The sequence below is a fragment of the Brevibacillus sp. NPDC058079 genome (genome assembly GCF_042885155.1).
In the GTDB taxonomy this organism is placed as follows: domain Bacteria; phylum Bacillota; class Bacilli; order Brevibacillales; family Brevibacillaceae; genus Brevibacillus.
On record NZ_JBHVSO010000001.1, the window covers coordinates 461,374 to 518,409 of the forward strand.

The 57,036-nt window shown below is 48.0% G+C and carries 56 protein-coding genes and 1 pseudogene (1 of these 57 only partly in view); 43 read left to right on the forward strand and 14 right to left on the reverse strand.

Going from position 1 to position 57,036, the window contains the following annotated elements; translation table 11 throughout:
- The 10 genes from ACFVS2_RS02425 to ACFVS2_RS02470 all read left to right on the forward strand — a co-directional run.
- Positions 1-583, forward strand: the 3' end of a protein-coding gene (locus ACFVS2_RS02425; RefSeq protein WP_390230472.1) for a UDP-glucose dehydrogenase family protein. The gene continues 704 nt to the left of window position 1, outside the view; 583 of the gene's 1,287 nt are visible here — the last part of the coding sequence; its start codon lies beyond the left edge, outside the window; the stop codon is at positions 581-583.
- A gap of 96 nt (positions 584-679) precedes the next feature.
- Entirely contained in the window at positions 680-2,539 is a 1,860-nt protein-coding gene (pepF, locus tag ACFVS2_RS02430; RefSeq protein WP_390230475.1) for an oligoendopeptidase F, read from the forward strand.
- Between the two features lie 247 nt (positions 2,540-2,786).
- Complete coding sequence (locus ACFVS2_RS02435) at positions 2,787-4,010, forward strand: efflux RND transporter periplasmic adaptor subunit (RefSeq protein WP_173617885.1); 1,224 nt, start codon at positions 2,787-2,789, stop codon at positions 4,008-4,010.
- A 4-nt stretch (positions 4,011-4,014) separates the two neighbouring features.
- A complete protein-coding gene (locus ACFVS2_RS02440) occupies positions 4,015-7,098 on the forward strand; it encodes an efflux RND transporter permease subunit (protein ID WP_390230478.1) in 3,084 nt (1,027 codons plus the stop codon).
- A gap of 124 nt (positions 7,099-7,222) precedes the next feature.
- On the forward strand, positions 7,223-8,011 hold the full coding sequence (locus ACFVS2_RS02445; RefSeq protein ID WP_173617883.1) for an SDR family oxidoreductase: 789 nt from the start codon (positions 7,223-7,225) through the stop codon (positions 8,009-8,011).
- Positions 8,012-8,031: 20 nt separating this feature from the next.
- Positions 8,032-8,523: a YajQ family cyclic di-GMP-binding protein gene (locus tag ACFVS2_RS02450; protein ID WP_390230481.1), complete on the forward strand. Its 492-nt coding sequence runs from the start codon at positions 8,032-8,034 to the stop codon at positions 8,521-8,523.
- Positions 8,524-8,615: 92 nt separating this feature from the next.
- Positions 8,616-9,092, forward strand: coding sequence for a hypothetical protein (locus ACFVS2_RS02455; protein ID WP_390230484.1), 477 nt, complete (start codon positions 8,616-8,618; stop codon positions 9,090-9,092).
- Positions 9,093-9,156: 64 nt separating this feature from the next.
- Positions 9,157-9,954 carry a phosphotransferase gene (locus ACFVS2_RS02460; RefSeq protein ID WP_390230487.1) on the forward strand — a complete coding sequence of 266 codons (798 nt, stop codon included), beginning with the start codon at positions 9,157-9,159 and terminating at the stop codon, positions 9,952-9,954.
- 79 nt (positions 9,955-10,033) lie between these two features.
- A complete protein-coding gene (locus ACFVS2_RS02465; protein WP_390230490.1) occupies positions 10,034-11,692 on the forward strand; it encodes an AMP-binding protein in 1,659 nt (552 codons plus the stop codon).
- Between the two features lie 115 nt (positions 11,693-11,807).
- A complete protein-coding gene (locus ACFVS2_RS02470) occupies positions 11,808-12,314 on the forward strand; it encodes a GNAT family N-acetyltransferase (protein ID WP_390230493.1) in 507 nt (168 codons plus the stop codon).
- Positions 12,315-12,391: 77 nt separating this feature from the next.
- Here ACFVS2_RS02470 and leuD read toward each other — a convergent pair whose 3' ends face one another.
- Both leuD and leuC read right to left on the reverse strand, forming a co-directional pair.
- The gene (gene leuD / locus ACFVS2_RS02475) at positions 12,392-12,976 is read right to left on the reverse strand and encodes a 3-isopropylmalate dehydratase small subunit (protein ID WP_390230496.1); all 585 of its coding nucleotides are present in this window, start codon (positions 12,974-12,976) and stop codon (positions 12,392-12,394) included.
- The gene (gene leuC, locus ACFVS2_RS02480) at positions 12,973-14,403 is read right to left on the reverse strand and encodes a 3-isopropylmalate dehydratase large subunit (RefSeq protein ID WP_173617877.1); all 1,431 of its coding nucleotides are present in this window, start codon (positions 14,401-14,403) and stop codon (positions 12,973-12,975) included. The genes leuD and leuC overlap by 4 nt, the downstream gene beginning before the upstream one ends.
- Positions 14,404-14,516: 113 nt before the next feature.
- Between leuC and ACFVS2_RS02485 the strand changes: the two genes are divergently transcribed.
- Positions 14,517-15,404: a LysR family transcriptional regulator gene (locus tag ACFVS2_RS02485; protein ID WP_069845285.1), complete on the forward strand. Its 888-nt coding sequence runs from the start codon at positions 14,517-14,519 to the stop codon at positions 15,402-15,404.
- Positions 15,405-15,432: 28 nt separating this feature from the next.
- Here ACFVS2_RS02485 and ACFVS2_RS02490 read toward each other — a convergent pair whose 3' ends face one another.
- Both ACFVS2_RS02490 and ACFVS2_RS02495 read right to left on the reverse strand, forming a co-directional pair.
- Entirely contained in the window at positions 15,433-16,122 is a 690-nt protein-coding gene (locus ACFVS2_RS02490; protein ID WP_390232368.1) for a class F sortase, read from the reverse strand.
- Positions 16,123-16,152: 30 nt separating this feature from the next.
- Positions 16,153-16,371 (reverse strand): hypothetical protein, encoded by a 219-nt coding sequence (locus ACFVS2_RS02495; RefSeq protein WP_017248177.1) that lies wholly within the window; start codon positions 16,369-16,371, stop codon positions 16,153-16,155.
- A gap of 150 nt (positions 16,372-16,521) precedes the next feature.
- Between ACFVS2_RS02495 and ACFVS2_RS02500 the strand changes: the two genes are divergently transcribed.
- The 4 genes and pseudogenes from ACFVS2_RS02500 to ACFVS2_RS02515 form a co-directional block, all read left to right on the forward strand.
- A complete protein-coding gene (locus ACFVS2_RS02500) occupies positions 16,522-16,869 on the forward strand; it encodes a thioredoxin family protein (protein WP_173617875.1) in 348 nt (115 codons plus the stop codon).
- A gap of 33 nt (positions 16,870-16,902) precedes the next feature.
- Entirely contained in the window at positions 16,903-17,811 is a 909-nt protein-coding gene (locus tag ACFVS2_RS02505) for an RluA family pseudouridine synthase (RefSeq protein WP_390230501.1), read from the forward strand.
- A 59-nt stretch (positions 17,812-17,870) separates the two neighbouring features.
- Complete coding sequence (locus tag ACFVS2_RS02510; protein WP_390230504.1) at positions 17,871-18,989, forward strand: YheC/YheD family endospore coat-associated protein; 1,119 nt, start codon at positions 17,871-17,873, stop codon at positions 18,987-18,989.
- Between the two features lie 177 nt (positions 18,990-19,166).
- Positions 19,167-19,238: pseudogene (locus ACFVS2_RS02515) on the forward strand (IS3 family transposase); the annotation flags it as partial.
- Positions 19,239-19,308: 70 nt separating this feature from the next.
- Here ACFVS2_RS02515 and ACFVS2_RS02520 read toward each other — a convergent pair.
- From ACFVS2_RS02520 to ACFVS2_RS02530, 3 genes are all read right to left on the reverse strand, one after another.
- The gene (locus ACFVS2_RS02520; protein ID WP_173617872.1) at positions 19,309-20,109 is read right to left on the reverse strand and encodes a VOC family protein; all 801 of its coding nucleotides are present in this window, start codon (positions 20,107-20,109) and stop codon (positions 19,309-19,311) included.
- A gap of 84 nt (positions 20,110-20,193) precedes the next feature.
- Complete coding sequence (locus ACFVS2_RS02525; protein WP_390230507.1) at positions 20,194-20,646, reverse strand: GNAT family N-acetyltransferase; 453 nt, start codon at positions 20,644-20,646, stop codon at positions 20,194-20,196.
- Between the two features lie 18 nt (positions 20,647-20,664).
- Entirely contained in the window at positions 20,665-21,156 is a 492-nt protein-coding gene (locus tag ACFVS2_RS02530) for an NUDIX hydrolase (protein WP_390230510.1), read from the reverse strand.
- A 163-nt stretch (positions 21,157-21,319) separates the two neighbouring features.
- Here ACFVS2_RS02530 and ACFVS2_RS02535 point away from each other — a divergent pair, with 163 nt between their 5' ends.
- From ACFVS2_RS02535 to ACFVS2_RS02545, 3 genes are all read left to right on the forward strand, one after another.
- Positions 21,320-22,690 (forward strand): D-serine ammonia-lyase, encoded by a 1,371-nt coding sequence (locus tag ACFVS2_RS02535; protein WP_390230513.1) that lies wholly within the window; start codon positions 21,320-21,322, stop codon positions 22,688-22,690.
- Positions 22,691-23,242: 552 nt separating this feature from the next.
- Complete coding sequence (locus ACFVS2_RS02540; protein ID WP_173617868.1) at positions 23,243-24,400, forward strand: serine hydrolase domain-containing protein; 1,158 nt, start codon at positions 23,243-23,245, stop codon at positions 24,398-24,400.
- 322 nt (positions 24,401-24,722) lie between these two features.
- Positions 24,723-25,172 carry a hypothetical protein gene (locus tag ACFVS2_RS02545; RefSeq protein ID WP_017248186.1) on the forward strand — a complete coding sequence of 150 codons (450 nt, stop codon included), beginning with the start codon at positions 24,723-24,725 and terminating at the stop codon, positions 25,170-25,172.
- 31 nt (positions 25,173-25,203) lie between these two features.
- Here ACFVS2_RS02545 and ACFVS2_RS02550 read toward each other — a convergent pair whose 3' ends face one another.
- The 3 genes from ACFVS2_RS02550 to trhO form a co-directional block, all read right to left on the reverse strand.
- Positions 25,204-25,725 carry a hypothetical protein gene (locus ACFVS2_RS02550; RefSeq protein WP_390230517.1) on the reverse strand — a complete coding sequence of 174 codons (522 nt, stop codon included), beginning with the start codon at positions 25,723-25,725 and terminating at the stop codon, positions 25,204-25,206.
- A gap of 12 nt (positions 25,726-25,737) precedes the next feature.
- On the reverse strand, positions 25,738-27,189 hold the full coding sequence (locus ACFVS2_RS02555) for an amidase family protein (protein WP_390230520.1): 1,452 nt from the start codon (positions 27,187-27,189) through the stop codon (positions 25,738-25,740).
- 144 nt (positions 27,190-27,333) lie between these two features.
- On the reverse strand, positions 27,334-28,278 hold the full coding sequence (gene trhO / locus ACFVS2_RS02560; protein ID WP_173617865.1) for an oxygen-dependent tRNA uridine(34) hydroxylase TrhO: 945 nt from the start codon (positions 28,276-28,278) through the stop codon (positions 27,334-27,336).
- Positions 28,279-28,474: 196 nt separating this feature from the next.
- Between trhO and dut the strand changes: the two genes are divergently transcribed.
- Positions 28,475-29,011 carry a dUTP diphosphatase gene (dut, locus tag ACFVS2_RS02565; protein ID WP_390230523.1) on the forward strand — a complete coding sequence of 179 codons (537 nt, stop codon included), beginning with the start codon at positions 28,475-28,477 and terminating at the stop codon, positions 29,009-29,011.
- Positions 29,012-29,102: 91 nt separating this feature from the next.
- Here the strand turns inward: dut and ACFVS2_RS02570 are convergent, their stop codons facing one another.
- Positions 29,103-29,405 (reverse strand): DUF3846 domain-containing protein, encoded by a 303-nt coding sequence (locus ACFVS2_RS02570; RefSeq protein WP_390230526.1) that lies wholly within the window; start codon positions 29,403-29,405, stop codon positions 29,103-29,105.
- A 150-nt stretch (positions 29,406-29,555) separates the two neighbouring features.
- Here ACFVS2_RS02570 and ACFVS2_RS02575 point away from each other — a divergent pair, with 150 nt between their 5' ends.
- The 6 genes from ACFVS2_RS02575 to ACFVS2_RS02600 all read left to right on the forward strand — a co-directional run bounded on the left by ACFVS2_RS02575 (position 29,556) and on the right by ACFVS2_RS02600 (position 36,899).
- Positions 29,556-30,782: an NAD(P)/FAD-dependent oxidoreductase gene (locus tag ACFVS2_RS02575; RefSeq protein ID WP_390230529.1), complete on the forward strand. Its 1,227-nt coding sequence runs from the start codon at positions 29,556-29,558 to the stop codon at positions 30,780-30,782.
- A gap of 296 nt (positions 30,783-31,078) precedes the next feature.
- The gene (locus tag ACFVS2_RS02580; protein ID WP_390232371.1) at positions 31,079-32,071 is read left to right on the forward strand and encodes a sulfate ABC transporter substrate-binding protein; all 993 of its coding nucleotides are present in this window, start codon (positions 31,079-31,081) and stop codon (positions 32,069-32,071) included.
- Positions 32,072-32,101: 30 nt separating this feature from the next.
- Positions 32,102-32,938: a sulfate ABC transporter permease subunit CysT gene (cysT, locus tag ACFVS2_RS02585; RefSeq protein WP_390230532.1), complete on the forward strand. Its 837-nt coding sequence runs from the start codon at positions 32,102-32,104 to the stop codon at positions 32,936-32,938.
- 12 nt (positions 32,939-32,950) lie between these two features.
- On the forward strand, positions 32,951-33,817 hold the full coding sequence (cysW, locus tag ACFVS2_RS02590) for a sulfate ABC transporter permease subunit CysW (RefSeq protein ID WP_390230535.1): 867 nt from the start codon (positions 32,951-32,953) through the stop codon (positions 33,815-33,817).
- A complete protein-coding gene (locus ACFVS2_RS02595) occupies positions 33,814-34,935 on the forward strand; it encodes a sulfate/molybdate ABC transporter ATP-binding protein (protein ID WP_390230538.1) in 1,122 nt (373 codons plus the stop codon). The genes cysW and ACFVS2_RS02595 overlap by 4 nt, the downstream gene beginning before the upstream one ends.
- A gap of 350 nt (positions 34,936-35,285) precedes the next feature.
- Positions 35,286-36,899, forward strand: a complete 1,614-nt coding sequence (locus ACFVS2_RS02600; protein WP_390230541.1) for an ABC-F family ATP-binding cassette domain-containing protein — start codon at positions 35,286-35,288, stop codon at positions 36,897-36,899.
- Positions 36,900-36,966: 67 nt separating this feature from the next.
- On the opposite strand, the gene ACFVS2_RS02605 is transcribed toward ACFVS2_RS02600, so the two are convergent.
- Together ACFVS2_RS02605 and ACFVS2_RS02610 are read right to left on the reverse strand one after the other, a co-directional pair.
- Positions 36,967-37,152: a hypothetical protein gene (locus ACFVS2_RS02605; RefSeq protein ID WP_173617856.1), complete on the reverse strand. Its 186-nt coding sequence runs from the start codon at positions 37,150-37,152 to the stop codon at positions 36,967-36,969.
- 42 nt (positions 37,153-37,194) lie between these two features.
- On the reverse strand, positions 37,195-38,838 hold the full coding sequence (locus ACFVS2_RS02610) for a PucR family transcriptional regulator (protein ID WP_390230544.1): 1,644 nt from the start codon (positions 38,836-38,838) through the stop codon (positions 37,195-37,197).
- Between the two features lie 153 nt (positions 38,839-38,991).
- On the opposite strand from ACFVS2_RS02610, the gene ACFVS2_RS02615 reads away from it, so the two are divergent.
- The 18 genes from ACFVS2_RS02615 to ACFVS2_RS02700 all read left to right on the forward strand — a co-directional run bounded on the left by ACFVS2_RS02615 (position 38,992) and on the right by ACFVS2_RS02700 (position 55,880).
- Entirely contained in the window at positions 38,992-39,189 is a 198-nt protein-coding gene (locus ACFVS2_RS02615) for a DUF3311 domain-containing protein (protein WP_390230547.1), read from the forward strand.
- A complete protein-coding gene (locus tag ACFVS2_RS02620) occupies positions 39,186-40,676 on the forward strand; it encodes a sodium:solute symporter family protein (RefSeq protein WP_390230549.1) in 1,491 nt (496 codons plus the stop codon). The genes ACFVS2_RS02615 and ACFVS2_RS02620 overlap by 4 nt, the downstream gene beginning before the upstream one ends.
- Before the next feature lie 27 nt (positions 40,677-40,703).
- Positions 40,704-42,326 (forward strand): amidohydrolase, encoded by a 1,623-nt coding sequence (locus ACFVS2_RS02625; protein ID WP_390230552.1) that lies wholly within the window; start codon positions 40,704-40,706, stop codon positions 42,324-42,326.
- Entirely contained in the window at positions 42,323-43,582 is a 1,260-nt protein-coding gene (locus tag ACFVS2_RS02630; RefSeq protein WP_390230555.1) for a M20 family metallo-hydrolase, read from the forward strand. Before ACFVS2_RS02625 ends, ACFVS2_RS02630 begins: the two co-directional genes overlap by 4 nt.
- 128 nt (positions 43,583-43,710) lie before the next feature.
- Entirely contained in the window at positions 43,711-44,568 is an 858-nt protein-coding gene (locus tag ACFVS2_RS02635; RefSeq protein ID WP_012686242.1) for a carbon-nitrogen hydrolase family protein, read from the forward strand.
- Positions 44,569-44,604: 36 nt separating this feature from the next.
- The gene (locus ACFVS2_RS02640) at positions 44,605-45,276 is read left to right on the forward strand and encodes a GNAT family N-acetyltransferase (protein ID WP_390230558.1); all 672 of its coding nucleotides are present in this window, start codon (positions 44,605-44,607) and stop codon (positions 45,274-45,276) included.
- Positions 45,277-45,317: 41 nt separating this feature from the next.
- Positions 45,318-45,989, forward strand: a complete 672-nt coding sequence (locus tag ACFVS2_RS02645; protein WP_390230561.1) for a GNAT family N-acetyltransferase — start codon at positions 45,318-45,320, stop codon at positions 45,987-45,989.
- A 119-nt stretch (positions 45,990-46,108) separates the two neighbouring features.
- Positions 46,109-46,444 (forward strand): DUF4406 domain-containing protein, encoded by a 336-nt coding sequence (locus ACFVS2_RS02650; RefSeq protein WP_390230564.1) that lies wholly within the window; start codon positions 46,109-46,111, stop codon positions 46,442-46,444.
- Positions 46,445-46,468: 24 nt separating this feature from the next.
- Positions 46,469-46,711 carry a hypothetical protein gene (locus tag ACFVS2_RS02655; RefSeq protein ID WP_390230567.1) on the forward strand — a complete coding sequence of 81 codons (243 nt, stop codon included), beginning with the start codon at positions 46,469-46,471 and terminating at the stop codon, positions 46,709-46,711.
- Complete coding sequence (locus ACFVS2_RS02660) at positions 46,708-48,006, forward strand: sigma-54 interaction domain-containing protein (protein ID WP_390230570.1); 1,299 nt, start codon at positions 46,708-46,710, stop codon at positions 48,004-48,006. Before ACFVS2_RS02655 ends, ACFVS2_RS02660 begins: the two co-directional genes overlap by 4 nt.
- 162 nt (positions 48,007-48,168) lie before the next feature.
- A complete protein-coding gene (locus tag ACFVS2_RS02665) occupies positions 48,169-49,038 on the forward strand; it encodes an energy-coupling factor transporter ATPase (RefSeq protein WP_390230573.1) in 870 nt (289 codons plus the stop codon).
- Entirely contained in the window at positions 49,035-49,895 is an 861-nt protein-coding gene (locus ACFVS2_RS02670; protein WP_390230576.1) for an energy-coupling factor transporter ATPase, read from the forward strand. The genes ACFVS2_RS02665 and ACFVS2_RS02670 overlap by 4 nt, the downstream gene beginning before the upstream one ends.
- Before the next feature lie 13 nt (positions 49,896-49,908).
- Entirely contained in the window at positions 49,909-50,745 is an 837-nt protein-coding gene (locus ACFVS2_RS02675; RefSeq protein ID WP_173617846.1) for an energy-coupling factor transporter transmembrane component T family protein, read from the forward strand.
- A 66-nt stretch (positions 50,746-50,811) separates the two neighbouring features.
- The gene (locus ACFVS2_RS02680; protein ID WP_017248213.1) at positions 50,812-51,369 is read left to right on the forward strand and encodes an ECF transporter S component; all 558 of its coding nucleotides are present in this window, start codon (positions 50,812-50,814) and stop codon (positions 51,367-51,369) included.
- Positions 51,369-52,331, forward strand: a complete 963-nt coding sequence (locus ACFVS2_RS02685; protein ID WP_390230580.1) for a P1 family peptidase — start codon at positions 51,369-51,371, stop codon at positions 52,329-52,331. Before ACFVS2_RS02680 ends, ACFVS2_RS02685 begins: the two co-directional genes overlap by 1 nt.
- Before the next feature lie 37 nt (positions 52,332-52,368).
- Positions 52,369-53,586, forward strand: coding sequence for a M20 family metallopeptidase (locus ACFVS2_RS02690; protein WP_390230582.1), 1,218 nt, complete (start codon positions 52,369-52,371; stop codon positions 53,584-53,586).
- A gap of 143 nt (positions 53,587-53,729) precedes the next feature.
- On the forward strand, positions 53,730-55,517 hold the full coding sequence (locus ACFVS2_RS02695) for a M3 family oligoendopeptidase (RefSeq protein ID WP_390230584.1): 1,788 nt from the start codon (positions 53,730-53,732) through the stop codon (positions 55,515-55,517).
- Between the two features lie 120 nt (positions 55,518-55,637).
- Positions 55,638-55,880 (forward strand): hypothetical protein, encoded by a 243-nt coding sequence (locus ACFVS2_RS02700; RefSeq protein ID WP_007722993.1) that lies wholly within the window; start codon positions 55,638-55,640, stop codon positions 55,878-55,880.
- Between the two features lie 77 nt (positions 55,881-55,957).
- Here the strand turns inward: ACFVS2_RS02700 and ACFVS2_RS02705 are convergent, their stop codons facing one another.
- Positions 55,958-56,866, reverse strand: coding sequence for a C40 family peptidase (locus tag ACFVS2_RS02705; RefSeq protein WP_390230587.1), 909 nt, complete (start codon positions 56,864-56,866; stop codon positions 55,958-55,960).
- Between the last annotated feature and the right edge of the window lie 170 nt (positions 56,867-57,036).

The window sequence follows — 57,036 nt, forward strand, 5'->3', positions numbered from 1 at the left end:
AGGAATGGGACTGGACAGTCGAATCGGTCCGCAATTTTTACGGGCAGGAGTAGGCTATGGCGGCTCCTGTTTTCCGAAGGATACGATTGCGTTATTGCAGCTCGCAGCAGAGCACAATGTTCACTTAAGTATTTTGGATAAAGTGCGAGAGGTGAATGCTACGCAGCCTGAATGGTTTTTGGAGCAGTTGTGCTTGCAGCTCCCTGATCTGAAAGGCAAACAAATTGCCGTTCTGGGGTTGACGTTTAAACCGGATACGGATGACATCCGAGAAGCGCCATCGCTCAAATTGATAGAAGCACTCCTGCAAAAAGGTGCTTCCGTGAAGGCGTTTGATCCGATTGGAGTACCGGGTGTCAGCAAGCAGTTTCCACAGATTACGTACACGCAATCCGCGGCAGAAGCATGTGAGGGAGCATACGCCGCCTTATTGGTCACAGAATGGGAACAGTGTGTCCAACTCGATTGGAAACAGGTTCATCAAAGCATGGCGCAGCCGCTCTTGGTAGACGGACGAAATGCCTGGCCGAATCAGGAGGTAAAGGAAGCAGGCTTTCACTATATCGGGGTAGGTAGAAGCTGACTTTTCCATTTCGGGAAAGCTCGGCTTTTTTCTGTGGAAAATGTGAAAGCGCCTGATTGATTTGAACCTGTAGGCATAATACGATAGGATACACATATGGATGATTTGACCATTTCATCTTACATAAATAACGAGGGAGTGATCACGGTGAATAAAAGCAAAACACTGCCGAAACGCAGTGACGTCCCCGCTGAATACAAATGGCGTCTTGAGGACATGTATCCCACTGATAATGATTGGGAAGCGGACGTACAAAAAGTAAAACAGCTCACAGAAAAAATCGCAGCAATGAAAGGCTCTCTGGCTACTTCCGGTAAACAGTTGCTGGCCGTGTTGACTCTGCAAGACGAATTATTGAAGACGCTTGATCAAGTGTACGTCTATGCACGTATGCGTCGAGACGAAGACAATGCGAACAGCAAGTATCAAGGGCTGACTGACAGGGCGACCAGCCTCAGCACGCAAGTATACGGTTCTATTTCGTACATACAGCCAGAGATTTTGGCGATTCCCACGGAAGACTTGCAAACGTGGATCAAAGAAGTAGAAGGTCTTGAGCACTACCGCATTCTGTTGGATGAAATTACCCGCTTCAAGCCACATACGTTATCTTCCGAGGAAGAAGCTTTGCTGGCAAATATGAGCGAGCTTTCGTCTTCTCCTTCCAAAATTTTTGGGATGCTCAACAACGCTGACATGAAATTTCCGATGATTACGGATGAAAACGGCGAAGAAGTCGAGCTGACCAAGGGACGCTATACGCAGTTCATGGAAAGCAAAGACCGACGCGTGCGCAAAGAAGCATTCGAGGCGTTGTACAGCACGTATGGCAAGTTCCGCAATACGATCGCAGCCTCGCTGACATCTGCCATCAAAGGGGATGTTTTCTACGCGCGAACGAGAAAATATCCGTCTGCCTTGTACGCAGCCTTGTTTGCCGATAATGTGGAGCTCCCTGTTTACGATAACCTGATTGCAACGATCCATGAACATCTTCCGCTCATGCACCGATACATTGCCTTGCGCAAAAAATTATTGGGCGTAGATGAATTGCACATGTACGATTTGTACGTGCCGATCGTACCTGAGACGGACATGAAAATCCCATATGATCAGGCTGTTTCAACGATCAAAGAAGCACTTCATCCACTGGGTGAGGAGTACGGTCGCATTTTGGAAGAGGGCTTTTCCAATGGTTGGATCGATGTTCATGAAAACGAAGGGAAGACAAGCGGAGCCTATTCATGGGGCGCCTATACGTCACATCCGTTTGTACTCATGAACTATCAGGACAATGTCAACAACATGTTTACACTGGCGCATGAGATGGGGCATGCTTTGCATAGCTATTATTCCAATCACGCACAGCCTTACACGTATGCCGATTACAAGATTTTCGTAGCAGAAGTGGCTTCTACGCTGAACGAAGCACTACTGATGAATCATTTGCTCGAGACGACGACTGACAAGAAACAGCGTATGTACTTGATTAATCATTACCTGGAGCAGTTCCGTGGAACGGTATTCCGCCAAACCATGTTTGCTGAGTTTGAGAAAATTGTGCACGCAAAAGAAGAGCAGGGAGAGCCGTTGACAGCCGAATCTCTCAGTACTATTTACCGTGAGCTCAATGTTTCCTATCACGGACCGGACATGGTCGTAGACAGCGAGGTAGATTTGGAATGGGCGCGAATTCCTCATTTCTATCGCGGCTTCTATGTGTATAAGTATGCGACTGGCTTCTCGGCAGCGACGTCACTTTCCAAGCAGATATTGGAGGAAGGCCAGCCAGCTGTGGATCGTTATTTGCAGTTCCTCAAGGGCGGCAGTTCAGATTATCCGCTCAATCTGCTTAAGGGCGCAGGCGTAGACATGACGTCGCCAACACCGGTTGCAGAAGCATTGAGTGTCTTCAAGGAATTGCTCGAAGAACTGGAACAACTGATCGAACAATAACATGGATCAAATCCAAAAGGCAGTTCAAGTCTATGACTTGGCTGCTTTTTTTGTAAATTTTTCTTCAAGATTGTCCAATAAAAGGTAACTTTCCCAGTTTTCTTGCGTATCTATTTATGCGCTGTTAGGTACTGTTCTCCGTCTCGGGGCGGATATGAATTTCCACCCGCTGACTGTTTTGCAGCAGAGGTAAAAACTGGCACAATTACGCCATGAGGAATGATTGTGAAAATTTGGAGGAATTCTTGTGAAAAAACGGGCATCGATTATTCTGGCTTCGGTAATGTTGGTCGCAGCAGGTTGTTCAGCCCCAGCACCAGAGGCCCCGCAGCAGACAGAGGCAAAGGCGAAGGTAGTAGAGGTCGTAAAGGTACAAAAAGCAACAAAGCCAGTGATGCTCGCAGTCACAGGGATGGTGGAAGCCAAGCGGGACGCGGTGTTGTCGTTTGGTACAGGCGGATCGATCTCAGCGATCTCCGCGACCAAAGGTGCAAAAATCGCGCAAGGTCAGTTATTGGCCACATTGGATACCCGTTACCATCAAAAAGAAATTGCTGCGGCACAGGGGCAGGTGGAGGAAGCAGCAGCGAGGAAAATCAAGACGCTAAAGGGAGCGACAGCAGAAGCAATTGAGCAGAAGCGCCTGCAGGTAAAAAGTGCGCAGGACAGTCTGGATAAAGCAAAGCAGGATCTCGCAACAAGTGAGAAGCTTTTTGCTGGGGGAGCCATTTCGCAAAACGAAATAAATGCGAGTAAACGGGCCGTTACGCAAGCAGAGATTACACTGCGTGACGCTCAGCTGTCTCTGAATGAGCTGCAAAAAGGAGCGGAACCAGAAGATGTCATGGTTGCCAACGCATCGATTAAAGCTGCTGCTGGCGGTGTAGACCGTGCGAAGAAGAGCTTGGATGATGCGAAAATTCAGGCGCCATTCGCAGGAACAGTCGTCGATGTGAACTTGCAAATTGGTGAGCAGGTGTCTCCAGGTCAGGAAATCATTCGCCTCGTCGACCTGTCCGAAGTGAAGGTAACCTTGGATGTTTCTAATGATTTGATCAGTCAGTTCCATGAAAAAACGAAGGTGCAGGCGTTATCTGACGATGGAAAGAAAAGTGAAGGAACCATTGCCTTTATTTCTCCAGTTGTGAACAAGGATACAGGTAAATATCGCGTTGAGATCACGATTCCGAATGCAGATGGTTACTGGCGTGGAGGAATGGCCGCGACGATTGAGGTGCCGCGCCAAGTGAATGGCTTCCTCGTGCCGCTGGAAAGTGTCGGCGTGAGTCAAACAGACCATTACGTGATGGCAGTAGAGAATGGACTGACTGTAAGAAAACCCGTGAAGACCGGTCAATTGGTCGGAGACTCCATCGAAATCGTATCTGGAGTGAAAGAAGGCGACCAACTCCTGCGCAGTGGAATTACATTCTACGTCGAAGGGCAAAAAGTAGAGGCGAAGGGAGAATAGTTGCATGAACAAAATGATTCTCTTTTTGCTGAAAAGACAGCTAATTGTCTACTTGTTTACATTTTTGCTCGTCATTGCAGGTTTGGGGTCCTTATTCAGCTTTAATATCGAACTCGTTCCAAAGACGAACTTCCCTGATATTTACGTAAGAATTTCCGGTGGTGCACTGCCACCAGAAGAGATGGAAGAAAAAGTAACGAAGAAAGTAGAGCAAGAACTAAAATCGATTAATGATATTAAAAAATACTCTTCTTCAACAAGTGCAGGTTCTGTCAGAATCAATGTTTCTGCAAATGAAGGAAAAGGCGAGCAGGTTAAGCAAGATGTACAAAATGCCGTTAACCGTCTCCGAAACGGTTTTCCGAAAGCCGTTGACTCTGTAGATATCTTCCAGAGCAATATGGGTAGTGATCAAATGATTGATTTTGCCGTCGTGGGAGCAGAGCCGAAGACCATGCTGAGTTTGGCAAAAACTTCAATCAAGGACCGCATTGAAGAAGTCGAGGGAGTCAAGGAAGTAATCGTAGAACAGAAAAGCTTCGAGAATAAAATTACCATATCCTTTTTGCCACAGCGATTGAATGCCTATCAAACAACGCCAGCGGCCATCATTTCACAGCTTCAGGATACAAACTGGAAGCAAGGGATTGGTACACTGGAGAACACGGGATTTGATACAGTTGTCATGATTGACAATACTTATCAGACCCCGCAGGAAATAGAGGCACTGCCAATTGATACACCGAGAGGAACCGTTTCTCTGAATCAACTGGCACAAATTGAAGATTTGCGTGGAAAGGTAAAAGACTTCGTCGCCTTGACAAACGGTTCCGTGTTTATTCAACTCAGCGTGACGAGGGCAGACGGCTATGACTTGATCACGACACAAAAGAAAGTAGAAGAAGTCGTTCGCAATATTAACACAGATGCAAACGGCAAATACAACATCAAAGTCATGTTCGAAGGAGCTTCCTTTGTTGAGCATGCCGTGAGCAACCTCAGCCGGGATGTCATGATTGGTGGGGCGCTTGCGATCATCATCTTGTTCGTCTTCCTTCGCAACTGGAGGGTCACACTCGTCATTGCTACGACGCTGCCGCTCTCTGCGTTCATGACGTTCATCGCGATGAAACTCGCAGGCTACAACATTGATATGATCAGCTTGCTGTCACTTAGCTTGTCAGTCGGCTTGATCGTCGATGCGGCCATCGTCGTATTGGAAAGTATCTATCACTACCGGGAAAAGGGCGAAGAGCTGAAGCAGGCTATTATTAAAGGAACGAGAGAAGTTTTAACACCTGTGTTCACCTCGCAGCTCACGATCATCATCGTCTTTTTGCCACTTGTCTTTGCGGATTTTGAAGATTGGCTGAAACCAGTTTTGGCTACAATCGCCTTTACGGTATCCGCTGCCATTATTGCATCGACGATCGCTGCTTACTTCTTCGTTCCCGTGTTTTCCAATCGCTTCTTGCAGAAGGATAAGCACGTTTCGCTAGAAGGAGAAGGCAAGGAACACTTTATCATTCGCGTATTCAGCGGCATTTTACATGTAGCGATCAAGCATAGGGTTAAAACGGTTTTACTCGCAGTAGCATTGCTGGTTGGTTCCGCTTTCCTCACACCTTTTATGAAAATGGGTCAAGGAATTAACCCCAATGAAAATATCGTCTTTGTTACTATGAAAATGCCAATCGGTACTACGTTGGAAACAGCTCAAAAAGCAGCCGTCACCGCAGAAACATCTATGCGGGAGATCCCGGAAATCAAGGATGTATTCTTCTTTACTTCCAAGGAAGAAGCAACATTGTTCATTTCCTTAATTCCGAAAACGGACAGAACACGTGAAAAGGACGCTTTGAACGAGGATATTAACAAGCGCCTGAATGCGACCCCAGGAATCGAATCCGTCTCCATGTCTTTCGGACAACAAGGCGGAAGCGGTCCGATCCAACTGGAAGTTTACGGGGATGACATGGAAGTCATGCAGAAGGTCGCAACCGATCTGGAAGCGATGCTTGGCACGATCAACGGGCTCACCAACATTCGCAACGATTTTAAAGAAGGAAAAGAAAAAGTTACGTTGCTGCCAAAACAAGAAGCGCTTACCAGACTGAATGTAGATCACCGTTCCCTTTTGCAACAACTGAGCGTGTTAATTGGCAGCCAACCAATTACGTCCATCACACAAGATGGAATCGAAGTAGACGTCGTTGCCAAGATGCCGGATAACTGGCTGAAGCACCCGGATCAGCTCAAAACGATTATGGTGACATCGAAAGACGGAGCAGCAGTGCCTTTGGCAGACCTGGTAGATATCGAGTACAGTAAATCTCCGATCACGATTGAGCGTAAAGAAGGCGAACGCATCGTTACGATTTCTGCCGAGATGCTGGGAAGTGAATTAGGGGCAGTAGGCCGTGAGCTAGATGAGAAATTGCCAACCGTACCTGTACCAGCAGGATATAAAGTAGAAATCGCCGGTAAGCTAAAAGAGCAAAGCACGAATATGAGCCAGGGGATCTTCGTATTCCTGGGGGTTCTGGCTCTGATTTACGTCATCATGGTTGCCCAGTTCGGGCGGATGTCCCAACCGTTTATCATCATGCTGACGATTCCAATGGCCTTGGTCGGTGTTGTACTTGGATTCGTCCTTACGCAGCGGACATTCGGTGAAATGGCGATGATCGGGATTATCATGCTTGTCGGGATCGTCGTATCCAATGCGATCCTCTTGATCGACAGGATCAACCTGCTGCGCAAACGTGGAATGGAAACCGCAGAGGCGATTATCCAAGGAACGAAGGAACGTATTCGTCCCGTTATCATGACGAAGCTGACGGCGATTCTCGGGATGCTACCGATGGGTCTTGCAATGGCGGAAGGCTCTGATTTGGAAGCGCCACTCGCAACAGCCGTTATCTCCGGCTTGATTTTCCACACGATCGTGACACTGGTGCTCGTACCAGTCCTGTACTCCCTGTTTGAGGGGGCGAAGGAAAGAAGACTGGCGCGCAAAGCGGCTCGCCAGGCGAAGCGCGAAGCAAAACAAAACAAAGATAAGAACGTACCTCCGACAGAGGTATAGTGATTTGCAAGAGAAGGGGAGTATGTGCTGCACCCCTTCTCTTTTGCTTTTCCTTCGTCTGAAAGTTCTGTAGAATAAAGAGATCAAGATACATACATGAGTGAACCATGAAAGGAGCATGCACATGGATCTATTTTTGCAAGGAAAAACGGCTCTAGTACTCGCCTCATCAAAAGGATTGGGGAAGGCAACAGCGCAGTGCCTCGCCCAAGAAGGAGCGAATGTTACGATATGCGGTAGAGATGAAGCTGCTCTGGAAATCGTTCGTGCTGAGATCGAACAGGCTACTGGAAAGTCACCTCTTGCCGTAACAGTGGATGTCACGATGGAAGAAGACATAAAGCGAGTTGTCGAAGCAACGGTCAAGCATTTTGGCAGCGTCGATATTTTAATCAACAATTCGGGTGGGCCTGCGACAGGCAGATTCGATCAGCTCACTGACGAACAGTGGATGCAAGCCTTCCAGCTAAATTTGCTCAGCTATGTACGTGCTATTCGTGCTGTTTTGCCTCATATGCGAGCGAACCAATTTGGAAGAATCATCAATTTCGCTTCCTCGTCCTTTAAACAGCCAATTGAGAATTTGCTTCTGTCCAATACGTTTCGTACTGGGGTATTGGGCCTCTCCAAAACGCTTTCTTCAGAACTAGGACCAGATGGGATTCTGATTAACACCATCGGGCCTGGCAGAATAGCGACGGATCGGGTGGCACAACTGGATGGGCTTACCGCAGAGGCGAAGGGCATCAGTACAGAGGAAGTAAGGGGAAATTGGGAGAAGCAAATCCCATTGGGCAGATACGGTCAGCCTGACGAGTTTGCTCGCATGGTGACGTTCTTGGCTTCGCCAGCAAACAGCTACGTGACAGGTCAATCCTTCCTCGTCGATGGTGGCTTGATCCGAGCGATCTAATAAAAGAGAGGGGAATTCCTTTGAGTAAAGAGAGCTCATTTGATATCGTGTCCAAAGTAGAGTTGTCCGAAGTGAACAATGCGATTCAGACCGCATTAAAAGAAATAGAAAATCGCTTTGACTTCAAAGGGAGCAAGAGCAGCATTTCCTTGGATAAGGAAGAGCTCGTCCTCGGCTCCGATGACGACTTCAAACTCAGTCAGGTAAAAGATATTTTGCTCGGCAAACTCGTCAAACGGGATGTCCCAATCAAAAACCTCGACTACGGAAAGATTGAACCAGCAGCGGGCGGTACTGTCCGTCAGCGTGTCAAGCTGGTGCAGGGGATCGACAAAGACAATGCGAAAAAGATCAACAGCATCATCAAAGATACAGGACTCAAAGTGAAAACACAGATTCAAGACGATCAAATTCGCGTGACGGGAAAAAGCAAAGATGAATTACAGCAAATCATCAACACGATTCGCAAGGCTGATCTGCCGTTGGAAGTACAATTTATTAACTACCGCTAATTACTAGAAAAGTTTTTGCTTCTAACTCTCTTCACTCTCGCATATGCATGTACAAATAAGTGACAAGCACTTGCGAAAGGGAGAGTAGAGACATGAAGGTCTTTATTATCAGTATGCGCAATCTCATTTTGGGCGGAATTGTTTTTCTTGTAGTACTGGTGGCGGGCATCGTACTTCTGGTCAAAGACCCTCTGAGCGTCTCTGACTCTTATCGACCGTCAGATCCAACTACTTCTGTTACAGCGACGGCACCCATGAACCAGCCAGCAGGGTCAGAAAAGCCGGCGCTGAATATGGAGGTTAAGATGGAGGGGACGACGGCAGAAGTATCCTTGCTTACAGAGAACTTCACGTTTGTTCAGGAGAATGGCGAATTGGCCGAGGCTCCAGTCTTTGGAGAAGGACACGCACATTTATACCTGAATGGTGAACCAAAAGGGATGATTTATCAACCAGAGTTTTTACTGAAAAAGTTGCCCAAGGGAGAGCATGAAATTCGCGTAGAGCTCAACTACAGCAACCACCTGCCATACAAGGTAGAGGCTACGAAAAAAATCGTCGTGCAGTAAAGGAGATGGCGTTCCACAACTGGGACGCTTTCTTTTTTCGTCAAAAGAAAGGGGCGTTCCTGATATGTCAAAATCGTCATCGTCGAGCGAAGAATTGTTAGCGGGCGGAAACGTAACGAACGTTTTCCGTTCTGGTAATACAGTCAGAAGGGAAGTAAAGCCAGGAAGCAAGAACATCCATGAATTATTGAAGCACTTGGAAAGAAAAGGCTATCCGTATGCGCCGAAATTTTTAGGTATGGATGAAAAGGGGAGAGAAATCCTGTCCTTTATTGATGGAGAGGCTGGTCATTATCCTTGGAAGGAATATATGCATGCAGACGAAGCGTTACAAGAAATTGCGAAAATGCTTCGGCTTTATCATGATTCTGTGAGTGATTTTCCTTTCGATGACCAGTGGCAGTCGTTGGATCACACTCCAGGCCCGCGTGAGGTCATCTGTCATAACGACTTTGCTATATACAATATCATTTTCCATCGACAATTACCGATTGGCATTATCGATTTTGATTTAGCGGCTCCGGGTCCAAGACTTTGGGATATCGCCTATACGCTCTATACCTGCGTGCCTTTGAGTAGATTTTCTTTAACTGAATCCGGAGAAAAAATCCAATACCAACCACTGCTGCATGCCAAACAGCGAAAACAGCGAGTGGCCTTGTTTTTTGAATCGTACGGGATGGAAATGAAGGAAGGCACGCTAGAAATGGTCTTGCTTCGTTTAGAAGGACTATGCAAAACCATTGCCAGAAAAGCTAGTGAAGGCGATGCTGCTTTTCAAAAGATGGTCGAAGAAGGTCATATTCTTCACTATCAAGAAGACATCGCATTTATCAAGGAACACAAGAACGAATGGATATAGGACGATAACGGAAAAAGAAGGGATTGTGGCGTAAAAGAAGAATCCTACAGAATAGTCTGAATGTTTTGGGGGTGCTTGTATGATTCATATGACCACAATCGGCAACATGTTAGACGACACAGCCAGTAAGCATCAGGAAAAGGAAGCGCTGGTTTATCACGAACGAGGGCTTCGTTATACGTTTGGGGAATTTCAAGCGATATGCAATCAGGCAGCGCGGGGATTTATGTCGCTTGGCATTCAAAAAGGGGAAAATATCGCGATTTGGGCAACGAATGTGCCAGAATGGGTAATTTCGCAATATGCCACAGCGAAAATGGGCGGTGTACTGGTAACGGTCAATACGAGCTACCGGGTACATGAACTAGAATATTTGCTGCGTCAATCAGAGTCGACGACGCTTCTTTTAATGGATTCCTATCGCGATGCGAATTATCTCGCGATGATTCAAGAGATTTGCCCGGAGTTACAGACATGTGCACCTGGAGCGCTACAATCGGAAAGGCTTCCGCATTTAAAAAATGTGATCTATCTAGGGAATGAGCGACAACCCGGAATGTTTTTGTGGAGCGATTTGCTCGAACGTGCTGCATGGGTCACGGAAGAAGAGCGGATCGCGCGTCAGGAGACGCTCTCACCTGATGATGTCATCAATATGCAGTACACATCCGGGACGACTGGTTTTCCAAAGGGAGTCATGCTGTCGCATGTCAATATCGTCAACAATGCCATCAAGGTAGCGGAATGTCAGCGGCTCGGGTTAGAGGATAAGGTGTGTATTCCGGTTCCGTTTTTCCATTGCTTTGGTTGTGTGATGGGGACGTTGGCATGTGTAGCAACCGGTGCGACGATGGTTCCTGTCATCGCCTTTGATCCCGGCTTGGTACTTGCGGTTGTGGAAGCCGAACGCTGCACGGTGTTGTACGGTGTACCCACGATGTTTATTTCTGAATTGAACCATCCAACGTTTGCCGAGCGTGACCTGAGCTCGCTGCGAACAGGCATCATGGCTGGTTCTTTATGCCCGATTGAGGTCATGAAGAAGGTTGTCGATCAAATGGGAATCCGTGACATTACGATTGCGTACGGACAAACAGAAGCTTCTCCCGTCATTACACAGACCGTACCAGAGGATTCCCTCGAGCGAAAAGTATCCACTGTCGGTCGTCTCCATGCAGAGGTTGAAGCAAAAATCATCGATCCGGCGACAGGTGACATTTTGCCGCCAGGTGTACAAGGAGAGCTGTGCACCCGAGGATATTTGGTCATGAAAGGCTATTACAACATGCCAGAGGAGACAGTGAAGGCGATTGATCATGAAGGCTGGCTACATACCGGAGACTTGGCAACCGTCGATGAGGAAGGCTACTATCGGATTACTGGTAGGCTTAAAGACATGATCATTCGCGGAGGGGAAAATATTTATCCACGTGAAGTGGAAGAATTCCTCTATACGCATCCAAAAGTGTTGGACGTCCAGATTGTTGGTGTACCTGATGCTAAATACGGCGAGCAGGTATTGGCGTGCATTCGGGTTAAGCCTCACGAAACGTTGTCAGAGGATGAGATGCGGAACTATTGCGAAGGGAAGATAGCTCATTACAAAATCCCTCGCTACATACAGTTTGTAGATGAATATCCGATGACCGCTTCCGGCAAAATTCAAAAGTTCAAGCTGCGGGAGCAAGCGCTGGAGCTGTTTGGGCAAAGCAACCCCAATCAGACGGGAACTGCATAGGAAGAAGTTATTGGGCCAGGGAGATGTTCCTGGCTTTTTTTAGATAGTTCTTTACTTTCTAGAAACTCTTGACTAAGATAAGTGGAAATTAAAAATGGGAGAGGTGCAGCTTAGAATGGAAGTTCGCTTTTTGGGACCAGACGATGCAGATGAGCTTATTAAAATTAGACTAGAAGGGCTGCAAACAGATTCAGATGCCTTCGGCTCTACATATGAAGAGGCAATGCAGGTATCGATGGAAGAGTGGCAGCAAAGACTTTCTCAAGGGGAGTCAGGTGATAGCGGCTATTTTGGTGCATTTGTGGAAGGACAGCTGGCTGGCATCATCGGTTTTTTCCGCCACAAAGGGCTGAAAGCGAGACACAAAGCTTCTATCGTCTCCATGTACGTGCGTGAAGCGTATCGCGGGACGGGTGTCGCACAAGCGCTCATGCAGGCAGAGCTAGCCTACTTAAAGGAGCGGGGAGACATCGATACGATACAGCTCGCTGTCGTCACGACCAATCCGGCTGCCATTCGTCTCTATGAAAAAATGGGCTTTATTCCGTACGCTTTAGAAAAGCGTGCACTGAAAAATGGCGATCAATACTTTGATGAGAGCCACATGTGTATTCTTCTTTAGGACAAACAAGAAACAAGCGAAGGCACACAATAGTGGATGCCTTCGCTTTTTCAATGCGCGACGCTATGAATGGAAAATTAACGACTTGCTTCGTATGCAGCGATCTTATCTTCATACTGCAATGTAATTCCAATATCGTCGAGACCATTCAGTAGGCAATAACGACGATAGGAGTCTACCTCGAACGGGTAGGAGAGGCCTTCACTGTCACGAACAACTTGTTCTTGCAGATCGATGGTCAGCTGGTAGTTCGGCTTGTTTTGGGTACGATTGAACAGCTCATCGACTTGATCTTCACTCAATTTGATCGGCAGGATGCCGTTTTTGAAGCAGTTGTTGTAAAAAATGTCCGCAAAGGATGGAGCAATCACACAGCGGAAGCCATAATCAAGGAGAGCCCATGGCGCATGCTCACGAGAGGAGCCGCAGCCAAAATTGTTGCGGGCAAGAAGGACAGTAGACTCCTTGTAAGCAGGCGTATTCAGAATGAACGTATCGATTGGTGCACCATCGACAGTAAAGCGCCATTCGTAGAACAGGAATTGACCAAAACCGCTGCGCTCAATGCGCTTCAAGAACTGCTTAGGGATAATTGCGTCCGTATCTACGTTTACACGATCGAGTGGGGCTACCACTCCGGAGTGGATGACAAATGGATTCATTGGAATACCTCCTTGCTAGCGTTCTCGCTTTTCCATTCACGTACATCGACGAAGTGACCTGCGATAGCTGCTGCTGCTGCCATTTCCGGGCTAACCAGATGCGTCCTTCCGCCGCGTCCTTGACGTCCTTCGAAGTTCCGGTTCGAGGTAGAAGCACAACGCTCACCCTCGGACAGGATATCTGGATTCATCGCCAGACACATGGAGCAACCAGATTCGCGCCAGTCAAAGCCAGCTTCTTGAAAAATGAGGTGCAAGCCTTCTTGCTCAGCGAGCTGCTTAACTGCTTGAGAGCCAGGAACGACCATCGCGTGTACGGAAGGGGAGACCTTGCGTCCTTTAGCTACGTCAGCTGCTTTGCGCAGGTCCTCGATCCTACCGTTCGTACAGGAGCCGATAAAGACGCGATCGATTTTGATTTCGCTCATAGGAGTGCCAGGCGCAAGGTCCATATATGCCAGAGCATCTTGTGCCGCTTTGCGCTGTGCGGTTGTCTCGAATGACTCAGGGTTTGGAACTGTGCTCGTAATGTTCGTACCCATACCAGGGCTCGTTCCCCACGTAACTTGCGGTGCGATCTCGGCTGCCTCGATTTCTACACAGGAGTCAAACGCAGCGCCTTCGTCCGTGCACAGCTCTTTCCAAGCCTCGACAGCTGCTAGGAAATCTTCCCCTTGCGGAACGTAACGCTTGCCTTTCAAGTAGTCAAAAGTAGTCTGGTCAGGAGCGATTAGGCCGGCACGAGCGCCACCCTCAATCGTCATGTTGCACACAGTCATGCGCTCTTCCATGGTCAGGTTGCGGATCGCTGCGCCTGTGTATTCTACGACGTAGCCAGTTGCAAAATCAGTTCCGTATTTTGCGATAATCGCCAAAATTAAATCTTTTGCACTGACACCGAATGGCAGGTCGCCGTTTACGCGTACTTCCATCGTTTTTGGTTTGGATTGCTGCAAGCATTGCGTTGCGAGTACATGCTCCACTTCGCTGGTACCAATACCGAAGGCGAGGGCACCAAATGCTCCGTGAGTGGAGGTGTGGCTGTCACCGCAGACGATTGTTTTGCCTGGATGTGTGAGCCCGAGCTCAGGACCAATGACGTGGACGATTCCTTGATCTGGGCTGTTCAGATCCGCGAGTGTTACCCCGAATTCCGCACAGTTCGCCGTCAAGGTTTCCATTTGTTGACGAGAAATCGGATCTTTGACATTAAAACGGTCAGCTGTCGGTACGTTGTGGTCCATGGTTGCGAAGGTAAGCTCTGGACGGCGTACTTGGCGGCCAGCCAAGCGGAGTCCTTCGAAAGCTTGCGGCGAAGTCACCTCGTGAACCAGGTGCAGGTCGATATACAAAAGGCTCGGCTTGCCTGCCTCTTCGTGAATAATGTGATTGTCCCAAATCTTTTCAAACATCGTACGGGCTGTCATTATGTTTCCTCCTTCGTTCAAAAACTCTTAACAAGGTTGTAACATGGCAAAGAGAATAGTTCAAAGATATAATAATTATAAGAAGGATAGTTTTTGCCTATCGGGAGGTCTATATGGAGTTACGACAAATTCGTTATGTACTCGCTGTTGCGGAAGAACGCAGTTTTTCCCGGGCAGCCAATCGATTACATTTGGCCCAACCGTCGTTGAGCCAACAAATTGCGAAGCTGGAGAAAATACTCGGTGTCAGCTTGTTTCATCGCTTGCCGCAGCACGTAGAACTGACTGATGCGGGACAGCGCTTCATACAGGTGGCGCAAACGCTCGTCGACATGTCAGAGGGGCTAGAGAGGGAAATGCGAGCTTATGCCATAGGAGAAAGTGGCAAATTGCTTGTAGGAAGCTTGCCGATCACAGGGGCGTACGTGCTGCCAAGGGTGTTGCCTACGTTTACAAAGCAATTCCCCGGTGTCGAGCTGCAATTGATGGAGGAAACGTCGAGTCATTTGGAGCAGCTACTCGTGCGGGGGAAAATTGATGTAAGCCTACTAACCATGCCCATCAGTGATCCGTCTCTGGAAATCATCCCCGCGATCAATGAAGAAATCTTTCTGGCGGTACCAGCCAATCATCCGCTCGCAAAACGGAAAGAAGTCGATCTCGCAGAGGTAGCCGATCAGCCTTTTATCCTGTTAAAAGAAGGACAAGGCTTCCGCACGATTTCGCTCCGGCTCTGTGAGCAGGCGGGATTCCGACCGCGAATCGTGTTTGAGAGCTCGAACATCCAGACGGCTCAGTCACTTGTTGCAGCAGGCATGGGGCTGTCGTTTGCGCCGAAAATGATTACGCTCGCACCCGGAACGATCGAACCGCCAACTTATGTGCGGATAAAAACCAAACCTTCTCGCACACTCGTTGTGGCGTATCGAAAGGACAAACCGCTGTCACGCCCGGCTGAAGCGTTTGTGCAATGTCTCATCGAGCAGGGTGGAAAAATATAAAGGTAAACAAGAAACCCAGTCGCCGCAATCATTTGCGTACACTGGGTTTTTTATCTTGCGACTCTGTATTTTGAACAAGTTCGGAAAAGATGACTAGCCTGCGAGCATGTTCCTGTGTTTTCTTGTTAAATTTGCCGGAGCAGGTAATCAAATTCAGATGGGAGCGCTCTGCATTCCCAAAAATATGATCGATGGGGGCGTCGGCTGTCTGGAAGCTTTCTACTCTGCGAACCTGGAAGGTAAGCGTTCTTCCTTTTGCTTCACGCACCGTGATTTTGTCGCCGGGCTTTAGTTTTTTCAAATGGTAAAAAACAGCTGGACCCGTGTAATGATCGAAATGACCGGCGATCACTGCATTCCCCTTCATCCCGGGCTTCGTCCATGGCGCCAAAATCCCCACGCGATCAAAAGCCTTCGGGACGTCCATTTGCCCATTTGGTAAAACGCCAACCGGTTCTACACGAGCCTGCAGCTTTAGTTTTGGAATATGTAGAAGAGTGGGCATGATTCCGTCTGGAAGAGGAGGGGCAGGAAGGAACGTCGGTTGAGGTGGTAGAGAAGGACCATAAACGGTAACCGTTTGTTTGATAAGGATGGGCCCTGCTGGTTTTGGCATGGTATTCGTGATTTTTGGAGCATCAACTGGTTGTTTAGCTGTATGACCGCAACCAATTGTAACCAAACTAATGAATAGAAGGAACCCCAGTAGTTTTTTCATAAGTAGCAAAGAAAAGGGGAAGATCCCCCTTTAATTGCTTGCCCCACCCATACCAGTTTTCGGCAAAGCCTTGATATGCACTTTGCCTTTATGTGCTTTGGTTTTCATATGGTGAGCTTTGGTCTTCATATGATGCGCTTTTGTTTGTACCTTGTGGTGTTTTTTGTGACCGTCATGTGTTGCAGCAGATACAGGAATTGCAGTAGTTACCAAGCATGCAACCATCAACAAAGCAGCGAATTTCTTCATGAGTAGCACCTACCTTTAAATTTTTGGGCTTACAACAGATAGGATTTCCGTTTGTTGTTTTGTTAGTGATGGCAATTGTTTCTCCTAAACGTCCCAAACAGCCCGCGCCTGTGGTACACTATTTCCAAATCATTCTGGGAGGAAGATAACATGAGAGAAATTAAGACAGAAGCTGAATTCGAGCAAGTAATCGCAGCAGCCAAGCCAGTCATTGTCAAATTCTTCACGGATTGGTGCCCAGATTGCCATCGCATTGATCCATTCATGCCTGCCGTGGAAGAAAAATACAAAGAACAACTAGATATGATTGAAGTCAACCGCGATACTCTCCCGGACTTGTCCCAAAAGTACGATATCTTCGGGATTCCGAGCTTTATTGCGTTCCATAATGGAAAAGAACTGGTTCGCTTCGTTAGCAAGCTCGGAAAGAGTCGTGAGGAGATCGAGCATTTCCTGGACCGTGCGATTCAAGTGAGTAAAGGACTCGAGCAAGCGTAATTGCATGAACATAGAACAGGGAGATAGACAGAAATGTTATTCATGAAAAAAGAAGGAGAATGGCTCGTTGCTCACTTACGAGACGAAGATGATGCCATTCCGATTGGGAACCTGCTGCGCGAAGAGTGGAAGCTGCCTCGCAAGCAGGTCCATCTTTTATTTCAATACAAAGAAGTACTACTGGATGGCGAACCTGTTGCTCAGCATGTTGTGGGAAAAGCAGGGCAGGAAGTTCGCCTGCGTATGTGCAAGCCTGAGCCATTGGGGCTTGATCCGGCCAGTGAAGCTCCGGAGATCTTGTACGAGGATGATCATTTGCTCATCGTGAATAAGCCGGTTGGCCTTCTGTTACATCCGACCGAACGATATCATCATGTGACGTTGGATCATCTCGTGTCGGGGCACTTTTTCCGTACAGGTTTGGAAGCAAAAGTCCGCCATGTCCATCGGCTGGATCAGGATACGTCAGGCGTCGTTCTGTACGCGAAGCATGCGTGGGCTTCTGCACTGTTAGATGAAATGCTGCGTGAGCGCACAATCAAGCGTACATATGTCGCGTATGTTTCGGGACAAATGCCCAAAGAGCGCGGGAAAATCAATGAGCCAATCGGAAAAGATCGGAAGCATGGGACGCGCAGAAGGGTCACACCTAACGGCGATCCAGCGATTACCCATTACCAGGTCATAGAACGTTTTCAAACAGCTACGAAAGTAGAATGTCAATTGGAGACGGGGAGAACCCATCAAATTCGCGTTCACTTCAGTCATAGTGGGCACCCGCTTTTAGGGGATGAACTGTATGGTGGCAAGCGCGAACTCATTAAACGACAAGCGCTGCACGCAGCAGTGCTCAAATTTGTGCATCCATTCGGGGGAGAAGTCATCGAAGTCACGGCTCCGTTGCCACTCGATCTGTTTCACTTGGAAAAGAAGCTGAGATAATCGCCATTTGACTACGGACTGAATAAACTGCCAAGGAGGAAACGAGAGAGGGTGGTCTTTTGAAACGACCCATAATCGGTATCTTGACTTGGCGGGAAGGCAAACGCTTTGCAGAGCCAACCTATTTTCGGCGACTACTCAAGGCTGGACAAGAACTAGGCTGTACCGTTTTCTTGTTTTCACCAAACGATGTACTTGGAGCCGGCAGGCAGGTGAGAGGGTATATCCCGGGGAGCAATGGCGGCTGGCAAGCAAGGATATTTGACCGTCCAGATGCTGTATTTGACCGATACCGCTATACACCGACACAAGCGTTTAAGAACTATGTGGCCTTTCGGCGGACGAGTAATTTTTTGTATGCAAACAATCGCTTGGCAAACAAATGGCGTGTACATGAGGTGCTGCATCGGGACCCGAGAATGCATCGCTGGCTTCCGGAGACCCACCTCTACAACCGCCAAAGTCTGGTCAACATGCTCGGCAAGCATCCATTGCTCTACGTAAAGCCACTGAATGGAACAGGGGGACGAAACATCCTGTCGATTGAAAAGCGTGGCGACGAACTTCGACTGCTCGGCCGAAATAAGCAAAGGGCGAAAGTATCCACAGTAGTAAGAGATAAAGCCGCGGCCCAAAGATGGGTAGATCGTTGGACGAGACAGGAAAAATACATCGTTCAGCAAGGTCTTCGTTTGCAGCTGGTTCCTTCGCGTGCAGTAGACATGCGCCTCTTGATTCAAAAGAATGGGCAGGGTGAATGGAACATTACAGGTCATGGAATTCGCGTGGGGCCAGAACGCAGTGCCACCTCTAATCTGCATGGCGGTGGAAAAGCTATCCCAGTTTCGGTATTTCTCCGACCGAGGTTTGGGGAGGAGCACACTGAGCAGATCGTGCGTGATTGCGAACAGCTTGCTTTTCAAACAGCGGAAACACTCGAGGATCATTTTGGACGGATGGTTGAATTTGGATTGGATATTGGTATCGATGTAGAGGGTCACGCTTGGCTGATCGAAGTGAATCCCAAACCAGCTCGGGAAATTTTCCGGGAGATGGGGGCAACGGGGCAGTACAAGAATGCCATTACTCGACCGCTTGAATACGCCATCTACCTTGCAAAAACACAAGGACGCGAAGGTCGCGAGCCACTTTTGAAGAGAAAGGTCGCCAGAGGATAGTGTGAAAGCAGAACAGCGGCAGTCAGGGACAATGTCTGAAGTTCCTGATATGCTCCCCATACGGTAGACAGGCGAAATAATAAAAAGCTTGCTATTGTGAGGGGAGCTTTTTCATGTCTAGAACTATTTACACACGTACCATACTTTTGAGGAACTTGAGAGAGATATTGAGGCCTTTACAATAACGAACGATTACAAGCAAAACTAAACGGCCTCAGTCCGATGGAGTTCAGGACCAAGGCCGCCTAAATTTTTATTATTTGTACTGTCTACTTGACGGGGTGCAGTTCAGTTCAGTCCTCGTCTGCCGCTGTATTTGTTAGGTGGAGATAGAAAGTGGTAATTGCAATTTGCTCGGGATGTCAGGGGCGTAATCGGGTGTATGGATAACAGAAAACGAGTATCCTTCCCGGACGAATGTAAGCTCATGGGCATCCGAATGGAAGAGGACATTACTTTTTTCAAAGCGTCTCCGCACTTTTTGCAGGAACGTTTGGTCAGGTGTTCCAAAAGTGACGTGCATTTTCGGTGGTAACGCTTTCATCGCAATGGGAATCCAAGGCCTGTTTTTCCATGTGGCTACAATATGTGCCGTTCCCCCGATGACGAAGTTAAAAATTTCGCCATCCTCGTATGTTTTCATGCTTATATTCGATTTTAGCCATTGCGTAAAAACAGGCACACTTTCCACGGGACAGCCCACTTCTCGTAAATACAGAATGTGCAGGGGAGTGGATGGCACGACGACCTCTTCTGACACATACTCGTGGGCAATAATCTCAAGAAGATTCCCGTCTCCATCGCGGAAATACAGGTTCATCCGCCCTTTTTCCTGATCAATGTCATGTCCATCCTCCCATCGAACAAGCAAAAGACCTGATTCTTTGATCTTTTTCGCTGATTCATGAAATAGGGAATAAGGTACTTGAAAAGCAATATGGGCGGGGGAGAACGGTGCATACACTTCTTCAAAGGTTAAACGAAAATCGGGTGTGACTTGAAACGTAATCTGTTTGTCTGATTGAGATGAAATCGGAAAGCCGAGACGGTCTGCGTAAACCTGGTGTACCCCTTGGATGGACACCGTTTGTAAGGTTAACTTAGAAAAATGCGTGATCACCTGGCCTCACCTTTTCCTATAAAAAGATAACATAATATAAATTATGTATACTCATTCGGTTTACACTGTTTCTAGACAAACTTCTCAAATATCTTGAGAGAGGCGAACCATATCTACCACCTGAATCCCGTTTTCGTAAATCTCTTCCTCATAATGACGCAAGAAAAAGTCCCGATCGATCCAATTCATCCGAAATCCACACTTTTGATAAAGGGCGAGCTGACCCATGCTTGAATTCCCTGTGCCGACCTCGATTGTCTTATAACCGAGAGATTTGGCTACTTCAATGGAATGAAGAACGAGCTTTTTGCCAATGCCCTTGCCTTGATGGGCCTCATCGACGGCAACATTCACGAGTTCAATCGTATCCGGTCTGGTTGGAATCAAGACGTAGACACCTACGATGCTCCCCTCCAGAACAACGACATAGCATTGACCTCTTTGTAAATAATCTTTCACCAATCTGACAGAAGGGTCAGCCAATAAGAGTAAATCCATTGGTGGGTGTTCTTGTGCTGCAAGCTTGCGAATTTCCATCTGTGTTTCTCCTCCGATTCAAGTTGTAACCGGCTTTGGCAATGGAGCTGTTTCATAGTTGACAACCTGGTTATTTTCGTACGTAAAGAAATGCTGACAAGGGTCAGCCTCTTCCAACATGTATGGTAAAAACATGGGAAGGTTTTCTGGGACGCCACCATTGTCGGGGTCCAAGATCCACGCTAGCTCTTTCCAGTCAAGTATGCCTTCTTCCACAACCTGAGGGGTTTGAGAGCGCTCGTAGTCTTCTGGAAGATGAGCGAGAAATGCATACATTCCGCCTGTTTCTATTCCATCAACTAGCCAAGAGACAATTCCTTTGTAACAAGCGGTTTCTAGCAAAATGCCCGTCTCTTCGCGAACCTCCCGAAGGACACTATTCAGTGGAGTCTCTCCCTGCTCTAGCTTACCGCCTACGCCATTCCATAGCCCCATCAACGGTGATTTGTTGCGATTCAGCATGAGTATTCCATTTCTATGTTTGAGAAAGCATATGGTATAGCGATACATGTTATCACGTTCCTTTTTGATACAGTCGACTTCTTTAACACGACCATTGTATCAAATGAGTGGATTCATCTGTAATTTTTATTTGGTTTTCCGCAAGAAGTTTCGTAATATTTCGTTATAATAACAAAGAAGAGTGGAAGGAAGAAGAGGGGGCTCGTTCAAGATGGGAAGCAATGAGAAGGTGGAAGGGCTAACAATGGAGGAGTGGAAAACAAAATATCCGCTTCTTCTTAACATGATGGAGACGGATGAAGTTTTCTGGACGAACCCTAGCTATGATGAGATCGCAAAAGCAACTCTCTCCGTTACGCCAGAGGAAGTTCAGGATGCAGAAGAACGCTTGCGGCGTTTTGGCTCGTTCATTCAAGTGGCTTTTCCTGAGACGAGAGAAGCTGGTGGACTGATTGAGTCCCCACTCGTTCCGATAAAAGAGATGCAAAAGCACCTAGAGTCTCGCTTTGCGGCGGATATACAGGGGAATCTCTGGTTAAAATGCGACAGCCATTTGCCTATTGCCGGTTCCATCAAGGCGCGTGGTGGCATCTACGAGGTGCTGGCACATGCAGAAGAATTGGCCCAAAAGCATCAAATGCTGCAACCGGACAAGGATTATGCTATTTTGGCCTCGGATGAGTTCCGGGAACTGTTTTCCCGTTATTCCATTGCGGTAGGCTCGACAGGAAATCTCGGTTTGAGCATCGGGATCATCAGCGCGAAGCTCGGTTTTCAAGTCACCGTACACATGTCAGCGGACGCTAAAGCATGGAAAAAGGAATTGCTGCGGGCAAAAGGGGTCCAGGTTGTGGAGTACGCATCGGATTACGGAAAAGCGGTGGAAGAGGGAAGGAAGCAGGCAGAAGTCGATCCGAACTGCTATTTCATCGATGATGAGAACTCCAAGCGATTATTCCTCGGCTATGCAGTAGCAGCAAAACGACTGAAAAGACAGCTAGAGGAACAACAAATAAAAGTAGATCGTGATCACCCGCTGTTCGTCTACCTTCCGTGTGGAGTTGGTGGGGGACCTGGTGGTGTAGCGTACGGGTTAAAGCTTATTTATGGGGACAATGTTCATTGCTTTTTTGCGGAACCAACTCATTCTCCGTGCATGCTGCTTGGTTTAATGACAGGCCTGCATGACAAAGTCACCGTTCAAGATTTCGGGATAGACAACAAGACAGAGGCGGATGGTCTGGCAGTTGGTCGACCTTCCCGATTTGTAGGAAAAATGATGGAGGACCTACTGAGTGGCGTGTTTACAGTGGACGACGAAGAGCTATACGCTTTGTTGCGTGCCTTGCGCGATCACGAATCCATTCGATTGGAGCCGTCTGCATTAGCTGGCATGCCAGGACCTGTTAGATTGTTTCAACAAGAGACAGGGCGTCACTATTTGGCGAAGCAAGGTCTAACGGAAAAAATGAAAAAGGCGACCCACATCGTGTGGGCGACGGGTGGGAGTATGGTTCCGGAGAAAATCCAGGATGAGTACTACGCGAAAGGCCTGGAAGCCAAAATCGGTACAGATACATAATGTTTGTTATGTAAACAATATGAGTTCGAAGACAAAAAGTCCTTGTAGGAAAGCCCGGATCACTCCTCCGGGCTTTTGTCCATTCATTTCAAAGTCTTCTGCGTCTTGAAAATAATAAACGTCGGTCTTCTTACCTCGGAAATCTGTTGCGGCTGCAAGAGGAGTCCTGGGTACCGCACTAGGTTAAATAAATTTCGACGTAGAAACAAAAGTGATTTTAACAACGTTAGGAGTGTTTAATGCAGCACAATGTCATTTGTGTTGTATGTCTTTACTATGTAAAGGACGAAAAAAGAAACACAGAAGTGAAAAACCTCTGTGTTTCTTTTTGATTCATATATTTACTTTCCGGCACAGATGCTCCTTCTCCCTATTATAGAAGCTATTTTAAACATAAGTAATTTGTAAGGAATGCGTAAGAAAAAAGAGATATTCATTTTGTATGATAAAAATATAACGAGGTGTGAAAGGTGGAACAGATATGACTTAATGTTAAGACAGAATGGCGTTAGCAACGACCTAAGCAATATGAATAGAGGAGAGAAATGGCTTATGAAAACACGTAGTCAAATTACATTTGCAAGTCTGGCCCTTTTAATAGCTGGAAGCTCCCTGTTATACACAACGCCAACCTCAATTGTAAAAGCAGAGCCTACTCAAAATGTATCTAGTTCGTTACAAACAAGCACTCAACGAGATCGTAATTCTGTCAAGCAAGCAATGCGGGATACATTGCATCTTGGAATCCCGGGGATACTCGCTAAAACTTCTGAGGATGGAAAAACATGGGGCTATGCCGCTGGGGTAGCGAATCTGAGCACCAAGGAGCCAATGAAAACAGATTTTCGCTTTCGCATTGGCAGCGTGACGAAGACGTTCACTGCAACAGTTGTACTTCAATTAGCCGGAGAGAACCGCCTGAATCTAGACGACTCCATCGAAAAATGGTTGCCTGGTGTCATTCAAGGAAACGGATATGATGGTAACCAGATTACTATCCGGCAGATATTGAACCATACAAGTGGTATCGCTGAATACTTAAGGTCAAAAGACGCTGACATGATGAATGCAAAAAAAACATATACCGCTGAAGAATTAGTAAAGATTGGGCTTTCACTGCCTCCAGACTTTGCCCCAGGAAAGGGCTGGTCTTATTCAGACACAGGATACGTATTACTGGGTATCCTTATTGAAAAAGTAACTGGGAACAGCTATGCAGAAGAGATTGAAAATCGGATTATTGAACCGCTTGAATTGTCGAATACATTCCTACCTGGCAATTCAAGCGTTATTCCAGGCACCAATCATGCCCGTGGATATTTCCAACCAGACGGAGCAAGTGAGCTAAAAGACATTACTTATTATAACCCAAGTATAGCTAGCTCGGCTGGAGATATGATTTCTACTGCTGACGACTTAAATAAATTCTTCTCTTACTTACTCAGTGGCAAATTACTGAAGGAACCGCAATTAAAACAAATGCTTACTACAGTTCCTACAGGAAGTGCTGAAATCAGCGGATATGGTCTTGGAATCTATGAAACTAAGCTTCCAAACGGTGTCTCGATATGGGGACATACAGGTAGCATTCCAGGGTTTATTACTCTTGTTGGGGGTACACTTGGAGGCAAGCATATGTTGACCGTCAATTTGAACAGTATGGGTAAAGCTAACTTTAAAAATATTTTACTTGCGGAATTTAGCAAGTAGGCAAAAAGGAAAACCGGATAAATTTTGTTATAGTGTTTATAGTTAAAAATATACCGTTTTGGAATTTCGGTAATAAAACAAAATCCTCCCTAAAATGAAAAAATACGCTATTCTTTCTGTAGAATCATAGGAAAGGATGGCGTGTTTGTAATATTCGTTTAAAACGATTGAAAATGAGAGCAGGAGTTTGCTTTTTTTACGAGAATAAGTGAGAGACAACCCATTTTTGCGATTCCGTCAGCTTTGCTGTGACGGTTTTTTTCTGTTAGAAGATTTGGTTTCGGTATTTTTTGGCGAGACTGAAATCGAAGGAGGGATAAACATGGACCAAATACTTCAACTGATCAAAGATTACTGGCCGATTGCGCTAGGTATTATAATCATTATCATGGCTGCCCAATGGGTGGTGCGAAGTATCATTCGAATTATTTCGCTCGCTGCTATTATTGGTGTTGTGCTGGTGTTGTTTTTCCAATTCAGTCCTGAAGAAGTGATCCAGATGGGACGTCAAGCAGCCGTAGCTACACAGGAAGTCGTCGATAAGACGATTACACCAGTCTTGGACAAAGAGCTAAAGGATGCCGATATTTCCTTCAAGGAAGATGGCACCTATGAAGTGAAGACTACGAGTATTCGTATCGTAGGCAAAAAAGGCGAATCCAAAGCGACTGTTTATTACAAGGATGAGGAATGGGAAGTAAATATCGGTCAATTGAGTAAGCTGTTCCAGGACCGACTCGGTAAAGCGGAACAAGAAAGTAAGACGATGTAGAAAGGGAAAAACGCATGGGGCCAAAAAGGCCTCATGCGTTTTTTTCTGGATAGGCGAGTACTTCCTTTACCCATGTATCTAGCAGATGCTGATATTCTTCGCTCGTTTTGATTCCTGGGGCTGAGGCAACTTGTTTTTCGAGTGGGAGCGTGCGTAGTTTTTTAGAGAATCTCTCCTCGATATCATCTTCATCTTCGAGTAGCAGATAGACGACATCTTCCAAGGAGCGATAGTTCGTAACGCTATACTCGATTCCATTCATCGTCGTTTGAAAATGACCGTGACGATAGTGGCAAAGGATGAAAGTGAAATCTAGGTTGTTTATGATTTCTAAAAATCTGTTCAAAAACGCTGGTTCCACCATGATACACTCCAGCATTGTGGGTGGATAATTCGAGTGACTGATGTGGAATTCTGGAATAATTTCGATAAAGTGCTGCTGCCGTTCTGGACTGGCTTTGTCATAGTAATCATAGTTGAATTTGCGAATGATTTTCTTCAGGTGCTTGAAAGGGATTTCTGTACCAATAAAAAGTCCGTAATATCGGTTCATTCTGTGCTTCCTTTACGCTTTCGTCATATTCGGAGCTACACGCAGTCGAGTTGCTTGTTCATAAGCGTAGGCTAGGCGAAGAAGAGTAGGTTCCTGAAATGCCAATCCGGTCAGCATGATGCCAAATGGCTTGCCCGCAGAAGTATAGCCAGCTGGAACCGTAATCGAAGGGTAACCAGCTTTGGCTGGGATAGCATAACCCGTACTGCCGGGGTACAAGAGGGCATCGAGTTCGTGCTCCTTCATAACAGCATCAAGGCCTTGTTTCTGTGACATTTCCAAATCGAACAGGCGATTAGCCAGATAATCCGGCTCCGTCAGTGTACCACTTGTTTGCTCGGATTCTTCCAGCAGCTCTTGCCCGTAAAGCAGGGCTTGTTCCTCATGCGCCCGATTAAAAGCAATGACATCCTGTAAGGAGCGGATCGGGTAGGAGGCTGGTAAGGTTTTTAAGTACGCATTTACCCCAACCTTGAATTCATGCACAAGAACATGTCTGTCCCACTCGGCATTTTCTGTCGGAATGGTGACCGCATCTATGACCGTTGCGCCTGCCTCTCTGAGCTTTTCAATAGCCGCTTCATACAAGGCAATTTCTTCGTCTACACATTCTGCCAAAAACCTGGATCGTACAACGCCGATGCGCGCACCCCGCAATCCATCTGCATGGAGGAAGGGGAGGTAATCGGTATGTGCTAGACCTTCGCTTTTTCCAGTCACAGGATCATTTGCATCTATACCAGTAAGCGCGCCAAGCAAAGTAGCTGCATCTGTCACAGTTCTCGCCATCGGTCCGGCTGTGTCTTGGCTATGGGAAATCGGGATGATACCCGAACGGCTGATTAAGCCAACAGTAGGTTTGATTCCCACGAGCGAATTTTGCTCCGCTGGGTGGAGAATCGACCCGGAAGTCTCCGAACCGACTGCCACAACGGCAAATCCTGCGGCAATCGCAGCAGCTGAACCTGAGCTAGACCCGCCGACATCGAGTACACCAGGACCGTATGGGTTCAACACTTGTCCACCACGCGAGCTGTAGCCATCTGGCATGTTATTGGAGACAAAGTTAGCCCATTCCGTCAGATTTGTTTTCCCTAAAAGGACGGCGCCAGCCTCTCGGAGCTTGGTCACAACAAATGCATCCGCAGAGGCAAATGAATCAGCTAAAGCTAGAGCTCCAGCCGTCGTGTGCATCTTGTCAGATGTCGCAATGTTATCCTTGATCAGTACAGGGATTCCGTGAAGCGGCCCACGACTGCCTGACACCGCGCGTTCCCGATCCAGTGACTCTGCGATCGCCAGTGCATCTGGGTTTAGCTCACAAATGGCATTGATTCGGATGCCTTGTTTGTTGTAGGTGGCAATCCGCTGTAAAAAGGCGAGGGTCAATTCCCGGGAAGTCGTGGTTCCAGCTGTCATTGCAGCTTGCCATTCGAGAATGCTCGTTTCATGAATCACTGACATAATATATCCCCTTTTACGAATGATTTGATTATTATTATAGTACCAAATTCAGGGAAAGGGAAAGAGAGGGGAGTGTGAGCCTTTTGCCTATAAAAAAACAAGCTGACTCTGCGAGAGAATCAGCTTGTTTGTGTTTGGATAAAATTATGCGTTTGATCCAGCAGCTTGCAGCTTCGCTTTTTCTTCCGCTTCTACATAACGGTTGCGAGGGTGCTCACGGCATTCATCGGAGCAAGAACGCTTGAATTTTGTCTCACATTCTGTGCAGCAGAAGTGCTGTTTGTTGCAGAATGGGTTGGCGCAGTTGAGATAACGGTCTTCCACAGTACCGCAGTAATGGCAACGGCCAATTACAACGTCTTCTTCTGTATGGTTGATCGGTATGGAGATGCGCTCGTCAAACACGTAGCATTTTCCATCCCACAGGCGCCCTTGGACTTCTGGATCTTTTCCATACGTGACGATCCCGCCCTCAAGATGGTAAACATTTTCAAAACCTTGTTGCAGCAATACACCTGTCAGCTTTTCGCAACGAATACCGCCTGTGCAGTAGGTGAGGACTTTTTTATCCTTGAACTGGCTCATGTTATCACGAATCCACTCAGGGAACTCACGGGATGAATCCACTTCAGGGCGAATCGCACCACGGAAATGTCCCAAATCGTATTCGTAGTAGTTGCGACCGTCGAGGATCACGACGTCTTCTTCCTGCATCATTTCGTGCCATTCTTTTGGGTTCAGATAGGTGCCGACTAGTTGATTCGGATCAACATCTTCCTCCAAACGCCAGGTTACGAGCTCTTGTTTCGGGCGCACAAACATTTTTTTGAATGCATGTTCTTCCGACTCATCTATTTTAAACCACATATCATTAAAACGTGGATCTTTTCGCACATATTCCATGTAGGCGTCGGTTTGCTCAATCGTTCCGGATACGGTTCCATTAATTCCTTCCGGAGCTACGATAATCCGCCCTTTCAGCCCGTTATCCTTGCAAAATTGCAAGTGCTCGGCTGCATACTCCTCATAATTTTCAATAGGAGTATACTTGTAATACAACAAAATGCGATATGGTTTTTGTACTTGCAAGGTACAATTCCACCTTTCTTTTTCAATTGTGATTTTAGATGCAACGGTGATTATATCACATTCCATTGTTATAAGCGCTGAAAAAGAAAGGGATTTGTGAGGTTTTTATGAAAATCCGTGCTTCTTGCTGGAAGTGGACGCATCCTGTACACTATGAATGGTATTCAGCTGACAGGCTATAGAGGAGAGACATTACATGAACATGACAAATGAGCGCCTGGTTACACAGGTGAAAATTAAAAAGCTCCACCAAGACGCCGTGATCCCAGCGTACGCGAGAGCAATGGACGCGGGCTTTGATCTGGTCGCGGTAGAGGATACATTGATTGCCCCTGGCCAATCTGCAAAGGTTCCAACTGGCTTGGCATTCGCGCTTCCAGAAGGATTTGAATTGCAAGTGCGTCCTCGCTCCGGGATCAGTGCAAAAACAAAGCTGCGCTTGTCCAATGCACCTGGGACTGTTGATGCAGGCTATCGCGGTGAAGTGTGTGTCCTGATGGATAACATTCGGATCGCATCCGGAAAAAGTGGCCAGGTATGTCTGGGCGCTAGCGAAAACGAAGTAACCGTTGATCAAGAAGTCGATGCACATAGCTACTTGATCAAAAAAGGGGACCGGATTGCACAGGGCGTCATTGCAATCGTTCCAGTCGCACAGTTCGAGGTAGTTGATGAGCTGGATGAGACTGAAAGAGGAGCGGGCGGCTTCGGCAGCAGCGGTATCAAGAGCTAGTTCTATCGAGTAAAAATACAAGACCCCTGATCATCAGCCGTGTAAATGGACTTGAGCTGATACGTCAGGGGTCATTGTTTTGATCAAATCCTCATCCTTTGGCGGATAAAAACTGGTCAATTCTCGAAAGATCGTCAGCTGTCAGCGAACGTCCATCTGCTTTGACGAATACGCATGGTCCATAGACCCAGTCTAAAAAACCGTCTGATGTGATGGGGAAATTGTTCGCTTGTACTCCGCGGGCATCTTCATTCACAACGAGAGAGATTCCCTCCAGATGGTCATCTTCCACTACCTCATAGTCACCATTCACCAGTTCCTGTAGTTCATCCGTCCCAGCGATTTCTCGAACAACTGCATTTTCATGCGGAAGCTTTACGTATACCGTAGTCAAGCACAATCACTCCTTCTGACATCCATCATAACGTATCACCAATGAATTGTGCGATAGGGGAGCGGATGCCTGTTGGCGTGTTGGTTATCCTAATGGTTGAGAATTGAAGGAACGTCCGTATTGATACTTTCAGCCTGAGGGGACATGCTGATGATATTCGTGACCGGAAAACTGTATTGGCCAGAAACATTGCCAGCACCACCCCTATATCCCTCTCTGACAGAGGATGTGAAGTGTGATGTCCTGATCATTGGTGGTGGAGAGGCAGGAGCACTCGCTTCCTATTATTTGAAGCAGCATGATATGGACGTCATCCTCGTGGATAAACGGCGTGTGAGTGGAGGCAGTAGCAGCGCTAACACGGGTTTGCTGCAAATATGCAACGATAAAACATTGACAGCCTGTGTCCATTCGTTCGGTGAGCAAAAAGGAGTTCGTTTTTACGAACTGACGCGGCAGGCAGTTGATGAATTGGAAAAAATCTCTGGGCAGCTAGACCAATCTCCAGATTACATAAGGCGTGACAGCTTGTATTTTGCCAGTGAACCAGCTGATGCGGAGAGCTTGCGGATAGAGTACCAGTTATTGAAGAAGTACGACTTTCCTGTCACGTATTTGGAGCGACCGGATATAGAGAAGCGATTCTCCTTTTCGAAGGCAGGGGCTATTTATTCCAAGGGTGATGCGGAGCTCAATCCGTACAAATTTGCCAACGGTGTGATCGCCCACTCTGTGAAAAAAGGGATGCGCGTATACGAAAACACGGAAGTCGTGCATCAAAAAGTGCAGGACGAAGGGCTTCTGGTTTATACCAAAAGCGGGCACACAATCAAGTGCAGGCGTGCCGTGTTTGCCACTGGCTACGAAGCACAAACCATGAAGCGCAATGCCAACGCTGTGATTGCCAGCTCGTTTTCCATCGTGACCAATCAAGTCGAAGCGCTTACGGGTTGGCCGCATGCATGTTTAATCTGGGAAACAGCCCGTCCGTATTTGTATATCCGTACTTGTTCGGAAGGGAGAATCATTGTCGGAGGACTCGATGAGCCTTTGAACGCCTTGCAAAAGAGCGATGCTTCCAGTTTGAAGAAGCGGGATCAATTGCTCGCAAAGATTCAAGAGTTATTTCCACAGATTCCAATGCGAGCCGAATATTATTGGGGTGCGACTTTTGTTGAAACCCATGACGGACTCCCGTTGTTTGGGGAGCAGGAGGGCTATCCACACTGCTTGTTCACACTAGGCTACGGAGGGAATGGAACCGTCTATTCGACCATCGGCGCGCAAATCATCAGTGATCTGATTACAAAAGGAAGTCATTCGGACGCCGATCTTTTTGCTTTTGACCGGATGAAATATGCTAGTGTCACAGTCTGATCGAAAAAGCTTTCCCATTCAACGGGAAGGCTTATTTTTTTGAAAATGTCAGAACGGGTGGGCCCAAATTTGCTGGATGGGCAAGTATCATTTGAACGTGGCCTACCTGCCTAGCATAGGGTAGATGGAAATATCGTTGACAGGAATGAAAAGGCAGGTATAATCTTCAATAACAGAGTATTCCGAGTAAAATACTATAGATTAAAAGAGGAGTGAAGGTGATCTGTATGAAAACCACGAAAGGCAAGGTCCAGACGATCCTGCAACGCGTAGGAATCGTTGCTATGGCGGCTGCTATGGCTGGATGCTCGGCTGCCGCACCAGCAGAAACAGGTAATGGAGCGGCGGGCAGCAACTCTACGGTAGAGCTGCTCAATGTTTCCTACGATCCGACGCGAGAGTTTTACCAAGATATCAACAAGGAGTTTGCCTCAGAGTGGCAAAAAAAGACAGGTCAAACAGTGACGATCAAGCAATCACATGGCGGGTCAGGCAAGCAATCCCGCTCCGTCATTGATGGTTTGGAAGCAGATGTAGTCACCTTAGCCCTCGCCTATGATATTGACGCGATTTCCGAACGCGGTCTGATTCCTGCTGATTGGCAAAAGAAGCTCTCGGACAACAGCTCGCCATACACCTCCACGATTGTGTTTCTCGTGCGCAAAGGCAATCCGAAGCAAATCAAAGATTGGGATGATTTGATCAAGCCTGGTATTTCCGTGATCACACCGAACCCGAAAACGTCTGGGGGAGCCAGATGGAATTACTTGGCTGCTTGGGGTTATGCCTTGAAGACAAATGGGGGAGATGAAGCGAAGGCACAAGAATTCGTGGCACAATTGTTTAAAAATGTACCCGTCCTCGACTCTGGGGCACGTGGTTCGACCACTACTTTTGTCGAGCGTGGCATTGGGGATGTGCTGATTGCATGGGAAAACGAAGCGTATCTCGCGGTCAATGAACTAGGGAAAGACAAGTTTGAGATTGTGAATCCGTCCGTGAGCATTTTGGCTGAACCGCCTGTCACCATCGTTGACAAATACGCTGACAAGCACAAGACAAGAGAAGTAGCAGAAGCATACCTCCAGTTCCTATATACCAAAAAAGGCCAAGAACTCGCAGCCAAGCACTATTACCGTCCACGTTCACAGGAAGTACTCAAAGCACATACACCCGCATTCCCTGACATCCAATTGTTTACCATCGATGAGTTGTTTGGTGGCTGGACGAAAGCACAAAAGACTCATTTTGCAGATCAAGGCGTCTTCGATCAGCTTTATAAACCATAGACTTACACTTTCCTCAGAGGAGTTACCTTCATGAGAAAATCATTCCGCAACAGAGGGTTTTTGCCAGGATTTGGCATGACCATGGGCTATACCATCATCTACCTGAGTCTGCTGGTACTGATCCCTCTGTCTGTCTTGTTTTTAAAAGCTTCGACGATGAGTTGGGAGCAATTCATAGGTACGATTATGGATACGAGGGTCCTTGCCTCCATTCGTGTGAGTATTATGACTTCTTTTTTCGCGGCTTGTCTCAATGCAGTGTTCGGTGTCTTGGTGGCATGGGTGTTGGTACGCTATCAGTTTGCGGGGAAGCGGCTCATTGACGGTATAGTAGATCTGCCATTTGCTTTACCTACCGCTGTAGGCGGGATTGCTTTGACTTCTATTTACGCTGAAAATGGCTGGATCGGACAGTACCTGGCGGAGTGGGGGATCAAGGTAGCGTACACCCCCATCGGTATATGGGTTGCACTAACATTCATCGGTCTTCCTTTTGTCGTCAGAACCGTCCAGCCTGTGTTACAGGATTGGGATTTGCAAATGGAGGAAGCGGCGGCTACGTTGGGCGCTACTCGATGGAATACATTTTGGCGGGTAGTCTTGCCTCATCTGTTACCGGCGATCATTACGGGTTTTGCGCTCGCCTTTGCCAGAGCACTGGGAGAGTATGGCTCCGTCGTGTTCATCTCCGGGAACATGCCCTTGAAAACAGAGATTGTGCCTCTCTTGATTATGACCAAGCTGGAACAGTTTGACTATGCAGGCGCTACGGCAATTGCAACGGTCATGCTAGTGATTTCCTTTATCATGCTTTTGATCATCAACTACTTGCAATGGAAAATCAATAAATTCGATGCGGACCGTTAGGAGGTATCACGTATGAAGCATTTGACGGAGCCAGCCTATATCCGATGGACACTGATTACCGTGGCCTTGCTCTTCCTCAGCTTGTTTTTGATCCTGCCGCTAGTAGCCGTATTTACAGAAGCATTTCGGCAAGGAGCGGAGGTATTCGTGGCCTCCATTACAGAGGAGGAAACGTTATCCGCTGTCAAGCTTACCTTGCTTGTCGCAGCCATTAGCGTACCGCTGAATGTGACGTTTGGAATCGCTGCTGCATGGGCAATAGCCAAGTTTTCGTTCCCGGGTAAAAATGTGTTGCTTACGTTGATAGACTTGCCATTTGCCGTGTCTCCAGTTATTGCGGGCCTTATCTTTGTCCTCCTGTTTGGGAGTCAGGGTGTGGCGGCTCCCTTGCTTGAGGCGTGGGATTTCAAAATCATTTTCGCGGTACCAGGGATCGCGCTCGCGACGACCTTTGTTACCTTCCCGTTCGTCGCGCGTGAACTGATTCCGGTCATGGAAGCGCAGGGAAGAGACGAAGAGGAAGCAGCAGTCTCGCTCGGAGCCAGCGGCTGGAAAACATTTTTACGCGTCACGCTGCCAAACGTAAAATGGGGACTCCTGTACGGGGTCATTTTGTGCAATGCCCGCGCCATGGGTGAATTCGGAGCAGTATCCGTCGTTTCCGGTCATATCCGTGGCATGACCAATACGCTCCCGTTGCATGTGGAGATTCTCTACAACGAATATCAATTCGCTGCTGCCTTTGCGGTAGCCACCTTGCTTGCTGCCTTAGCCCTGGTGACGCTTATTCTGAAAAGCTTGATCGAGTGGAAAACCGAGCGGCAGGCAAAGCTGGATGAGGAACAACACTACGACGTGACAGGAGAGAGAGCCGGATGAGTATCGAGGTAGTGAACATTACGAAGTCATATAAAAGCTTTACGGCGCTGAAAAATGTGAATCTGCATATCCCGGAAGGCGAACTCGTAGCGCTTCTCGGGCCTTCCGGATCGGGAAAGACGACCCTTTTGCGTCTCATCGCTGGACTGGAGCAACCGCAGGAGGGGAGCATTCTCTTTCACGGAGAGGATAATACGAACCGCGACGTGCGCGAGCGGCAGGTTGGGTTTGTTTTTCAGCATTACGCCTTGTTTCGGCATATGAACATCTTTGATAACATTGCGTTTGGATTGTCAGTGCGATCCCGCAAAACACGACCGAGCAAGGAAGAAATCAGTGAAAAGGTTCATTCGCTGTTAAAGCTCGTTCAGCTAGAAGGTCTCGCGCATCGCTATCCCTCACAGCTATCTGGCGGGCAGCGCCAGCGTGTTGCATTGGCGAGGGCGTTGGCAGTGGAACCCAAATTTTTGCTGCTGGATGAACCGTTTGGCGCTTTGGATACGAAAGTGAGACAGGAGCTGCGTCGCTGGCTCCGTCATCTGCACGGAAAGCTCGGGCTGACGATTCTGTTCGTCACGCACGATCAGGAGGAAGCGATGGAATTGGCGGATCAGGTAGTTGTGATGAATGAAGGGCGAGTGGAACAGGTAGGATCGCCCGAAGAAATTTATCATCATCCGGCGAATCCGTTCGTGTACAGCTTTCTGGGGCGGGTCAATCTGTTTCACGGACGAATCCAAAATGGCAAAATCAAGCTGGGAGAGGCAGAGTTCGAGACAGATTGGAAGGATAAAGCAGTGGAGGCTCCCGCTGTCGGATACATGCGGCCACATGATGTAGAGATTTCGTTGCGTCCACCTGAGGGGAAGTCTGCCAGATCTGTTCAGGCCGAGATTAACCATATTTCGCTCTTGGGTCCGATCGTTCGCCTTGATCTGAAACGTTTGGACACGGATGAGGTATTTGAGGCAGAGATGAGCAGGCAACGTTTTATGGAGTTGAACGTAGAAGAGGAGAGCGTTGTGTATGTGACGTTGCACAATGTATCGATCTATGTGGATTCACAGCCTTTACAGACGCATCGCCCTGCCCTCGTACCGTTGCAGGCAAGTGTTTGATCCAATTGATTGTAAATAAACCGGTCTGCATTTGCCGCAGGCCGGTTTTTGATGGAGGCACTCTCTACTCGCCACTTTGCTTGGAGCGTGTCTGTTCTTTGCTAATTGTGTTCGATCTACGGGTTTGCGAAGGGTTTTCTTTCTTTCCCATCTCATTTTTGACACCATTGTGCTTGGACATTTTTCTGCCTCCTTCCCATTGGAATTGCCATGGTAGTTTTCCCTGTGAAAATGAATTTCATGAATCAAGTGTTTTTTGCAGTGCGCGAAATCGTTTACCTTTTGCATAATGAGGTCATCTCTGGTAAGATAAGTGTTTGAACGATTCAAAAAAGGCAGGTATTGCGACGATGATAAGCACTCAGAACGTGACGCTGCGCTACGGTAAGCGCGCACTGTTTGAAGATGTATCCATTAAGTTTACCCCAGGTAACTGTTACGGCCTCATCGGTGCGAACGGTGCAGGGAAGTCTACCTTCGTGAAGATCCTCTCCGGAGAGATCGATCCGACGAGCGGTCACGTTTCGGTGACACCGGGCGAGCGTATCGCTGTATTAAAGCAGAACCACTTTGAATTCGACGAGTACGAAGTGTTAAAAACGGTAATTATGGGCCACAAGCGCCTGTTCGAGATCATGGAAGAGAAGACCGCTCTTTACATGAAAGAAGATTTCTCTGAGGAAGACGGCAATCGCGCGTCCCAATTGGAGGGAGAATTCGAAGAGCTGAACGGCTGGATGGCCGAAGCAGATGCAGCTAGCTTGCTAATCGGCCTCGGTATCCCGACAGACTTGCACGACAAGCAGATGAAGGACCTCTCTAGTACGGAGAAGGTACGTGTTCTGTTGGCGCAAGCCCTGTTCGGTAATCCACACATCCTTCTCTTGGATGAGCCGACGAACCACTTGGACATCGAGTCGATTCGTTGGTTGGAAAACTTCCTGGCGGATTATGAAAACACCGTCATCGTTGTATCCCATGACCGTCACTTCCTGAACAAGGTGTGTACGCACATTGCGGATATTGACTTTGGCAAAATCCAAATGTACGTGGGTAACTACGACTTCTGGTACGAATCCAGCCAATTGGCGCTGAAAATGGTTCGTGATCAGAATAAGAAGAAAGAAGAAAAAATGAAGGAACTGCAAGAGTTTATTGCGCGTTTCTCTGCGAATGCTTCCAAGTCCAAGCAGGCAACTTCGCGTAAAAAGCTGTTGGAGAAAATTACGTTGGATGACATTCGTCCTTCCAGTCGTAAGTATCCGTTCATCAACTTCAAGCCAGAGCGTGAAGCGGGTAAAAACCTCGTAGCCATCGAAGGCTTGAGCATGACGATTGAAGGCGAAAAACTGTTTGAAAACCTTCACCTCACCATCAACAAAGGGGACAAAGTTGCGTTTGTCGGACCAAATGAGCTGGCGAAAACAACCTTCTTCCAAATTTTGATGGGTGAAGTTCAGCCTGATAGCGGTTCTTTCGAATGGGGCGTTACGACTTCCCAAGCGTACTTCCCAAAAGACAATGCGGATTACTTTAGCTCCGATTTGAGCCTGGTTGACTGGCTGCGCCAATACTCCAAAGATCAAGACGAGACATTCATTCGTGGATTCCTCGGTCGCATGCTGTTCTCTGGAGATGAAGCGCTGAAAAAGTCAAACGTATTGTCCGGGGGAGAAAAAGTTCGTTGCATGCTGTCCAAGATGATGCTGGCGAGTGCCAACGTATTGATCATGGACGAACCGACGAACCACTTGGATTTGGAATCTATTACTGCATTGAACAACGGCATGATTGAGTTCGACGGTACACTTCTGTTCGTATCTCATGACCACCAGTTCGTTCAAACCATTGCGAACCGGGTCATTGAGTTCACGCCGAAGGGTGTCATTGATAAAATGATCACGTATGACGAGTACCTAGAGAGCGATGAAATCAAACGCCTGCGTGACGAGCATTACGCGTAAGCTGCCTACGCACATATAAAAAGCCCTTGGCCTTCGCACAAATCGTGCTGAAGTCAGGGGCTTTTTCTCATGTTACGGGGTCTTCCACGAACTCGATTTTGCTAAGGAATGCTTCCTTGCTCGAGAAAATAACGCGCTCTTTTCGCGGGGAAGTAAAGAACACCACGATATACTGGTCATCTATGTATTCTACCGTGCCTCGTTTCTTTGGTCGCTGTATCGTCTTCACGGGTTTATTCAACCATTCGTTCATCTGTTGTCCTCCTACCTAGCTTTCTCATTCATTATACCAAGATTAATGACGATGCCCAATGACATGTGCAGTTATGGCGATGCGCAGCAGCATTTGATCGTGCCCGTTTTCCGCATTCAATCCGGTACACTCACGTATGAGCTGGATGCGGTATTTGATTGTGTTTTTATGGACATACAAACGACGCGCGGCTTCTGAATAATTACCATCCACTTGCAAGAACACTTGCAAGGTTTGCAAAAGCTGTCCGTTCTTTTCTCGATCATAAGTTTGGATTTTGCCCAGACATTCTTCTGCAAACGTTTGGGCTTCTGTCGCTGGATCGTCTGCGTACATGATTCGCTCGAGTCCTAAGTCATGGTAGCTTTTGACGCGAAGAGAAGAGGCGTTGGCTGGGCTTGCAGAATGTAAAGCGGTTCGCAAGCTGATCAGCGCTTCCCGATAACTACGAGCGATGCCTTCTCGCACAGGATGATATCGCCCAATTCCTGCAAAGACGGGCTGCTCCAGTTGCTTGGAGATCGTCTTCAAGCGCTGTTCCTGCAGCCATTGCGAGAGCGATTCAGTGGGGGCATGAATAGTCATAGGCACGAGCAAGAGGACACGATTTTCCTGATCCAAACCATACAGAATCGCTTCATTTGTGGAAAGAAAGCTGTGTAAGACGTTCAGAAGATGATGGTTTTCTTGCCAAAGTTCCATGCCGGTTTTGTCATGGGGGGAGGTGCTTAGGAGCATCGCGATATAGTGATCGGACAACTCCCAGCCGACTTCATCAGCCTTTCGTATGAGCATTTCATGTGAGACGATCTGGCCACTGATGAGTTGTTGCAAGAAATCATTGCGAAAACGCTGGAATGTTTCCTGGATGGCTCGTTGTCGCTGCATTTCGAGTGACAAGAGGGCAGCACTTTGCTCGATAGCGACTTTTTCCCACGCGTATAGATCACGCTCCACTTGTCCAATGATGATGGTTCCCTGCACGATTTGGTCGTGGAGAAGCCACCGGACATGGATGCCCTCTTTTTGTCTGCTAAGAGGCTCTTGCGTCAGTCGGATCGGGGCGCGTTGACTATATAGCTTGTCCAATGAATCATCGTGTGGGAATAAACCATGCGAGGAATCCCATTTCCATTTATGCTGGGGAACATGGATGGAGACTGGAGCATCAAGGATATCGGACAGTAAATCTGTCAAAGTAGAAATCGGAGCTCCTCCCGTTAAATAGTGATGAAACCGTTCATAAATGGCATGGGTTCTGTCCAGCTCACTGCGCTGTTTGTCATTGATGTATTGAACGACTGGTACGATGACATCCGACCAAGTTTTATTCATCGGAAAGGACAGGATGGGAAATGCCTTCTTCGTGGCGTGGGAGAGAACGGCTTCAGGAAGGTCCTCGATGTATCGACCTAATTTGATGGCAAGCCCGGGGGTGCCGATGGCGACTAGCTCATCGATGAGCGTAATCAGCCGTTTCGTACATGTTTTTTGTTGAGAGAGAAATGGAAAGCCTGTCGTCAGAACGAATTCACCAGCACGCAGCCACCTGTGGCCATCGGGAGAATCAAAGGAAGTAACATTCAACAGTTCATTTTCTAACGAGTCCGCGCCTGCAAGCACTGACGATTCATCAAAGCCACCAACTTGTATGAGCTCACGGACAGTAATCATTACGCTCACCATGCCTTCTTCATCTTTTAGCTACTCGCACAAAAGCCTGTTCGGTTTTCTAGCCATGTGAACAAAGGAGATGTTTGAATTTTTCGATAATACTAATGTACATGTCCAGGATGTGTACAGGCAATGGGACAAATCGAGCAAACTGGGGGGAGTCGTATGAAAGTGAGAGATTGGCTAGGGGTACTGCCGTTCATTGGGATGCTGGGAGGAATTCCGTTTGTGAATCGGGTTGAGCCTTTCGTATTAGGCATGCCGTTTGTCCTATTTTGGATCGTTCTCTGGGTTGTCTTAACTTCTGTCATCATGGCATTCCTCAATAAAATCGACCCTGCTACGAAGGAGGACGGCCAATGAATATTGCCTTGATCATTATTTTTGCCTTTTTATTGCTGTCCTTCTACTCCGGTATTCGTGCACAGCGAGGGAAAGACATGAATATGGAACAATGGACCGTTGGCGGCAGAGGATTCGGTTCGATCTTTATTTTCTTGCTGGTAGCAGGCGAGATTTATACGACATTCACCTTTTTGGGGGGCAGTGGTTGGGCGTACTCCAAAGGGGCACCTTCTTATTACGTTCTCTCTTACATTTCGCTCGCCTATGTCATTTCCTACTGGCTCTTGCCGCCAATTTGGCGGTATGCGAAAGAGCACAAGCTCGTCTCCCAATCCGATTTTTTTGTGAGTAAATACAAGAGTCCGATACTCGGCATTTTGGTTGCTGCGGTCGGAGTCATTGCGATTATTCCGTATCTCGTCCTCCAATTCAAAGGCTTGGGCATCATCGTATCGGAAGCATCCTATGGCTCGATTTCGCCTGCTGCTGCGATATGGATCGGGGTCATTGCTGTGACCATTTACGTCATGATCTCAGGAATTCACGGTTCTGCTTGGACGGCTGCGATCAAGGACATCATGATTTTCTTTGTCGTCGTTTTCCTCGGGCTTTACCTTCCGTTTCATTATTACGGGGGCATTCAGCCAATGTTTGAAGCCGTACAAGCCTCCAATCCTGGTTTCTTGACGTTCCCTGAGGAGGGATTAAGCATTTCCTGGTACATTTCAACGGTGCTGGTCACGGTGTTCGGATTTTACATGTGGCCGCATACGTTCGGCTCTGTGTTCTCAGCGAAAAATGCAAATGTGTTCCGCAAAAATACGATCATGCTGCCGCTCTATACCTTGATGCTTTTGTTTGTGTTCTTTGTCGGATTTACGGCGATCCTGCAAGTGCCCGGTTTAAAAGGGGCCGATGGTGATTTGTCCTTGCTCCGTCTGTCCTTGCAAACATTCGATCCGTGGGTAGTCGGGATCATTGGAGCAGCAGGCTTGCTAACTGCGCTCGTACCAGGCTCGATGCTATTGATGACAGGGGCGACGCTCTTGGCGAAAAACGTGTACAAAGTTATGGCTCCGCACACATCTGACGCACAAATCGCCCGGATTGCCAAATGGTTAGTGCCTGTCATCTCATTGATCTCGCTGTATTTTTCACTGAGTGGGGGAGATACGCTCGTAACGCTGTTATTAATGGGTTACAGCTTGGTCACACAGTTATTCCCGGCATTGCTTTTCAGTCTTCCTGCCAAGCCATGGGTGAATAAATACGGTGCGTTTGCCGGGATTTTATGTGGGGTGTCAACTGTTGCGTATGTGACGATTTTCCAAGTGACGATTACGACCATGTTTCCGAATTGGCCAGCCGTTGTCAAAGACTTGAACATTGGTGTCGTGGCATTGCTAGTCAATCTCGTCGTGATGTTTACTGTGACGCTTGTGACGAAGAATCTTTTTGCTCTCAATCGTCATGGAGCAAACACAGAAGGGACACCAACTCTTTAATACTAATTTCCTAAAGGAGGCAGTGATATGGTGGATACTGTTTTTCTCAATGGACAGGTGATCACGGTAGATCATGAGAATCGGGTGGCAGAGGCAGTGGCAGTCAGAGGGAATCGCATTCTTGCTGTCGGGTCTAATGAAGATGTGAAGCAGTTGATTCAATCACATACAAACGTCATTGATTTGCAAGGGAAGAGTCTATTGCCTGGCTTCATTGATGCCCACCTCCATATTACGATTTACGGTACAAACAAGCTGGGGGTCGATTGCAAAGCGAGAGGGATCAGGTCGATTGATGATCTGCTCACTGCACTGAAAGAACAAGCGAAAAAAACACCAGCAGGAGAATGGGTGAGGGCATGTGGTTTTGATGAAAATCTCATGGTCGAGCAACGCTATCCGACACTCGCCGAGCTGGATGACGTGACGACAGCGCATCCTGTTTTTATCATGAGGACGTGCGCTCATCATTCTGTCGTAAACAGGAGAGCGCTTGCCAAAGCGGGTTATGACAGAGATACAGCCGATCCTCAGGGTGGACGTATTGATCGTGATGCAGATGGTGAGCTAACCGGATTCCTCATCGAAACAGCACATATGAACATGTTTGAAAAAGCTGCTTTTACAGAAGTAGAGTATATCGAAGGCCTGCGACTGGCTTCGGAAGACTTTGTTGCTGCGGGCATTACGAGTGTCCACGATGCGGGAGGATACGGTCCAGAGAACTATCGGGCGATGCAAAAAGCGGTACAGGAAGGTGACGTGAAAGTTCGCATCTACGCAATGGTTTGTGCGCTGAATCAATCCGATGATTTTGTCCGAAAGATGATCGATGCCGGGATGGTAACGGGTACGGGGAATGCTCGCTTCCGTATCGGACCCGCGAAAGTTTTTGCTGATGGAGCAAGCATTGCGCCCACGATGGCCATGCGTGAACCATTCACGAGCCGACCAGATGATTACGGAATTCTCTACTATGAACAGGACGAGTTGAATACCATTTTGGGAGAGGCACATGCAAGAGGTTTTCAAATTACCGCTCATGCCCAGGGAGATCGAGCGATTGACATGCTGCTGACATGCTTTGAAACGGCACTAGAAGCACATCCGCGCGAGAATCACCGACATCGGATTGAACATGCGGGTGTATCTGCGCCTGATCTGTTGGCGAGAATGGCTCGGTTAGGCGTCGTACCTATCCCGAATCCTGCTTTTATCTACGATTACGGCGATTCATATGTGAACAACATCGGAGAGCGTGTCGGGCATATGTTTCCGGCGAGGGATCAGCTCGACGCGGGGATCATTATGGCTGGAGCGTCGGATAGTCCTGTGACTGATTTCAACCCGCTGATTGGGATTCATGCTGCTGTTAATCGGTTGAGTAAAACAGGTCAGGATGTGGGGATCAATCAAAGGATCAGCATCATGGAGGCGATTCGCATGTTTACTTGGAACGGAGCGTACGCCAGTTTTGAGGATGGGATCAAAGGGAGTATTGAAGTCGGGAAGCTGGCTGATCTCGTGGTGCTAGACGGCGATATTTTGGCAACGCGGGCAGATCGTATGAAAGAACTGCGCGTAAACAAAACGATGATAGATGGGGAGTTCGTCTATCAACGCCAAGATGAGGAGGTTCTACAAGCATGAACGTGAAAGCGAGAAAGCTGACGATCAATGAAGAACGACTGCAAAAACGAATCGAGCAATTGGCGCAAATCGGGAAAATAGGCGAAACGGGCGTATGTCGACTCGCTTTGTCTGCCGAAGACCGGGCAGGCGTAGAGCTGGTGCGTAGCTGGATGGAAGAAGCCGGTCTTCAGACGCGGATCGATGACTTCGGCAATTTGATTGGTCGGATGACGGGGAAGGATGATCAAGCCCCGATCTTGATGGTTGGCTCGCATATCGATTCGCAGCCGTACGGTGGCCAGTACGATGGTGTGATCGGGGTATTGGGTGGACTAGAGGTCGTCCAGACGTTGAATGAACAAGGGGTCATGCCTGCACAGTCGATTGAAGTCGTTGCGTTTTGTGACGAAGAAGGATGCCGGTTTCAAAAAGGACTGTTTGGTTCCAAAGGCATTCTCGGCATGCTGGACCCGACGGACTTGGAGCGGACGGACAAAAACGGGATCACACGCAGGCAGGCACTGTTTGATTTTGGATGCGACCCTGATCGCCTAGAAGCGTCTATTTATCCAAAAGGCAGCATCGGTGCTTATCTGGAGCTGCATATTGAGCAGGGGCCGATTCTCGATGATGCGAGAGAAGCGATTGGAATCGTGTCGGCGATATCAGGGCCTTTGTGGTGGATGGTCGAGCTGACTGGCTTTGCCGGACACGCTGGTTCCGTACCGATGCCGATGAGGAAGGATGCACTAGTCGGAGCGGCAAAAGTAATTTTGGCAGTGAACGAGCTGGCAAAGCTCGATCCACAAGCGCCAACAGTCGGTACAGTTGGTCACTTGGAGGTTTTCCCGGATTCGCGTAACATCATTCCCGAGCGGGTGCGTTTTTCGATTGATTTGCGGGATATCGATTTGAAGCGCCGCGATGAGCGCGAACAAGCGTTGCGCGAGGCGATTGAGTTAGCCGCTGTAGAAGGTGGATTGCAATATACCATTACGGAAGATACGAATAGTGATCCGCGGTACTGTGCCGACTGGATTAAGGCAATCATGCACGAAGAGAGCAGCAAGCTCGGTGCCTCTGTGCGCGAGCTGATGAGTGGCCCTTTCCATGATGCTTTGGCGCTCTCCTACGTTTGTGATTACGGGATGATTTTTGTACGCTGCAAGGACGGAATCAGTCATAATCCGCAAGAATACGCAGCCTATGAAGACGTGGCACTGGGAACAGAGCTGCTCTACAGAACCGTATTGCGGATGAGTACCAACCAATAAGAGCGAGAGTCGCCTGTCTAAGTGGATAGGCGACTTTTTTCATACAGTCATTGACGAGACTTTACAGACTGTTTTTGATATATTTTAGTCTGAGAGGTTCTTATCACGTTTGAGGAAGGAAGAATGGCATGAAAATGCGTGTTTCCGCTGTGCAGTATCATCTGCATACCATACATAGCTTTGAAGACTTCGCCAATCAAGTTGAGCACTACGTGAAAAACGCGCAAGAGTACGACACAGAATTCCTCCTTTTCCCGGAGCTGTTTACGACTCAACTCATGTCGATTGGGGACGAGCAGGGAAATGCCCTGCCGATTACGGCATTGCCCTCATTCACGGACCGATATGTCGAGCTGTTTCGTTCCCTCGCTGCCAAATATGAGATGCATCTGATTGGTGGAACGCACATCATCGAGGAAAACGGCAAGCTTTACAATACGGCTTTTCTGTTTTACCCGGATGGACGTGTAGGTCAGCAGAAAAAAATCCATATCACGCCATGGGAAGTAAAAGGTTGGAATATGGGAGCTGGCGACTCGCTACAAATCTTTGAGACCGACAAAGGGAAGGTCGCGATGATTATTTGCTACGACATCGAGTTCCCTGAGTGGGTGCGCATCGCCAAAGCGCGGGGTGCAGACGTCATTTTCTGCCCATCCTGCACGGATGATCGCCATGCGTTCCACCGCGTACGTTATACCAGTCATGCCCGGACGATTGAAAACCAGGTGTATGTCGTACTGACTGGTACTGTAGGCTCGCTGCCGACCGTTGATTTTATGCGAGCGAACTTTGGACAAGCGGCAATCTTGACGCCAAACGATGTTCCGTTCCCTCCGCGAGGCATTCTTGCTGAAGGGGAGATCAACCACGACATGATGGTAACCGCTGACCTGGATATCCAATTGCTATATGACGTGCGGGAAAAAGGCTCCGTCACAACGTGGCGCGACCGCCGCACCGATTTATATACAGACTGGAAGTGAGCAATCCATCGTGATTTGGACAGCAGGAGGATGAATATGTACAGAAAAGAGCTGTATGTATTTGAAGGGAACAAGCCACACAAAGCCGTTATACGTAACTACAATCGCGCAGACTTCTTCGAGTTGATCCAAATACAGGCGGAGAGCTTTCCCCCGCCGTTTCCGTCTGAGCTATGGTGGAACCAGGAGCAACTGACGAACCATATTACGTTGTTCCCGGAAGGTGCCATTTGTGTGGAAGTGGACGGCGTTTTAGCAGGTTCGATGACAGGACTGCTCGTGAAGTTTGATCCGGCTCACCCTGAGCATAAGTGGGAGGATGTCACGGATAGCGGTTATATCCGTAATCACGATCCCGAGGGGGACACGCTGTACATCGTAGACATTTGCATTCGTCCGAGCTTCCGCAAGCTGGGATTGGGCCAACAGATGATGCAAGCGATGTATGAGCTGGTGGTACAAAAAGGACTGCGCAGATTGCTCGGCGGAGGTCGCATGCCAGGATATGGTCGTTATGCAGACCAATGGACACCTGAGCAGTATTTGGAGCGTGTTCTGACAGGGGAAGTAAGAGACCCGGTGATTACATTTCTCATGCGCTGTGGTCGCACGCCTGTTCAAGTCGTGGCGAATTATTTGGAAGATGAGGAATCTCGCAACTACGCGACACTCATGGAATGGAAAAATCCATTCCAGCAGCATCGGTAGGGTATTTATCTGACATAATCGATCGAGAGGGGATTTGACTGATGGAATTCGTACGTATTCAACATATCGACAATCTGCTGTTTGCGAAGATGCACCGTTTGATGCAAGAGGTTTTCCCGCCTGAGGAAGTATTGGAGTACGATCTGTGGAAAGAACCGCTAGAAGATCCGGGCATTCGTGTATTTGTAGCTGTACACGAAGGAGAAGTTGTGGGCGCTACCGAATACCGTTATTACACGGACATGAACGTAGCCATGACAGACTTCACGATTATTGGTAGAGAAGGACTCGGAGTGGGACGATTCCTCGCCAGAGAGCGTCAAAAGGACCTGCTCGCTCTGGCTACTGAAAACGGCAAGGAGCTGTACGGGATGTTTGCAGAAATCTACGACCCGTACCGTGTGGAAGAACACAACTTTGGCGGAATCAAGCCAATGGACCCATTTGTGCGCCGTGAAGTACTCTCTCATTTGGGCTACAAACGTACAAACTTTACGTACGTACATCCGTCCTGGCAAAATGACGGCGAAGCAGTATCCGGACTCGATCTGGGCTTCATGCCGACAAACGAAGAGCAAACGACCCTCGAAGCAGATCTGATCGTCACGTTCTTGAAGCGTTATTACGCTGTGCTTCCACAAAAGCCGCAGGCATGGCTCGACATGGTGAAAGACTTGGAGAGCAAAGAATCAGTGGAGCTGCTTCCTATCTAATCGCAAGACAACAAGAACCACTCTCCTGTGGAGCTATGTTCACGGCTCCATGGGAGTTTTTCGTAGTAGGCTAGTCAGATTATTACGAAAAATACAAGCCATATGAAGAGGGATTCAAAATGAAAATCATCACCCTATGCGGGTCTACAAAATTCAAAAAGGAATTTGAGCAGGCGAATACGTATTTGACGCTCCAAGGAAACATCGTGATGAGTGTAGCCTTTTTCGAACAGAGCGAGGGCTTTGCGATATCACAAGAGCAAGCTGATCTACTCACAGACATTCACTTTCGAAAAATCGATTTGTCCGACGAGATTTTTGTCATCGATGTAGAGGGCTATATCGGAAGTAGTACAAGCAAGGAAATTGCGTATGCAAAAGAACAAGGAAAGCCCGTTCATTATTACTCCAAGAGTGGGATCAACGATAAAGTGATTGCCGCATTCTTTCTCTAACCAGAAAAAACAGAGGTGAAACAGGTGAAAGCTCAAAATCTAGCATCGATCTTCCTTTACATAGCCGTCATCTTTCACTTGCTGGGCATGAGTGGCTGGACTTCTGCAAAGCTGGAACAACCAATTGAACTCGCCATCCTCGCGCTAATGCTCCTGGCCATTTTCCTATTACGGAAAAAGAAACGAAAAAAGCGTCGGGCAAGAAGGCCTGCACCGGAAGTAGCAGTCATGCTTGAGCATGCCGAGGAAGGGGAGCCAGGCAAATGATTCACGACATCCACATGCAGGCGATTCTGGACGCTTCTCACGACGGGATCATTGCGGTCGATCGGGATTCCATTATTATCGGGGTCAATAAAAACGCGATGGAAATACTCGGTCTGCCAGGCAATATCGTTGGACAAAAAATTACCCGATATATTCCCAATTCAGATATGTTGAGAATTTTGGCAACGGGAAAAAAAGAGATAGGGGACATCGCGACGATCCTGAATCGACAAATTATCATCAACCGTTTGCCGATTGTCATAGAGGGTGAAATCGTTGGTGCGGTGTCCACTTTTAAAGAGATCACCGACATTCAAAAAATGGAGATGCGCATTCGCAAGCAGAGCATGGAGAGCGGCTTGGAAGCTAAATTCCGCCTGGAGGATATCGTTGGAGAATCTTCTGCGATCTGTGAAGCGAAGGAATGGGCGGAAACTTTTGCACGGACAGATGCGACGGTTCTCATCCAGGGGGAGAGTGGGACCGGCAAGGAGTTGTTTGCCCAAGGGATTCATTTGAGCAGCCAGCGTGCAACCGGGCCGTTCATCCCGGTTAACTGTGCGGCTCTCCCCGGCAATTTATTGGAGAGCGAATTGTTTGGATACGAGGAGGGCGCTTTTACAGGCGCGCGAAAAGGCGGAAAGCCCGGGCTATTTGAATTGGCCCACGGAGGCACTCTGTTTCTCGATGAAATCGGAGAGATGTCGATCCCGATCCAAGCGTTACTCTTGCGTATTTTACAGGAGAAAAAAGTCCGCAGAATCAGCGGGGAGCGCATCGTCCCTGTCGATGTGAGAATTATCGCGGCAACGAATCGGGATTTGGAACGACTAGTGGAGGAAAAGCAGTTTCGCTCAGATCTGTACTTCCGCTTGAATGTGTTGACGTTAGAGTTACCTGCTTTGCGAGAGCGAATTGAAGATATCCCTCTATTGGTGGCATCGATCATTGGAGAAATCAAGGAACGGGAAAATAAAAGGCATCTGAAAGTCGAAGAGGCCGTTTTCCGCGTTCTCAAACAATACGACTGGCCAGGCAATGTACGAGAGCTGCGCAATGTGGTGGAAAGAATGGTCTTGCTCTGTAAGAATGACGCTCTAGGCAAGGAGGACACTGCTTTTTTTGCGAAGAAGCTGTATCAGCGACAATCTTACCGAGATCAAGAAGAGCGAGAAGCGGAAGTCATCCGAAAGGTTTTGGCGGAAACGAAGGGAAACAAGGGAGAGGCGGCGAAAATTTTGGGAATGGATCGGTCCACACTGTGGAGAAAAATGAAGCGCTACGAAAGGTTATAGAAATTGATGCAACTGCAACATCAGCGATGCATGTTTGCAACAGAGATACTCCATTAATTGCTTAATTTACAGAAAATTAAAAACATATTCATTTGGCATGGTAGTTGCTTATTTATGGAGGACACAGCACATACGACTTTTACGAAGAGGCGAGGGGAGAGCATGACACCACAACCGATTATTCGTGTAGAAAATGTCTCGTTTGCCTATCAGGTTAACCAAGATCAACAAATTCCTGTCCTGCAGAATGTCTCCCTAGAAGTGTTTCCAGGAGAGTATGTCGCCATCATCGGTCATAATGGGTCCGGTAAGTCAACGCTGTCTAAGCATCTCAATGGAATTTTGACTCCAAACGATGGCGATGTCATCGTTAACGGAATCAACACGCGTGAAAAACAGCGAATTCATGAAGTGAGGAGCCGTGTCGGGATGGTTTTTCAGCATCCGGACAATCAGATTGTCGCGACGATTGTAGAGGACGATGTGGCCTTCGGATTGGAGAACATAGGGACATCTGCAGAAGAGATGAAAACACGAGTGGATTTTGCCCTAGAGGCAGTAGGAATGAGTGCCTTTCGCCATCGGCCGCCTCATCATTTGTCTGGCGGACAAAAGCAGCGGATCGCCATTGCGGGGATATTGGCGATGAAGCCACAATGCCTCGTCATGGACGAAGCGACGAGTATGCTGGACAGCTACGGTAGACAGGATGTACTGGCAGTCGTTCGCAAGCTGCATCGCGAAGGAATGACGATTGTCACAGTGACCCATCACATGTCAGAGGTAGCAGAAGCAGATCGTGTCATCGTGATGGAGGGCGGCAAGATCGTATTGGAGGGTACTCCGCGTGAAGTATTTTCCCATGAGGAAAGACTTCGCGAGCTGCATCTGGATGTTCCAGACGCGAGTCGAATTGCTCATCTCGTTCACTCCGAATATAACGAATTTACACCAGATCTCATCCACAATGAGGAAGTTGTCGCGGAGGTTAATCGTCTATACGTCAGACAAGCGGAGGCGAGTGGTTCATGACGCAACCGATCGTAAACGTGGAAAATCTATCTCATGTCTACATGCAGGGAACACCTCTCGAACATCGGGCTCTCGACCAGGTAACCATCCAGGTGGCAGAGGGCGAATGCCTGGCCATTATCGGTCATACAGGATCGGGAAAATCGACGCTAATCCAGCATTTTAACGGACTGATTCGCCCGCAGTCCGGTACGGTCATCATCAATGGAATGGACGTATCTTCACCCAAGATTGATATTCGTACGTTGCGCAGACAAGTAGGGCTCGTTTTTCAAAACCCGGAGGATCAACTGTTCGAAAAACTAGTCGGTGATGATGTAGCTTACGGCCCTTTTCGGATGGGGCTGCCTTTAGAGGAAGTGCGGCGACGCGTTCAGTGGGCGATGGACTTGGTCGGCCTTTCGTTTCAGGAGATGAAAGACCGTCCGACTTTTGCCTTAAGTGGCGGACAGAAGCGCAAGGTGGCATTGGCTGGCGTCCTTTCCTTGCAACCCAAGGTTCTCGTGCTTGACGAGCCAACAGCAGGGTTGGACCCACGCTCTCGTCTTGAGCTGTTGGAACGCATCCGCCGTCTCAATCGGGAAGAAAAGCTAACGGTTATTTTCGTCTCACACAATATGGAGGAGGTCGCCAAGCTTGCTGATCGTGTTTGCGTCATGGCAAACGGCAAATCAGTCTGCGATGGGACACCACGACAAATTTTTGGCAATCAGGAATTGTTGCGGCAGCATCATATCGGCACACCGGAATCGGTTGATATTTTATACAGACTCCGCGAGCAGGGCTACAGCATCGACCCTAGCGCTTTTTTACCTGAAGAGACAGCGATGGAAATTTTGAAACTGATGAATCGCTAAGGAGGGGGTCCACATGTCAGCAGAATTTGAATTGACGCGTAATATTACCATCGGTCAATATTTACCCACTGCTTCGGTCGTTCATCGTCTCGATCCTCGTTTCAAGCTTGGTGCTTTCGTCATCCTCATCTTAGCGATTGCCATCTGCGATACATACGTGGGTAACCTGTTTGCTTTAGCTATTTGTATCGGGATGTTTCAAATCTCGAAAATCCCCCTTCATTACGGGATATCCGGGATTAAGCCTGCTATTCCCTTTATCATTATTTTGGCGATCATGCAGTTGCTTTTTTACGGGGAGGTTGTCAATGGCGGAACCGTTTATTTGAAATACGGCTTCATCACGATCACGAGTGAGAGTGTACGCCTCGTCATTGTGTCTGCCATGCGCTTTGTAGAAGTGATTTTCTTATCGAGTGTCCTCACGCTCAGTACTTCTACGACGGAACTCACGCACGGAATGGAGCGACTGCTGGGGCCTTTGGAAAAAGTAAAGTTTCCGGTTCATGCGTTTGCATTGATCATCACGATTGCTGTGCGTTTTGTACCTACCTTCGCGATGGAAATGGAAAAAATGATGAAAGCACAAGCATCCCGTGGTGCAGATTTCGGTACAGGAGAATGGTGGCGGATCATCCAGAGAACAAAAGACATGTTTCCCATCATCATCCCGTTGTTTAATGTGGCGCTCTCCAGAGCAGAAGATTTGATCTTAGCAATGGAAGCCAGATGCTACACACCAGGTGCTGCACGGACCAGATACACCCAATACAAGGCGGTAGGCAAAGATTACGTCGCGCTAATCGTAAGCATAGTCATTTCTGCCGTCATGCTCGCCATACCTTGGTAAGGGAGACTAGCGGGAATTCGCCCGAGTAGGGCATTCCACATAAAACTCGTAAAAGGAGGAGTATGCATGGAAAAAGGCTTGACCGTTCGCAAGATTGTCATTGCAGGGGTTCTGGGCGCGATAGCGATATTGCTCGGGGTGACACGTCTCGGCTACATTCCGGTTCCGACAGCAGCGGGCAATGCCACTATTATGCACATCCCGGCTGTTATCGGGGGCATAATGGAGGGCTGGGGCGTTGGTATGATCATTGGCCTTATATTTGGAGTCTCTTCTTTCTTAAATGCCACCGTTCCGCTTTTTAAAGACCCTCTTGTCGCCATCCTGCCACGTTTGTTCATCGGTGTGACTGCTTACTTGACCTATGTTGGTTTGAAAAACGTCAATCAGTACTTGGCGATAGGTGCCGCTGGCTTTATTGGGGCGATGACAAACACGATCCTGGTATTGGGCATGGCCGTTATTCGAGGATACATGACGCTCGGTGTAGCGACAACAGTTGCAATCACGAACGGCTTGCCAGAAGCAATTGTTTCGGTCATTGTTACATTGGCTGTCGTTGCAGCTTGGAAGAAATTAGGATCAGCGGGCAGGCAAAAATCTAAAATTTCAGGAGACTTATAATGACCGGAACGATAGTTGACGTACCCGGAGTTCTCGTCGGGCATGTACAAAACGAAGAAACATTTACAGGATGCAGTGTGATTATGCTGGAAAAGCCATCTGTCTGCGGCGTGGATGTCCGGGGTTCTGCCCCGGGCACCCGCGAGACGGACCTCTTGGGCCCAGTCAATCTGGTGAGTGTCGTCCATGCAATTTGTCTTTCGGGTGGCAGTGCATACGGTTTAGATGCTGCAACAGGTGTCATGCAGTATTTGGAGGAACAAGGCATCGGACTGGATGTTGGCTATGGCGTCGTTCCTATCGTTCCAGCAGCAGTCTTGTTCGACCTGGCTGTAGGCGACTATCGGGTTCGTCCGGATCGTCAAATGGGCTATGAGGCAGCACAGGCAGCAAGCCGTGAGACAATAGCACACGGAAACGTCGGTGCTGGTACAGGTGCTTCAGTTGGAAAGCTGAATGGATTTGGGAACGCGATGAAGAGCGGGTTGGGCACAGCTTCCGTGATATTACCCAATGGACTCGTCATAGGCGCGATCGTCGCTGTAAATGCGGTCGGTCATGTCGTAGATCCGCAGTCAGGGACGATCATAGCCGGGCCGAGAGATGAACAGGGAACCATTCGGGATAGCATGGAGATAATGCGCCAGCAAGCTTTTGCTCCGATCCCTCCAGGTACGAACACGACAATTGCCGTAGTCGCGAGCAATGCCCGCTTGTCCAAAGCAGAAGCAAACAAAGTAGCGCAAATGGCTCACGACGGGCTTGCCCGTACGATCCGTCCGATACACACCATGTACGATGGCGATACGATCTTTGCAGTAGCAACAGGCGAAGTAGAGACAAGTGTAGACTTGGTGGGCGCGTTGTCCGCAGATGTGCTGGCAGAAGCCGTCATCCAAGCGGTTAAGCACGCAGAGGAAGCAGGGGGACTGCCATCTTATCGCAGTTACTTCCAGGAATAGGTGTAACATAATTGGATGCAGAGGAGAGGATTGGCGGATGAAGCAGGTGATATCCTTTGTTGACGAGCAGGAAGTTGTGCGCCTAACGCAGGAGCTAGTTAGAATTCCGAGTGTGTTTCGCCCCGATCAGGCAGGAGCGAATGAAGAGCGGGTCGCGCTGTTTGTCGCCGATTATCTTCGCAATATGGGTTTGCAGGTCTTCTATGAAGAGGTTGTTTCAGGCAGACCGAATGTCATCGCTTTTTACGATTCGGGCAGGCCTGGCAAAACGCTTTTGTTCGAAGCCCATACGGATGTCGTAACAGAAGGGGACCGGGATGCTTGGAGCTACGACCCTTTTGGCGGGACAATATCTGGTGGACGTATCTACGGGCGTGGCTCCTGTGACACAAAAGGAAATCTGGCAGCCGCGATATGTGCCGTCAAAGCTATCCAACGATCCAAACAGTCTTTTACAGGCAAAATCCTCCTGTGCATCCCTTGCGATGAGGAGAGCATGATGATCGGGATCAAAGATTTCATCCGTCGCGGTTGGGCCAACAACGTCGATGCGGCGATCATCTGCGAACCAGAAGAAAATCAGCTCTGCATCACGCAAAAAGGAGCCATGAGAGCCATCCTTCGTACATTTGGCAAGATGGCGCATGGTGCCATGCCACTGACGGGAATCAATCCGAACACACGTATGGCACGCGCAATAGTCGCGTTAGAGGAGCTGGAACGCAAGGAAATGGCGCGTCTGGGAGAGCATCCGATGTTGGGATGGCCGAGTATCACTCCGACGATTTTGCAGGCACCGGTCAAAGGAGATGCCCAAATCAACGTCGTACCCGATCAATGCATGACCACACTTGATATTCGCACGGTCCCCGGGCAGGACCACCAGGAGTTGTACAAAGAAATCAGTGCCATATTAGAAGGATTAAGCAAAGAAGATGACAAGTTCAAAGCTTCCTTGGAACTCATCGAAGAGCGTCCTTGGACCTTAACTGGCATGAAGGAAGAAGTCGTGACTTCTGTTGCGAGCGCCTATCGGGAAATCACGAAAAAAGAACCCGTATATAACGGTGTCCCAGGTGCGACAGATGGAACCTTCCTGCACAAAGCCGGCATTCCGATTTTGACGACAGGCGCAGGCGATCGCCACATCCCTCATCATGCTGATGAGTACGTAGCGATTGACCAATTGGTAGAATCCACCCAGCTTTTTGCCTTATCTGCATTGACGTTTTTGACGCAGCCAGTGCGAGCCTAATCACCTACAAAAGAACTCTGCTTACGCTAGCGGCAGAGTCTTTTTCTTCTCGTAAAAGAAGTTTTCTTAGTAAAAACTTGCAGAATCCATCTAAATTTTTTTACAATAGGTTTGTTACATAAGCAAAAAGGAGGCACGTGCCCATGAATATGCGCTGGAATTTGAACGTCTTGTATTCCTCGTTTGATGCGCCCGAATGGAAACAAGATTGGGAGAAGTTAGTACGTGAAATGGAAGAGATCAAAGGCTGGGCAGTTCAAAACTTGCAATCTTCAGAAGATGCAGTAGCGAAGATGGAGACATACATAACGATGATGACCTCCGTTCTGCAAACGCAGTTCCGCTTGTACGCCTACGGAGAGCTGACTGCAAGCGTCGATGCCAAGAATGAAGCAGCATTGCTCGCGATTGAAAAAGTACAGAATCAGGCAGTTGAGTTGGTTGAACCAGGCGTGCAGTTCCAAAAGTGGCTAGGAACGTTGAGCAACCTAGACGAGTTGATTAGCCAATCGGATCTGTTAGAGACACATCGCTTTATGTTGACAGAAATGTCAGACAAGAGCAAATACATGCTGAGCGAAAAAGAAGAAATCGTCCTGGCAAAAATGAAAAATACAGGGTCAAATGCATGGACAAAGCTCCATGAAATGCTGACGTCCACATTACTGGTAGACATCACAGTCGATGGCGAGCACAAACAGCTTCCATTGCCTGTGGTGCGGAACATGGCGAATGAAAAAGATCCGCAGCTGCGCAAAACGGCCTACGAGGCGGAACTTGCCGCTTACAAAAAAATCGATCAAGCTGCTGCTGCCAGCTTGAATGGAATTAAGGGCGAGGTTATTACCGTAGCGAAGCTCAGAGGCTATGAATCGCCGCTGGATAAGACGTTGCAAGACTCCCGCATGGACCGCGAGACGCTCGAAGCGATGCTTCAGGCGATGCGTGAGAGCCTGCCATCCTTCCATCAATACTTCCGTACAAAGGCGAAGCTGCTCGGTCATGAGAGCGCTCAGTTGCCGTTTTATGATTTGTTTGCGCCAGTGGGTGAGGCAGACATGCGCTTCTCGTATGAAGAATCCCGCGACTTCATCGTGAAGCACTTTGGTAGCTTTAGCGAAAAACTCGCCAACTATGCAGCACGAGCTTATGACGATCAGTGGATTGATGCTGAGATTCGTGAAGGCAAGCGTGGGGGGGCATTCTGCTACAACCTGCACATCGTAGGGGAGAGCAGAATTATGTCCAACTACACAGGCAGCTACAGCGATGTGAGCACAATGGCACATGAATTGGGACATGGCTATCACGGAGAATGTCTCGTAAACGAAGCATTCTTGAATAGCGAATACCCGATGCCAATCGCCGAAACCGCGTCCATTTTGTGTGAAACCATCATTGCCAATGCAGCGCTTGAACAAGCGACCTCCGAGGAAGCATTTGCGATTTTGGAAAATGATATTAGCGGAGCAAGTCAGGTGATCGTCGATATTTATAGCCGTTACTTGTTCGAGACTGCTGTATTTGAGCGCAGAACAGAAGGTGCCTTGTCTGTTTCCACTCTGAACGAACTGATGCTGCAAGCACAAAAGGACGCTTACGGAGATGGTTTGGATTCGGCAGCTCTACACCCGTACATGTGGGTATGCAAACCGCACTATTATAGCGCGGATTACAATTTCTACAACTTCCCGTATGCTTTTGGGCTCTTGTTCGCGAAAGGCTTGTACGCAGAGTATCTCAAGCGCGGGGAAGCTTTTGTTGAGCAGTACGACAAGCTCTTATCTGTTACAGGCAAAATGAGCGTTGCGGATGTAGCAGCCATCATGGATGTTGATGTACGCTCAGTCGATTTCTGGCGGAATTCACTCTCTTTGGTTGCAAAAGATATCGAGAAATTCGTTGAGCTCGCGTCTGCACGCCTGAACTAAATAGGAAGAACGTCCGCTATGTCATTAGCGGACGTTTTTTATTCATAATGCAAAACGTTTTTGTGCGCATAGGGAACAGAGGGGAAGGAGAAAGTAAGAAAAAACAGATGAGGTGATTACGTGGTAAACGGATTGCAGTTACTCGACCTATTGCGGGAAACGGAGAACAAGATGCTGCATTTACATAGAGCCATCGACAGAGTAAGCAGCGAGCCGGATTTCAAGGAGTCTGTCAGTGTTCTTACCGTAGTCGTTCGTGATTATCAGCTTCAGCTCGACAAAATGAAGCAAGCGTTGGGCAAAATCGAAATCGGAGGGCAACAACAACAGCAGCAGCAGGCCCATAATACCGAAATACATTAAACACAGAAAAACAAACAGCCCTCGAACTGCTGCAAAGGCAGATAGGGCTGTTTGTTTGCTTTTATGTGTAGGAAAGCCTACTGGAAATTAGCGTAACGCTTCACTCCGTAAAACGGGTAGAGCTTATGCATGTATTCGACTTTGCCATAGCGAACATCTTCGCCATTCGCATGAACGATTGCCCCATTACCCAGATAGATCGCTACGTGGGACACGCGTCCTTTTCCAAGCGCATCGTAGAACAAGAGGTCACCAGGCTGTGCTTGATCCAGTGATACTTCTTGGCCGCCACGGAATTGATCTTCAGAAGTGCGCGGAAGTGTAACCCCAAGCTGTTCAAAAACGTATGAAGTAAAGCCACTACAATCAAAGCCATTCGGAGTAGTTCCACCTAAGACGTATGGTGTATTGAGCAATGGCTCAAAAATTTCCTTCATACGGCCCAGATCTTCTGCATTTACCTCGGCAGGCAGCGAAACGGTAGAAGTGAGATTTGGACTTAAGAACTCTGTAGCAACATATGCTTCACGATCTTCGAATTCAATTTTCGTCCATTCACTACCTGTTTCTACAACTTCTACAACGGAACCGATTCTTAGCTTGCCTAACACTTTTGCGTCAGTCGAAGGCTTTTTACGCACATTCAGCACGTCACCAGTGACGCGGGCCTTTTCACCGGCGGTTAGTTCTTTAGACTCAGTGGTAGCGTTATCATTCTGATCGACAGCTACATCGGAAGGAATGTCAGTCGCAATGGAGCCAGAAGTGTTTGCACCATGAATAGACAAAGTTTGTCCAATTGACAATCTATCATCATTCAGTTGGTTCCATTGGATGATTTGATCCACCGATACTTGATGCTCGCGAGCGATCTTGCTCAGCGTATCACCTGCTGATACCACATATGCCGATGAGGATGCATGGGCAGCAGTAGGCAGCAGAGTGAAGAGGGCGAGGAAGGTGAGTAGCCTCGAAGTCTTTTTCATGTCATCGTCTCCACCAATCTACTAAAATCTGCATATCTATCTAAAATTCTATCGGATTTTCGTTGGTAAATCTATGAAAAAAATAATCTTTCACTATTTTTTCAAAAACTATTGCATTAGGAGATAGAATCGTGCTATATTAAAAAAGTCGCCGCAAGATGGAGACAAAA

Excerpts from the sequence above, each read along its gene's own strand:
- ACFVS2_RS02695 (WP_390230584.1), top strand. The coding sequence starts at position 53,730 with ATGAATATGCGCTGGAATTTGAACGTCTTGTATTCCTCGTTTGATGCG.
- ACFVS2_RS02445 (WP_173617883.1), top strand. The coding sequence starts at position 7,223 with ATGGATCTATTTTTGCAAGGAAAAACGGCTCTAGTACTCGCCTCATCA.
- ACFVS2_RS02620 (WP_390230549.1), top strand. The coding sequence starts at position 39,186 with ATGAATATTGCCTTGATCATTATTTTTGCCTTTTTATTGCTGTCCTTC.
- ACFVS2_RS02485 (WP_069845285.1), top strand. The coding sequence starts at position 14,517 with ATGGAGTTACGACAAATTCGTTATGTACTCGCTGTTGCGGAAGAACGC.
- pepF (WP_390230475.1), top strand. The coding sequence starts at position 680 with ATGGATGATTTGACCATTTCATCTTACATAAATAACGAGGGAGTGATC.
- ACFVS2_RS02500 (WP_173617875.1), top strand. The coding sequence starts at position 16,522 with ATGAGAGAAATTAAGACAGAAGCTGAATTCGAGCAAGTAATCGCAGCA.
- leuC (WP_173617877.1), bottom strand. The coding sequence starts at position 14,403 with ATGACAGCCCGTACGATGTTTGAAAAGATTTGGGACAATCACATTATT.
- ACFVS2_RS02685 (WP_390230580.1), top strand. The coding sequence starts at position 51,369 with ATGACCGGAACGATAGTTGACGTACCCGGAGTTCTCGTCGGGCATGTA.
- cysT (WP_390230532.1), top strand. The coding sequence starts at position 32,102 with ATGAGAAAATCATTCCGCAACAGAGGGTTTTTGCCAGGATTTGGCATG.
- ACFVS2_RS02455 (WP_390230484.1), top strand. The coding sequence starts at position 8,616 with ATGAAGGTCTTTATTATCAGTATGCGCAATCTCATTTTGGGCGGAATT.
- ACFVS2_RS02470 (WP_390230493.1), top strand. The coding sequence starts at position 11,808 with ATGGAAGTTCGCTTTTTGGGACCAGACGATGCAGATGAGCTTATTAAA.
- ACFVS2_RS02660 (WP_390230570.1), top strand. The coding sequence starts at position 46,708 with ATGATTCACGACATCCACATGCAGGCGATTCTGGACGCTTCTCACGAC.
- ACFVS2_RS02595 (WP_390230538.1), top strand. The coding sequence starts at position 33,814 with ATGAGTATCGAGGTAGTGAACATTACGAAGTCATATAAAAGCTTTACG.
- ACFVS2_RS02440 (WP_390230478.1), top strand. The coding sequence starts at position 4,015 with ATGAACAAAATGATTCTCTTTTTGCTGAAAAGACAGCTAATTGTCTAC.
- ACFVS2_RS02630 (WP_390230555.1), top strand. The coding sequence starts at position 42,323 with ATGAACGTGAAAGCGAGAAAGCTGACGATCAATGAAGAACGACTGCAA.
- ACFVS2_RS02525 (WP_390230507.1), bottom strand. The coding sequence starts at position 20,646 with ATGGAAATTCGCAAGCTTGCAGCACAAGAACACCCACCAATGGATTTA.
- ACFVS2_RS02680 (WP_017248213.1), top strand. The coding sequence starts at position 50,812 with ATGGAAAAAGGCTTGACCGTTCGCAAGATTGTCATTGCAGGGGTTCTG.
- ACFVS2_RS02505 (WP_390230501.1), top strand. The coding sequence starts at position 16,903 with ATGTTATTCATGAAAAAAGAAGGAGAATGGCTCGTTGCTCACTTACGA.
- ACFVS2_RS02575 (WP_390230529.1), top strand. The coding sequence starts at position 29,556 with ATGATATTCGTGACCGGAAAACTGTATTGGCCAGAAACATTGCCAGCA.
- ACFVS2_RS02645 (WP_390230561.1), top strand. The coding sequence starts at position 45,318 with ATGGAATTCGTACGTATTCAACATATCGACAATCTGCTGTTTGCGAAG.
- ACFVS2_RS02460 (WP_390230487.1), top strand. The coding sequence starts at position 9,157 with ATGTCAAAATCGTCATCGTCGAGCGAAGAATTGTTAGCGGGCGGAAAC.
- ACFVS2_RS02490 (WP_390232368.1), bottom strand. The coding sequence starts at position 16,122 with ATGAAAAAACTACTGGGGTTCCTTCTATTCATTAGTTTGGTTACAATT.
- ACFVS2_RS02555 (WP_390230520.1), bottom strand. The coding sequence starts at position 27,189 with ATGTCAGTGATTCATGAAACGAGCATTCTCGAATGGCAAGCTGCAATG.
- ACFVS2_RS02605 (WP_173617856.1), bottom strand. The coding sequence starts at position 37,152 with ATGAACGAATGGTTGAATAAACCCGTGAAGACGATACAGCGACCAAAG.
- ACFVS2_RS02540 (WP_173617868.1), top strand. The coding sequence starts at position 23,243 with ATGAAAACACGTAGTCAAATTACATTTGCAAGTCTGGCCCTTTTAATA.
- ACFVS2_RS02610 (WP_390230544.1), bottom strand. The coding sequence starts at position 38,838 with ATGGTGAGCGTAATGATTACTGTCCGTGAGCTCATACAAGTTGGTGGC.
- ACFVS2_RS02550 (WP_390230517.1), bottom strand. The coding sequence starts at position 25,725 with ATGAACCGATATTACGGACTTTTTATTGGTACAGAAATCCCTTTCAAG.
- ACFVS2_RS02705 (WP_390230587.1), bottom strand. The coding sequence starts at position 56,866 with ATGAAAAAGACTTCGAGGCTACTCACCTTCCTCGCCCTCTTCACTCTG.
- ACFVS2_RS02635 (WP_012686242.1), top strand. The coding sequence starts at position 43,711 with ATGAAAATGCGTGTTTCCGCTGTGCAGTATCATCTGCATACCATACAT.
- ACFVS2_RS02545 (WP_017248186.1), top strand. The coding sequence starts at position 24,723 with ATGGACCAAATACTTCAACTGATCAAAGATTACTGGCCGATTGCGCTA.
- ACFVS2_RS02580 (WP_390232371.1), top strand. The coding sequence starts at position 31,079 with ATGGCTGGATGCTCGGCTGCCGCACCAGCAGAAACAGGTAATGGAGCG.
- ACFVS2_RS02465 (WP_390230490.1), top strand. The coding sequence starts at position 10,034 with ATGATTCATATGACCACAATCGGCAACATGTTAGACGACACAGCCAGT.
- ACFVS2_RS02530 (WP_390230510.1), bottom strand. The coding sequence starts at position 21,156 with ATGTATCGCTATACCATATGCTTTCTCAAACATAGAAATGGAATACTC.
- cysW (WP_390230535.1), top strand. The coding sequence starts at position 32,951 with ATGAAGCATTTGACGGAGCCAGCCTATATCCGATGGACACTGATTACC.
- dut (WP_390230523.1), top strand. The coding sequence starts at position 28,475 with ATGAACATGACAAATGAGCGCCTGGTTACACAGGTGAAAATTAAAAAG.
- ACFVS2_RS02625 (WP_390230552.1), top strand. The coding sequence starts at position 40,704 with ATGGTGGATACTGTTTTTCTCAATGGACAGGTGATCACGGTAGATCAT.
- ACFVS2_RS02650 (WP_390230564.1), top strand. The coding sequence starts at position 46,109 with ATGAAAATCATCACCCTATGCGGGTCTACAAAATTCAAAAAGGAATTT.
- ACFVS2_RS02675 (WP_173617846.1), top strand. The coding sequence starts at position 49,909 with ATGTCAGCAGAATTTGAATTGACGCGTAATATTACCATCGGTCAATAT.
- ACFVS2_RS02690 (WP_390230582.1), top strand. The coding sequence starts at position 52,369 with ATGAAGCAGGTGATATCCTTTGTTGACGAGCAGGAAGTTGTGCGCCTA.
- ACFVS2_RS02495 (WP_017248177.1), bottom strand. The coding sequence starts at position 16,371 with ATGAAGAAATTCGCTGCTTTGTTGATGGTTGCATGCTTGGTAACTACT.
- ACFVS2_RS02665 (WP_390230573.1), top strand. The coding sequence starts at position 48,169 with ATGACACCACAACCGATTATTCGTGTAGAAAATGTCTCGTTTGCCTAT.
- ACFVS2_RS02640 (WP_390230558.1), top strand. The coding sequence starts at position 44,605 with ATGTACAGAAAAGAGCTGTATGTATTTGAAGGGAACAAGCCACACAAA.
- leuD (WP_390230496.1), bottom strand. The coding sequence starts at position 12,976 with ATGAATCCATTTGTCATCCACTCCGGAGTGGTAGCCCCACTCGATCGT.
- ACFVS2_RS02535 (WP_390230513.1), top strand. The coding sequence starts at position 21,320 with ATGGGAAGCAATGAGAAGGTGGAAGGGCTAACAATGGAGGAGTGGAAA.
- ACFVS2_RS02670 (WP_390230576.1), top strand. The coding sequence starts at position 49,035 with ATGACGCAACCGATCGTAAACGTGGAAAATCTATCTCATGTCTACATG.
- ACFVS2_RS02600 (WP_390230541.1), top strand. The coding sequence starts at position 35,286 with ATGATAAGCACTCAGAACGTGACGCTGCGCTACGGTAAGCGCGCACTG.
- ACFVS2_RS02615 (WP_390230547.1), top strand. The coding sequence starts at position 38,992 with ATGAAAGTGAGAGATTGGCTAGGGGTACTGCCGTTCATTGGGATGCTG.